The 57,671-nt window shown below is 48.0% G+C and carries 55 protein-coding genes, 4 pseudogenes and 1 other annotated feature (2 of these 60 only partly in view); of the genes and pseudogenes, 45 read left to right on the top strand and 14 right to left on the bottom strand.

What is annotated here, in order from left to right:
* From ACWHAR_RS16615 to trhO, 7 genes are all read left to right on the top strand, one after another.
* Positions 1 to 1,058, top strand: partial view of an iron-containing alcohol dehydrogenase family protein gene (locus ACWHAR_RS16615; RefSeq protein ID WP_032872696.1) — the 3' portion only. It extends 13 nt beyond the left edge of the window; the window shows 1,058 of its 1,071 coding nt (coding positions 14–1,071); the start codon falls outside the window, past its left edge; its stop codon occupies positions 1,056 to 1,058.
* A gap of 80 nt (positions 1,059 to 1,138) precedes the next feature.
* A complete protein-coding gene (purT, locus tag ACWHAR_RS16610; RefSeq protein WP_032872698.1) occupies positions 1,139 to 2,293 on the top strand; it encodes a phosphoribosylglycinamide formyltransferase 2 in 1,155 nt (384 codons plus the stop codon).
* A gap of 477 nt (positions 2,294 to 2,770) precedes the next feature.
* The gene (gene pssA / locus ACWHAR_RS16605; protein WP_007409002.1) at positions 2,771 to 3,304 is read left to right on the top strand and encodes a CDP-diacylglycerol--serine O-phosphatidyltransferase; all 534 of its coding nucleotides are present in this window, start codon (positions 2,771 to 2,773) and stop codon (positions 3,302 to 3,304) included.
* Positions 3,295 to 3,783 carry a DedA family protein gene (locus ACWHAR_RS16600; protein ID WP_003156711.1) on the top strand — a complete coding sequence of 163 codons (489 nt, stop codon included), beginning with the start codon at positions 3,295 to 3,297 and terminating at the stop codon, positions 3,781 to 3,783. The genes pssA and ACWHAR_RS16600 overlap by 10 nt, the downstream gene beginning before the upstream one ends.
* The gene (locus tag ACWHAR_RS16595) at positions 3,776 to 4,591 is read left to right on the top strand and encodes a phosphatidylserine decarboxylase (protein WP_007409003.1); all 816 of its coding nucleotides are present in this window, start codon (positions 3,776 to 3,778) and stop codon (positions 4,589 to 4,591) included. Before ACWHAR_RS16600 ends, ACWHAR_RS16595 begins: the two co-directional genes overlap by 8 nt.
* A 42-nt stretch (positions 4,592 to 4,633) precedes the next feature.
* Positions 4,634 to 4,909, top strand: coding sequence for a hypothetical protein (locus ACWHAR_RS16590; protein ID WP_032872700.1), 276 nt, complete (start codon positions 4,634 to 4,636; stop codon positions 4,907 to 4,909).
* Positions 4,910 to 5,013: 104 nt separating this feature from the next.
* Positions 5,014 to 5,982 carry an oxygen-dependent tRNA uridine(34) hydroxylase TrhO gene (gene trhO, locus ACWHAR_RS16585; protein ID WP_007609165.1) on the top strand — a complete coding sequence of 323 codons (969 nt, stop codon included), beginning with the start codon at positions 5,014 to 5,016 and terminating at the stop codon, positions 5,980 to 5,982.
* Positions 5,983 to 6,018: 36 nt separating this feature from the next.
* Here trhO and gltP read toward each other — a convergent pair whose 3' ends face one another.
* Positions 6,019 to 7,269, bottom strand: coding sequence for a glutamate-aspartate/proton symporter GltP (gltP, locus tag ACWHAR_RS16580; protein WP_007609166.1), 1,251 nt, complete (start codon positions 7,267 to 7,269; stop codon positions 6,019 to 6,021).
* 369 nt (positions 7,270 to 7,638) lie between these two features.
* On the opposite strand from gltP, the gene ACWHAR_RS16575 reads away from it, so the two are divergent.
* Entirely contained in the window at positions 7,639 to 8,706 is a 1,068-nt protein-coding gene (locus tag ACWHAR_RS16575) for a branched-chain amino acid aminotransferase (protein WP_032872702.1), read from the top strand.
* Positions 8,707 to 8,746: 40 nt separating this feature from the next.
* On the opposite strand, the gene ACWHAR_RS16570 is transcribed toward ACWHAR_RS16575, so the two are convergent.
* The 4 genes from ACWHAR_RS16570 to ACWHAR_RS16555 form a co-directional block, all read right to left on the bottom strand.
* Positions 8,747 to 10,150, bottom strand: coding sequence for an amino acid permease (locus ACWHAR_RS16570; RefSeq protein WP_161503658.1), 1,404 nt, complete (start codon positions 10,148 to 10,150; stop codon positions 8,747 to 8,749).
* Between the two features lie 113 nt (positions 10,151 to 10,263).
* Complete coding sequence (mmuM, locus tag ACWHAR_RS16565) at positions 10,264 to 11,211, bottom strand: homocysteine S-methyltransferase (RefSeq protein WP_032872706.1); 948 nt, start codon at positions 11,209 to 11,211, stop codon at positions 10,264 to 10,266.
* A gap of 115 nt (positions 11,212 to 11,326) precedes the next feature.
* A complete protein-coding gene (locus tag ACWHAR_RS16560; RefSeq protein WP_032872708.1) occupies positions 11,327 to 12,763 on the bottom strand; it encodes an alanine/glycine:cation symporter family protein in 1,437 nt (478 codons plus the stop codon).
* A 24-nt stretch (positions 12,764 to 12,787) separates the two neighbouring features.
* The gene (locus ACWHAR_RS16555; protein WP_007409011.1) at positions 12,788 to 13,771 is read right to left on the bottom strand and encodes a glutaminase; all 984 of its coding nucleotides are present in this window, start codon (positions 13,769 to 13,771) and stop codon (positions 12,788 to 12,790) included.
* 243 nt (positions 13,772 to 14,014) lie between these two features.
* Between ACWHAR_RS16555 and ACWHAR_RS16550 the strand changes: the two genes are divergently transcribed.
* The 5 genes and pseudogenes from ACWHAR_RS16550 to ACWHAR_RS16530 all read left to right on the top strand — a co-directional run.
* Positions 14,015 to 15,307, top strand: coding sequence for a sensor histidine kinase (locus tag ACWHAR_RS16550; protein ID WP_032872710.1), 1,293 nt, complete (start codon positions 14,015 to 14,017; stop codon positions 15,305 to 15,307).
* 1 nt (position 15,308) lies between these two features.
* Positions 15,309 to 16,256 (top strand): DNA-binding domain-containing protein, encoded by a 948-nt coding sequence (locus tag ACWHAR_RS16545; RefSeq protein ID WP_007409014.1) that lies wholly within the window; start codon positions 15,309 to 15,311, stop codon positions 16,254 to 16,256.
* A 5-nt stretch (positions 16,257 to 16,261) separates the two neighbouring features.
* Positions 16,262 to 16,495 (top strand): annotated as a pseudogene (locus ACWHAR_RS16540) (hypothetical protein); the annotation flags it as partial.
* A 48-nt stretch (positions 16,496 to 16,543) separates the two neighbouring features.
* Positions 16,544 to 16,794, top strand: a binding site (T-box leader).
* An 88-nt stretch (positions 16,795 to 16,882) separates the two neighbouring features.
* Entirely contained in the window at positions 16,883 to 17,047 is a 165-nt protein-coding gene (locus ACWHAR_RS16535; protein ID WP_032872714.1) for a tryptophan RNA-binding attenuator protein inhibitory protein, read from the top strand.
* A 128-nt stretch (positions 17,048 to 17,175) separates the two neighbouring features.
* A pseudogene (locus ACWHAR_RS16530) lies at positions 17,176 to 17,353 on the top strand (IS5/IS1182 family transposase); the annotation flags it as partial.
* 145 nt (positions 17,354 to 17,498) lie between these two features.
* On the opposite strand, the gene ACWHAR_RS16525 reads toward ACWHAR_RS16530, so the two are convergent.
* Positions 17,499 to 18,392, bottom strand: a complete 894-nt coding sequence (locus ACWHAR_RS16525; RefSeq protein ID WP_032872716.1) for a cation diffusion facilitator family transporter — start codon at positions 18,390 to 18,392, stop codon at positions 17,499 to 17,501.
* Positions 18,393 to 18,820: 428 nt separating this feature from the next.
* Between ACWHAR_RS16525 and ACWHAR_RS16520 the strand changes: the two genes are divergently transcribed.
* From ACWHAR_RS16520 to ACWHAR_RS16500, 5 genes and pseudogenes are all read left to right on the top strand, one after another.
* The gene (locus ACWHAR_RS16520) at positions 18,821 to 19,441 is read left to right on the top strand and encodes a nitroreductase family protein (RefSeq protein WP_032872717.1); all 621 of its coding nucleotides are present in this window, start codon (positions 18,821 to 18,823) and stop codon (positions 19,439 to 19,441) included.
* A 24-nt stretch (positions 19,442 to 19,465) separates the two neighbouring features.
* On the top strand, positions 19,466 to 20,404 hold the full coding sequence (locus tag ACWHAR_RS16515; RefSeq protein WP_032872718.1) for a ring-cleaving dioxygenase: 939 nt from the start codon (positions 19,466 to 19,468) through the stop codon (positions 20,402 to 20,404).
* A gap of 132 nt (positions 20,405 to 20,536) precedes the next feature.
* Complete coding sequence (locus ACWHAR_RS16510; RefSeq protein WP_007609195.1) at positions 20,537 to 20,926, top strand: DoxX family protein; 390 nt, start codon at positions 20,537 to 20,539, stop codon at positions 20,924 to 20,926.
* A 172-nt stretch (positions 20,927 to 21,098) separates the two neighbouring features.
* A complete protein-coding gene (locus ACWHAR_RS16505) occupies positions 21,099 to 21,437 on the top strand; it encodes a thioredoxin family protein (RefSeq protein WP_032872719.1) in 339 nt (112 codons plus the stop codon).
* 143 nt (positions 21,438 to 21,580) lie between these two features.
* A pseudogene (locus ACWHAR_RS16500) lies at positions 21,581 to 21,759 on the top strand (IS5/IS1182 family transposase); the annotation flags it as partial.
* 166 nt (positions 21,760 to 21,925) lie between these two features.
* On the opposite strand, the gene ACWHAR_RS16495 reads toward ACWHAR_RS16500, so the two are convergent.
* Positions 21,926 to 22,309: a DUF2512 family protein gene (locus ACWHAR_RS16495; protein ID WP_003156684.1), complete on the bottom strand. Its 384-nt coding sequence runs from the start codon at positions 22,307 to 22,309 to the stop codon at positions 21,926 to 21,928.
* Between the two features lie 153 nt (positions 22,310 to 22,462).
* On the opposite strand from ACWHAR_RS16495, the gene ACWHAR_RS16490 reads away from it, so the two are divergent.
* The 4 genes from ACWHAR_RS16490 (at position 22,463) to tatC (ending at position 25,902) form a co-directional block, all read left to right on the top strand.
* Positions 22,463 to 22,891: a cell wall hydrolase gene (locus ACWHAR_RS16490; protein WP_032872720.1), complete on the top strand. Its 429-nt coding sequence runs from the start codon at positions 22,463 to 22,465 to the stop codon at positions 22,889 to 22,891.
* 262 nt (positions 22,892 to 23,153) lie between these two features.
* Positions 23,154 to 24,905, top strand: a complete 1,752-nt coding sequence (locus tag ACWHAR_RS16485) for an alkaline phosphatase D family protein (protein ID WP_032872722.1) — start codon at positions 23,154 to 23,156, stop codon at positions 24,903 to 24,905.
* 12 nt (positions 24,906 to 24,917) lie between these two features.
* Positions 24,918 to 25,115 carry a twin-arginine translocase TatA/TatE family subunit gene (locus ACWHAR_RS16480; protein ID WP_003156681.1) on the top strand — a complete coding sequence of 66 codons (198 nt, stop codon included), beginning with the start codon at positions 24,918 to 24,920 and terminating at the stop codon, positions 25,113 to 25,115.
* Positions 25,116 to 25,176: 61 nt separating this feature from the next.
* Positions 25,177 to 25,902 carry a twin-arginine translocase subunit TatC gene (tatC, locus tag ACWHAR_RS16475; protein WP_007409026.1) on the top strand — a complete coding sequence of 242 codons (726 nt, stop codon included), beginning with the start codon at positions 25,177 to 25,179 and terminating at the stop codon, positions 25,900 to 25,902.
* Here tatC and pcp read toward each other — a convergent pair.
* Positions 25,899 to 26,546, bottom strand: coding sequence for a pyroglutamyl-peptidase I (gene pcp, locus ACWHAR_RS16470; protein WP_032872725.1), 648 nt, complete (start codon positions 26,544 to 26,546; stop codon positions 25,899 to 25,901). The two genes, tatC and pcp, sit on opposite strands and share 4 nt — an antisense overlap.
* Positions 26,547 to 26,617: 71 nt before the next feature.
* Between pcp and ACWHAR_RS16465 the strand changes: the two genes are divergently transcribed.
* On the top strand, positions 26,618 to 27,745 hold the full coding sequence (locus ACWHAR_RS16465) for an aminotransferase class V-fold PLP-dependent enzyme (protein ID WP_032872727.1): 1,128 nt from the start codon (positions 26,618 to 26,620) through the stop codon (positions 27,743 to 27,745).
* Between the two features lie 35 nt (positions 27,746 to 27,780).
* Here ACWHAR_RS16465 and lmr(B) read toward each other — a convergent pair whose 3' ends face one another.
* Positions 27,781 to 29,220, bottom strand: coding sequence for a lincomycin efflux MFS transporter Lmr(B) (gene lmr(B) / locus ACWHAR_RS16460; protein ID WP_032872729.1), 1,440 nt, complete (start codon positions 29,218 to 29,220; stop codon positions 27,781 to 27,783).
* 37 nt (positions 29,221 to 29,257) lie between these two features.
* On the bottom strand, positions 29,258 to 29,824 hold the full coding sequence (locus tag ACWHAR_RS16455) for a TetR/AcrR family transcriptional regulator (protein ID WP_032872731.1): 567 nt from the start codon (positions 29,822 to 29,824) through the stop codon (positions 29,258 to 29,260).
* A 177-nt stretch (positions 29,825 to 30,001) separates the two neighbouring features.
* Between ACWHAR_RS16455 and ACWHAR_RS16450 the strand changes: the two genes are divergently transcribed.
* The 4 genes and pseudogenes from ACWHAR_RS16450 to ACWHAR_RS16435 all read left to right on the top strand — a co-directional run bounded on the left by ACWHAR_RS16450 (position 30,002) and on the right by ACWHAR_RS16435 (position 34,207).
* Positions 30,002 to 31,117 carry a type II asparaginase gene (locus tag ACWHAR_RS16450; RefSeq protein ID WP_032872734.1) on the top strand — a complete coding sequence of 372 codons (1,116 nt, stop codon included), beginning with the start codon at positions 30,002 to 30,004 and terminating at the stop codon, positions 31,115 to 31,117.
* 195 nt (positions 31,118 to 31,312) lie between these two features.
* Positions 31,313 to 31,957, top strand: a complete 645-nt coding sequence (locus tag ACWHAR_RS16445) for an esterase/lipase family protein (protein ID WP_032872735.1) — start codon at positions 31,313 to 31,315, stop codon at positions 31,955 to 31,957.
* Positions 31,958 to 32,094: 137 nt separating this feature from the next.
* Entirely contained in the window at positions 32,095 to 33,165 is a 1,071-nt protein-coding gene (locus ACWHAR_RS16440; protein WP_032872737.1) for a helix-turn-helix domain-containing protein, read from the top strand.
* Between the two features lie 213 nt (positions 33,166 to 33,378).
* A pseudogene (locus ACWHAR_RS16435) lies at positions 33,379 to 34,207 on the top strand (aldo/keto reductase).
* A gap of 43 nt (positions 34,208 to 34,250) precedes the next feature.
* On the opposite strand, the gene ACWHAR_RS16430 reads toward ACWHAR_RS16435, so the two are convergent.
* Complete coding sequence (locus ACWHAR_RS16430; RefSeq protein WP_032872739.1) at positions 34,251 to 35,246, bottom strand: DUF5105 domain-containing protein; 996 nt, start codon at positions 35,244 to 35,246, stop codon at positions 34,251 to 34,253.
* Between the two features lie 126 nt (positions 35,247 to 35,372).
* Here ACWHAR_RS16430 and ACWHAR_RS16425 point away from each other — a divergent pair, with 126 nt between their 5' ends.
* The gene (locus ACWHAR_RS16425; protein ID WP_032872741.1) at positions 35,373 to 36,773 is read left to right on the top strand and encodes a YcdB/YcdC domain-containing protein; all 1,401 of its coding nucleotides are present in this window, start codon (positions 35,373 to 35,375) and stop codon (positions 36,771 to 36,773) included.
* 200 nt (positions 36,774 to 36,973) lie between these two features.
* A complete protein-coding gene (locus tag ACWHAR_RS16420) occupies positions 36,974 to 38,332 on the top strand; it encodes a YcdB/YcdC domain-containing protein (protein WP_032872743.1) in 1,359 nt (452 codons plus the stop codon).
* Here ACWHAR_RS16420 and ACWHAR_RS16415 read toward each other — a convergent pair.
* The gene (locus ACWHAR_RS16415; RefSeq protein ID WP_032872745.1) at positions 38,329 to 38,832 is read right to left on the bottom strand and encodes a M15 family metallopeptidase; all 504 of its coding nucleotides are present in this window, start codon (positions 38,830 to 38,832) and stop codon (positions 38,329 to 38,331) included. The two genes, ACWHAR_RS16420 and ACWHAR_RS16415, sit on opposite strands and share 4 nt — an antisense overlap.
* Positions 38,833 to 38,941: 109 nt before the next feature.
* Here ACWHAR_RS16415 and ACWHAR_RS16410 point away from each other — a divergent pair, with 109 nt between their 5' ends.
* From ACWHAR_RS16410 to ACWHAR_RS16385, 6 genes are all read left to right on the top strand, one after another.
* On the top strand, positions 38,942 to 40,063 hold the full coding sequence (locus ACWHAR_RS16410) for a response regulator aspartate phosphatase (RefSeq protein ID WP_032872747.1): 1,122 nt from the start codon (positions 38,942 to 38,944) through the stop codon (positions 40,061 to 40,063).
* Between the two features lie 116 nt (positions 40,064 to 40,179).
* Positions 40,180 to 40,959 (top strand): glucose 1-dehydrogenase, encoded by a 780-nt coding sequence (locus tag ACWHAR_RS16405; protein ID WP_032872749.1) that lies wholly within the window; start codon positions 40,180 to 40,182, stop codon positions 40,957 to 40,959.
* An 83-nt stretch (positions 40,960 to 41,042) separates the two neighbouring features.
* Entirely contained in the window at positions 41,043 to 42,722 is a 1,680-nt protein-coding gene (locus ACWHAR_RS16400) for a glycoside hydrolase family 13 protein (RefSeq protein WP_032872751.1), read from the top strand.
* A gap of 184 nt (positions 42,723 to 42,906) precedes the next feature.
* Positions 42,907 to 43,866: a metal ABC transporter substrate-binding protein gene (locus tag ACWHAR_RS16395; protein WP_032872825.1), complete on the top strand. Its 960-nt coding sequence runs from the start codon at positions 42,907 to 42,909 to the stop codon at positions 43,864 to 43,866.
* A gap of 54 nt (positions 43,867 to 43,920) precedes the next feature.
* Entirely contained in the window at positions 43,921 to 44,616 is a 696-nt protein-coding gene (locus ACWHAR_RS16390) for a metal ABC transporter ATP-binding protein (protein WP_021495283.1), read from the top strand.
* On the top strand, positions 44,574 to 45,413 hold the full coding sequence (locus tag ACWHAR_RS16385; protein WP_007409044.1) for a metal ABC transporter permease: 840 nt from the start codon (positions 44,574 to 44,576) through the stop codon (positions 45,411 to 45,413). Before ACWHAR_RS16390 ends, ACWHAR_RS16385 begins: the two co-directional genes overlap by 43 nt.
* A 45-nt stretch (positions 45,414 to 45,458) precedes the next feature.
* Here the strand turns inward: ACWHAR_RS16385 and ACWHAR_RS16380 are convergent, their stop codons facing one another.
* Entirely contained in the window at positions 45,459 to 46,454 is a 996-nt protein-coding gene (locus ACWHAR_RS16380; RefSeq protein ID WP_032872754.1) for an LLM class flavin-dependent oxidoreductase, read from the bottom strand.
* A gap of 275 nt (positions 46,455 to 46,729) precedes the next feature.
* Between ACWHAR_RS16380 and ACWHAR_RS16375 the strand changes: the two genes are divergently transcribed.
* From ACWHAR_RS16375 to ACWHAR_RS16330, 10 genes are all read left to right on the top strand, one after another.
* Complete coding sequence (locus ACWHAR_RS16375) at positions 46,730 to 47,326, top strand: TerD family protein (RefSeq protein WP_003156649.1); 597 nt, start codon at positions 46,730 to 46,732, stop codon at positions 47,324 to 47,326.
* 23 nt (positions 47,327 to 47,349) lie between these two features.
* Complete coding sequence (locus ACWHAR_RS16370) at positions 47,350 to 47,931, top strand: TerD family protein (RefSeq protein WP_003156648.1); 582 nt, start codon at positions 47,350 to 47,352, stop codon at positions 47,929 to 47,931.
* Between the two features lie 33 nt (positions 47,932 to 47,964).
* Positions 47,965 to 48,543 carry a TerD family protein gene (locus ACWHAR_RS16365; protein WP_032872756.1) on the top strand — a complete coding sequence of 193 codons (579 nt, stop codon included), beginning with the start codon at positions 47,965 to 47,967 and terminating at the stop codon, positions 48,541 to 48,543.
* A gap of 38 nt (positions 48,544 to 48,581) precedes the next feature.
* Positions 48,582 to 49,355 carry a TerC family protein gene (locus ACWHAR_RS16360; RefSeq protein WP_003156644.1) on the top strand — a complete coding sequence of 258 codons (774 nt, stop codon included), beginning with the start codon at positions 48,582 to 48,584 and terminating at the stop codon, positions 49,353 to 49,355.
* A 72-nt stretch (positions 49,356 to 49,427) separates the two neighbouring features.
* Positions 49,428 to 51,050 carry a YceG family protein gene (locus tag ACWHAR_RS16355; RefSeq protein ID WP_032872758.1) on the top strand — a complete coding sequence of 541 codons (1,623 nt, stop codon included), beginning with the start codon at positions 49,428 to 49,430 and terminating at the stop codon, positions 51,048 to 51,050.
* A gap of 6 nt (positions 51,051 to 51,056) precedes the next feature.
* Positions 51,057 to 52,145 carry a toxic anion resistance protein gene (locus ACWHAR_RS16350; protein WP_032872760.1) on the top strand — a complete coding sequence of 363 codons (1,089 nt, stop codon included), beginning with the start codon at positions 51,057 to 51,059 and terminating at the stop codon, positions 52,143 to 52,145.
* A gap of 115 nt (positions 52,146 to 52,260) precedes the next feature.
* On the top strand, positions 52,261 to 53,463 hold the full coding sequence (locus ACWHAR_RS16345; protein WP_032872762.1) for an MFS transporter: 1,203 nt from the start codon (positions 52,261 to 52,263) through the stop codon (positions 53,461 to 53,463).
* A 381-nt stretch (positions 53,464 to 53,844) separates the two neighbouring features.
* Positions 53,845 to 55,101 carry a glycine/proline betaine ABC transporter ATP-binding protein OpuAA gene (gene opuAA, locus ACWHAR_RS16340; RefSeq protein WP_015416756.1) on the top strand — a complete coding sequence of 419 codons (1,257 nt, stop codon included), beginning with the start codon at positions 53,845 to 53,847 and terminating at the stop codon, positions 55,099 to 55,101.
* Positions 55,102 to 55,950, top strand: coding sequence for a glycine/proline betaine ABC transporter permease subunit OpuAB (gene opuAB, locus ACWHAR_RS16335; RefSeq protein ID WP_003156639.1), 849 nt, complete (start codon positions 55,102 to 55,104; stop codon positions 55,948 to 55,950).
* Positions 55,950 to 56,831: a glycine betaine ABC transporter substrate-binding protein gene (locus ACWHAR_RS16330; RefSeq protein WP_032872764.1), complete on the top strand. Its 882-nt coding sequence runs from the start codon at positions 55,950 to 55,952 to the stop codon at positions 56,829 to 56,831. The genes opuAB and ACWHAR_RS16330 overlap by 1 nt, the downstream gene beginning before the upstream one ends.
* A 34-nt stretch (positions 56,832 to 56,865) precedes the next feature.
* Here the strand turns inward: ACWHAR_RS16330 and ACWHAR_RS16325 are convergent, their stop codons facing one another.
* Positions 56,866 to 57,671, bottom strand: partial view of a M20 peptidase aminoacylase family protein gene (locus ACWHAR_RS16325; protein ID WP_032872766.1) — the 3' portion only. Its footprint extends 316 nt past the window's final position; 806 of the gene's 1,122 nt are visible here — the last part of the coding sequence; its start codon lies beyond the right edge, outside the window; it ends in the stop codon at positions 56,866 to 56,868.

The following is a 57,671-nucleotide window of genomic DNA, read 5'->3' as shown; positions in this document are numbered from 1 at the left end:
ATATCGTCCGAAGCGGCCCGAATCAGTACATATGCAAGGAAGGAATCGCAAAAGAACTTCCGGGGCTGCTGGAGACATTCAGAAAACCCGTTATTGTGACCGGAATCAAATCCTATCAGGCGTTCTCCGATTACAGCGGCGGTTCTTCCTGGGATGTGATTCAGCATAAAGGATACTGTTCACCTGAGGCGGTGCGTAAGGTCTGTGAGCAGGCGGAAGACGCGGATGTGATCATCGGTATCGGAGGCGGCACGATTTTGGATATGGCAAAAGCGGCGGCAGACCGGCTTGATATAGAGGCTGTGATGGTTCCTTCCATTGCGGGGACGTGTGCGGCAAGTACACCGTTGAGTGTCATATATGATGAGAGAGGCAATTTTATCAGAGTTGATTATCATAAGCGTTCAAGCTATTTGACGCTTGTTGATCCGCTGTTTTTGCTTTTCTCTCCCATTGAATATATGAAAAGCGGGATCGGTGATACGCTGGCGAAATGGTATGAGGCTGAGGCGGTCATCAGAAATACGGAGGAGGCGGCGCCGCTGATGGCGCAGGCGGGGCTGAGGCAGGCGGAATATATCCGTAATCTGTTATTGCGTTACAGTGAAGCGGCCGTCGGAAGCATGGAGAAAGGCGAGCTGTCCGTGCCGTTTATCCATACGGCGGAAACGATCATTATGCTTGCGGGAACGGTCGGCGGGTATGGCGGCCGTTTGTGCAGGATGGCAGGGGCGCATGCGGTCCACAACGGACTCAGTTTTCTTCAGGAGACACATCAGGTGCTGCATGGCCAGAAGGTTGCTTACGGCATATTGGTGCAGCTCGCGCTTGAGAATCGGAGACCTGAGATTGAAGAGCTGCTTCCGTTTTACCGCCGGCTCGGTTTCCCCGTCAGTCTCTATGATCTCGGCATCCTTGACAATCATGAGGAAGCCAAGCTCTGTATTGCTTCTCACGCCTGCCGGGCGGAAGAATCGTTATGCTTAATGGGACAATATCGCGAGAAGGACGTGTCAGCTGCGATTGAATCGCTCGAATCAGCGCAAAAGACAGGATAGAGCTGTCATCTATCTTGTCTTTATTTTTTGAATATTTCCGTTATAATGAGTGGGGTATAGAAAGGGAGGGGCCAAAGGACATGTATCAGGCGAAGAAGATGTTGTTATTAGGATCAGGCGAGCTGGGGAAAGAAGTCGTCATTGAAGCGCAGCGGCTCGGGGTTGTCACTGTAGCCGTTGACAGCTATGAGCATGCTCCCGCCATGCAGGCCGCGCACAAAAGCTATGTGATTGATATGCTTGATAAAGCGCAGGTCAGAGAAGTCATTGAGAAAGAAAAACCGGACTTGATCGTGCCGGAAGTGGAAGCCATTGCGACGGATGAGCTGCTGAAGCTTGAGGAAGAAGGTTTTCACGTCATTCCGAATGCGCGTGCGGCAAAGCTGACGATGGACCGTGAAGGCATCAGACGGCTTGCGGCAGAGACGCTTCATCTTCCGACTGCCGGCTATGAATTCGCGAATACATATGAAGAATTTAAAGAAGCGGCGGAAACAATCGGCTTTCCGTGCGTGGTAAAACCGCTGATGAGCTCTTCCGGAAAAGGGCAAAGCGTGTGCCGCTCGGCTTCCGGGCTGAAAAGCTGCTGGGACATGGCGATGGAAGGCGGCCGAGTGAAAAACGGCCGGGTCATCGTTGAGGAATTCATTCCGTTTGAATCAGAAATCACTCTTCTGACAGTGCGCGCGGCGAACGGTACGTCCTTTTGCGCGCCGATCGGACATGAACAAAAAGACGGTGACTATATTGAATCATGGCAGCCTCATCATATGACGGAACAGCAGATCAAAGAGGCGAAACACATTGCGAAAAGCATAACGGACGAGCTCGGCGGATACGGTTTGTTCGGGGTGGAGCTTTTCCTTACTGAAGATAAAGTATATTTCAGCGAGGTGTCTCCCCGTCCGCATGATACAGGGCTCGTTACGCTTGTGACGCAAAATTTGTCAGAGTTTGCGCTGCATGTCCGCGCGGTATTGGGATTCCCGATTCCGGAAATCACTCAGCTGTCGCCGGGGGCAAGCCGTCCGCTGAAGGCGCCAAAAGAGCTTGCTGATTATGCGCTTGAAGGTGTGGAGAAGGCTTTGGCGGTAAAAAGCACTCAGGTCCGCGTATTCGGTAAACCCGTCACGAAAGTAGGACGCCGTATGGCGGTTGCGCTTTCTGCAGCTGAGACCGTTGAAGAGGCCAGAGAAAGAGCGACCGAAGCACTCAGTTATTTATCAATTACATAAAATGATCTTAAAAGGCGTTTTTACCGTAATGGTAAGGCGCCTTTTTTGTTTGGACAGACTATATACTGGAAAACGGGGTTGTGAGATAATGTATGAGGCCGTTTTGTGCCGGCTTTTTAATTCTTGAAACTTTTTATGTCCGCAATCGTTATATGTAATGTTCTCATTTCACGGAGAAGGAAATAACAATACATCATACGGCTTTTCATTCATCAAGAACGGACAATCCGATTCTCAGCATGGAATATTTAAGCAGGGTAATCCGGAATAGAGGAAACCATGATTGCTTACCTTAATATGAACGGCGAAAAAACAAAAATCACCAGATTAGATTGTTCAAATAACACCAAATGCTGTATAATAAAAGAATTTGAATGATAGCATTGAAAGAATTCCATTTTATGTTTCCGTAAAATGGAGTCTTTATGCATACGCAGTCCGATTTGATATGGTTTTAATTGGAGGTTTGTGTAAACTGTGAATTATATACCTAGTATGATTACAATTGGAAATTTCATTTGCGGGCTCTTATCGATTCATTCCCTTTTGTATCATAATATACACTCTGCGGTGATCTTTATTTTCACCGGGATGTTTCTTGATTTCTTTGACGGTTTGGCCGCCCGTAAGCTGAACGCGGTATCGGAGATGGGAAGGGAGCTTGACTCTTTTGCGGATCTCGTGACGTTCGGCGTAGCGCCGTCCATGCTCGCTTACAGTGTTTCACTATATACGATTCCGTTCATCGGAATTTTAATCGCGCTTTCCTACAGTATCTGCGGGATGATCCGTCTTTCCAGATTTAATATTGAACAAAGCAAGCTGCCGACGTTTATCGGGATGCCGATTCCGTTTGCGGGTATGTGTCTTGTCATTTTGAGCTTTATCAATAACGCTTTTCTTCTGGGGGCGGGAACGATCGCGCTCGGTTATTTAATGGTCAGCAACATTAAATTTCCGCACTTTAAAAAACAGGCGCCTGAAAACCTGGAGAGCAGAAGATGGAATTAGTTCAGCAATTAATATCCGATTACGGATATATCGCGATTTTTCTTATGCTGACACTCGGTATTATCGGATTGCCAATTCCGGATGAAGTCATGATGACGCTTGTGGGCTACTTCGCTCATTTAAACGTACTGAATTACGGGCTCTCCATTCTGATCAGCTTTATCGGAGCGCTCCTTGGGATGATTATCAGCTACTTCATCGGCAGAAAAGCCGGCCGGCCGTTTATTAATAAGTTCGGAAAATGGGTCGGCCTGAAGGAAAAGAGGATGGAGAAAGTAGACAGGTGGATGAAGAAGTACGGGCCGTACACCATTATTTTAGGTTATTTCATCCCCGGCATCAGACACGTGACCTGCTACTTTTCCGGAATCGGCAGAATGGAATTCAAAACCTACTTATGCTTCGCCGCCATCGGAGCGTTTTTATGGTGTTTTATTTTTATTACTATAGGAAAATTTATAGGAGTAATCAATGTTTAATACTGCCGCTAAAGTTCTTTACCGTTCATTGATTGAACTGACTAATAATCGATTGACGTCTTATCTCATTAAAAACTTCTGTGAATCGAAACTGAGCAAGCCGATGATTCCGCTGTTTTCCAAACACTATCGCATCAACTGGAATGAAACGGAACGTACGGCTTCTGACTTTGATTCACTGGCGTCATTTTTCATTCGTGATATTAATTTAAATCTCCGCCCCGTGGCAAAAGAGAAGAACGCCATCGTCAGCCCGGTGGACGGTGTCGTTCAGACGGTTGGCATGATTAAACCCAATCAAACTTTCATGGTAAAAGGGAAGGATTATTCGTTCGCCGAACTGACGGGGTTTAAAAGCGCCGATCACAAGTATAACGGCGGGTGTTTTGCCGTGCTTTATCTGAGCCCGAGACATTATCACCGCTTCCATTCTCCCGTCAGCTGCACGTATCAGAAGCTGGCCGAGTTGGGGAAACGCTCCTATCCCGTTAATACGATGGGATTGAAGTACGGGAAAGATGTGCTCTCAAAAAATTACCGTTATGTGTACGAGCTGACCCGTGCTGACCAGCAGATGCTCATGATTCCGGTAGGTGCGATGAATATTAACTCGATCGTTCAGACAAACACCGGAAACAGGCTTGAGACGGGGGAAGAGCTGGGCTATTTTTCATTTGGATCGACCGTTATTTTAGTATTCGAGAAAGATATGTTTACCCCTTCGGATAACCTGACTGAAGGCCGTGAATTACAGGTCGGTCAGATCATCGGTTATGCGGAGTCACAGGAGGAGGCGTCCGCTTTATAAAAGCTGCTCCTCTTTTTTATATGGTGTAAGGAAGTGAACATTATGAAAGAAAAGGATTTGGCAAAGCTGATAGAGCAGTACCATCATACAGGGGATCAGCAAATTCTTGAAGCCGTGCGGGACGCATGCCGGCCTGTCGTTGAGGAGCTCATCTCAGAACTGGCTGAAGACAGCGCCGATCTTCTGCGGGCAAAAGGCCGTGACCGTTTTCCGTTTATTATCGGCAAGTATCAGACCGCGGCCGGCCTTTCGCTTGAGACCTTTTTGCGCAACACGTATCGGTTTTATTTTCAGCAGGTTTTAAAAGGCGAAGCGTGACTGGAAGAAAGAGTCCGGACGGAAATGTTCATCTTTCGCCCGTTTTCCTGTATGATATAGTAGAGTGTGCGATCATTAATTTAATTGAACAGGGTGTATAAATCATGGAAAAACAATATAGAGTTTTACTTTATTATAAATATGTAAAGATTGATGAGCCTGAAGAGTTCACGGCTCAGCATTTGAAGTTTTGTAAGGAGCTCGGTCTGTTAGGCCGTATTTTGATTTCTGAAGAAGGCATTAACGGTACGGTGTCCGGAACGGTTGAACAGACGGAACAATACATGAATGCGCTGAAAGCTGATCCGCGCTTTGCCGACATGCCGATTAAAATTGACGAGGCTGACGGACATGCATTCCGCAAAATGTTTGTGCGCCATAAAAAAGAATTGGTGACGCTTCGTCTCGAAGATGATGTTGATCCGAATGTCACGACGGGCAAGCATTTGAAACCGAAAGATTTTTATGAGCAAATGCAGGATCCTGACACGATCGTGATCGACGCCAGAAACGACTATGAGTATGACCTCGGTCATTTCCGCGGAGCGGTCAGACCTGATATTGAGGCGTTCCGTGAGCTGCCGGACTGGATTGAAGAGCACAAAGACATGCTTGAAGGTAAAAAAATTCTCACGTACTGCACAGGCGGCGTACGCTGTGAGAAATTTTCCGGCTGGCTGCTGAAGAAGGGCTTTGAAGACGTGTCCCAGCTTGACGGCGGTATCGTCACTTACGGTAAAGATCCTGAAGTGAAAGGGCAGCTGTGGGACGGACAGTGCTACGTGTTTGACGAAAGAATCAGCGTACCGGTCAACCGCGTAGAGCACGTTATCATCGGAAAAGATTATTTCACGGGCGAGCCGTGCGAGCGTTATGTGAACTGCGCAAATCCGGCATGTAATAAAAAAATGATCTGCACACCTGAGAATGAATACAAATACATGCGCAGCTGCAGTCACGAATGCCGTACGAACGAACGCAACATGTATGTGAAAGAGCACGAAATGACTCAGGAAGAAATCAATGAACGTCTTGCTTTGATTGAAAAAGAGGATCATGCGGCGATTGATTAATAGAAAAGACCACCAATGAGGTGGTCTTTTTTGTGTTTACATACTTTCTGTCCGGGCAGTCTGGTCTGCCGTGACGGGTCCTTTATATTTGAATGCTTTTTCCCACTTGGACACGACGATGCAGGCGACCGCATGGCCGGGCACGTTGACGCCGGTTCTCGCCATGTCCATGACGCGGTCGACACCGGCAATGATGGCGACGCCTTCCGCGGGGAGACCGACGGCATTCGCTGTCGCCAGAAGCACGACGAGTGAGCCTGACGGGACGGCGGCAATGCCTTTGCTTGTCATGACGAGCACAAGCATCATCAGAAGCTGCTGAGAAAGCGGCATCTCCACATGAAACGCCTGCGCCAGAAAAATACAGGACACCGATAAATAGAGGCTTGAGCCGTCACAGTTCAGCGATAAACCTGACGGAACCACAAAGGAGACGACCCGCTTCGGACAGCCGTATTTCTCCATCCGATCCATCAGCTGAGGCAGAATGGTTTCTGTGCTTGTCGTGGAGAAAGCGATCAAAAACAGATCCCAAATCATTTTCAGCACTTCAAAGTATTTGATTTTAAAGATGAGCCCCACGATCGGAAACAGAACGAAGAGTATCAGGAACAGCCCGAGGAACACAGTGCCGATCAGCTTCAGCATCGGAAGCAAAAGCGCGATTCCGAATTGCCCGACGGAGGCGGCCATCAGGGCGAGAACGCCGATCGGAGCGGTGACCATCACCATCTGCGTCAGCTTGAACATAATATTTGCCGTGGATTCGAAGAAACTCATGACAGGTGCGGAGGCTTTGCCGATGCCGGCTGCGGCAACACCGAATAAAATCGCGAAAAAAATGACGGCGAGAAGATCGTTTTTCGCCATAACGTCAATGATATTAACGGGGATAATATCAAGAAGCATTTGTTTCAGGTCGACTACTTTTTCCGTATAGCCGGAAAGCTCGTGAATATCTTTTTTAGCAAGATGAGAAAGGTTAAGTCCGACTCCCGGCTTCAGCACGTTCGCCAAAAACAGACCGAGCGCCAGAACAAGCGTCGTAATCACTTCGAACCAAATAATCGTTTTGATGCCGAGACTGCCCATTTTTTTCATACTGCCGCTGCCGGCGGCTCCGATGACAATGGTTGAAAACACGATCGGCACGACAATCATTTTAATCAGGCGGATAAATCCGTCTCCGACGGGCCGCAGCGCCATCCCGAAATCCGGGAAGAAATGGCCGATCAATGCTCCGATGGCTAAAGCGATCAAAATCTGGAATGCGATAAATTTTTTCAAGCGAATCCCCCTTTTACTTGCGCATTTCATACGTAATTCGTGAAGCAGGCGGCAACCACCTTCCTATCCGCCATAAATTTGTCACATTATTGACTGTGCGATAGAAAGGATTGTTTTACATTATGTAAGCGCAATCATTTAATATGACAGAAAGTCCTCATTGAAAAAAATGAAGGAGCATAAGAATAAAGAAAGATTTCTGATGAAAATATTAAAAATTTTGATAATTATCCTCTTATAAGTGGTATATTTGATATGATACGGTCAACTGCATTCTCATATATCTGTGCATACACGATTCAGGCAGAGAAAACAGGCAGCTTATAAAAGACTGAAAATTTAAACAATTACAAGAAAGGTGTGCTTTTGTTGAATCAACTGATTGAAAGACGTAAGGTCACAGCAAGAAAAGAAAAACCGGATTCCGCTTCATTGGGATTTGGCAAGTACTTCACAGATTACATGTTTGTCATGGATTACGAAGAGGAGAGAGGGTGGCATGATCCGAGAATCACCCCTTATGAACCGGTCAATCTTGATCCGTCCGCATCCGTTTTCCATTACGGGCAGGCCGTATTTGAAGGGCTGAAGGCTTACAGGTCAGAAGACGGCCGGGTGTTGATGTTCCGTCCTGACCAAAATATAAAACGGCTGAATAAATCGTTACGGCGGATGAGCATGCCGCCTCTTGACGAGAAGCTGGCGCTGGAAGCATTGATACAATTGGTGGAGCTGGAGCAGGAATGGATACCGATAGAAAAAGGAACCTCTTTATATATTCGTCCGTTTGTAATTGCGACTGAGCCTTCTTTAGGCGTCCGGCCTTCAAAACGTTACAAGTTCATGGTTGTTCTGACGCCTGTCGGTTCGTACTACGGCGATCAGCTGAAACCGATCCGTATTTATGTGGAGGATGAGTATGTGCGTGCCGTCACCGGCGGAGTGGGCGACGTCAAAACGTCCGGAAATTATGCGGCCAGCTTACAGGCTCAGCGGAAAGCCGAAGAACTGGGGTATGATCAGGTGCTTTGGCTCGACGGGGTGGAAAAGAAATATGCCGAAGAGGTAGGGAGTATGAATATCTTTTTCATCATAAACGGAGAGGCCGTAACGCCGGCATTAAACGGAAGCATTCTCGGGGGCATCACACGCGCATCTGTGATAGAGCTGTTAAAAAGCTGGGGCATCCGCGTCAGGGAAGAACAGCTCGCCATTGATGACATCTATGAGGCTGCGATGAGAGGCGAGGTGTCAGAGGTATTCGGTACGGGAACCGCGGCCGTCATCTCGCCGGTCGGCGCGCTGCACATTCACGGAGAAACGATTGAACTGAATAACGGTTTGATCGGTGAAGTGTCAGAAAGGCTCTATGAAACGATTGCCGGCATCCAAGTCGGGAAGGTGCGGGATTCGTTCAGATGGGTGGTTGAAGTATAAATGAAAAAAGAACCCTTGCGCTGCAGGGTTCTTTTTTCGGTTATTGGGATTTTACGGCTTGCACGCGGGCTCTGCTTTTCCGGTTTTTCAAGTAATAAGCGCTGTAGCAAACGGCCATAAATGCAATTCCGCAATAAAGGGCGATGGCCTGGTTCGGATCAAAAGCGATGCCGATACAGGAGGCGAGGCATAGGAGAAAGGCCGCTATCGGTACGGCCGGATATCCCGGTGTCCTGTATTTCAAGTCTGAAAGCTGGTGCCCTTCTGTAAGAAACCGTCTTCGGAACAAAAATTGCGATGCGGCGATGCTCATCCACACAGCCACTACCGCAAATCCTGAGACGGAGACGAGAACAAGATAGACTGTATCCGCTGCAAATACGCTTGACAACAACGACAGAATGCCGCCGATCATACTGAAGATCAGAGCGTTAAAAGGAATGCCTTTAGAGGTCAGCCTGGCAAAGGCGGGATGAAGCTCCCCTTCTTTAGACAGGGACCACAGCATACGTGATGACGCGTACAGCCCTGAATTGGCCGCAGACAGAAGCGCCGTTAAAATGACGAAATTCATCAGATCGGCCGCATAAGGCACGCCGATTCTGTCAAATACCGTGACAAACGGGCTTTCAATCACACCGGCTTCCTTGATAGAGATCATCCCTGACAGCACAAAAATCGTTCCGATAAAGAAAAGCGCCAGCCGCCAGACTGTAGTCTTAATGGCGCGCGGAACGGTTTTTTCCGGATCGGCGCTTTCCCCCGCAGCGATTCCGATCAATTCCGTCCCTGAAAAAGCAAAGTTTACTGAAAGCATCGTCATCAGTATCGGGAAAAAGCCATTTGGAAAAAGGCTGCCGCCATCCGTAAAGTTCGACAGCATAGGTGCGGCCTCACCGCTTTTCATCGGGACGATGCCGAACATCGCCGCTCCGCCCAATAAAATAAACAGTAAGATGGCTAAGACTTTAATACTTGAGAACCAAAACTCCGATTCAGCAAAAAATTTCACGGAGAAGGCGTTTAATAAAAAGATGAGAAGAGCGAATACCGCACTCCACATCCAAACTGAAGTATGCGGGAACCAACGCTGCATGAAAAGCCCGGCCGCCGTGAATTCAGAGCCCAGCGCCACCGCCCACGTCAGCCAGTACAGCCATGCGACCGTAAAGCCCGTCGCGGGCCCGATATAGGTCTTCGCATAGGTGTGGAATGCGCCCGTCACCGGCATGGCCACTGACAGTTCACCGAGGCAAAGCATGACAAGATAGACGATGCCCGCGCCCAAAAGGTAAGCGAAAATGGTGCCCGCCGGACCCGCCTGATGAATGGTATACCCAGAGCTTAAAAACAGCCCCGTCCCGATCACACCTCCGAGTGATAGCATAAAGAGGTGTCTGCTTTTCATACTTCTCTGAAAATTCGTCTCGTTCTTGTTGTTCATTGTTTTCCAACTTTCTGCGAGGGCCGTCCTAATAAAAAATCTCATGCCGGCGAACGGCACGAGATTCCGGCGAACCGGCTTTTTGAATAGAATATACAAACTATTCCGATTAGTCAAGTTGTTTTTAAGGTCTTGGCCCAATCGGCAATGGCCTGAATGTCCGCAGGTTTCGTCCGGCAGCAGCCTCCGATCAGGCTCACGCCGTTTTCGTACCAGCTTTGCGCGCTTTTTCCGAAATGGTTTTCGCACGCTGCGCCTTTCCAGGTTTTTGTCACTGGGTCATATTGTTCGCCGGAGTTCGGATAGGCGATAATCGGTTTGGACGTTGCCCGTTTGATTTCTTGTACCAGCTGCGGAATATGTTCGATCGGTGTGCAGTTGATGCCGATCGCTGCGATTTGGCTGCAGGAGCCGAGCAGAGCCGCGCATTCGGAAATAGGCGTGCCTTCGCTGATATGCCGTCCGTCTTTGGCGCTGAAGCTGATCCATGCATAAGTGCCGGGGAATTCCTCCAGCAGCCTTGTGATCGCTTTTGCTTCTGACAGGCACGGAATGGTCTCGCAGGCCAAAAGATCGGCGCCGGATTCTATGAGGGCTTTCATCCGGGGGCGGTGGAAGCTGATCAGCTCATCCTCCGTCAGTCCGTAATGCCCGCGATATTCGGAGCCGTCAGCGAGGCTCGCGCCGTAAGGTCCGATAGAAGCGGCGACCAAAGGTTTGGGCCGGTGTAAACGGTTTTCTTCATGCGCCCAAAATTCATCGCGTGCTTGCGCGGCAAGTTCAACAGATGTCTGAATGAGACGTATCGCATCGGTTTCAGGGATGCCGCGCGCTGCAAATCCTTCGATTGTCGATTGATAACTGGCGGTGATCGCGCAATCAGCGCCGGCGGCAAAATATTCTGCATGCACCTGTTTGATCAGTTCCGGCCTCTCTAAAAGAATTTTGGCCGACCACAGATCGTCATGTAAATCACAGCCCATCCGCTCAAGCTCGGTTGCCATCGCGCCGTCTATGATCATCACCGGGTATTCATTTAATATTTGTGTAAAGGGATTCATAGGCCTTCCTTTCTGACTTTACTGAAAATATATAAAAAGGGTAATGGACGCTATTCTCTTTGTCAATGAACCGGCAGAAAAAAGGTGTTCAGGACGCTGCCCGAACACCTTTTGTTTAGGAAATGTGTTTGCCTTTCGCACTTTTCGCGATGTCTGAATACTCCCAGCAGTCGATCCCGTCATCATCAGGGAGCACATCTCTGTAAAAGACGGGGTCCTTTCCGGCTTTCTTTTGCCGGACATAATCGCTCAAAGCGGCAAACGCTTTTTTCGACAGAAGGAAAATCGCAATTAAGTTCACGACCACCATTAAGCCCATGAACAAGTCAGCCATATCCCACACAAGCTGGACTTTGGAAATACAGCCGAACAGTACCATTCCGAGCACACAGATACGGTAAATGAACAGCCATTTTTTGTTCTGGCTTAAAAATCCGATATTGGTTTCTCCGTAATAATAGTTGCCCATCAGAGCGCTGAAGCCGAACAAAAGCATTAAGACGGCAAGGAAACCGGACGCCCACGCGCCGACATGATCGCTCAAGGCGGCCTGAGAAAGCGCGATGCCGCTCAGTCCCGGCTGGTGATAAGCGTCTGAAAATAAAATGATAAGCGCCGTGCTTGTACAAATGACGAGCGTATCCGTCAGGACGCCGAATGCCTGAATGAGCCCCTGTTTCACCGGGTGGCTCGTCGTAGCTGTCGCCGCCGCGTTCGGAGCGCTTCCCATACCCGCTTCATTTGAGAAAATCCCGCGTCTTACACCTTGCATCAAGGCCGCACCTAAAGCGCCGCCCGCTGCCTGATCAATGCCGAACGCATTTTTTACGATTAGCGACAGAACGCCGGGCAATTGGGTGATGTTCGTCAGAATGACAAAGAAAGCGACACCGATATATAAAACGGCCAAAACGACTACGATGTATTCCGCCATTTTCGCAATTCGTTTGACGCCGCCGAAGATTACGCCGCCGAAAACCAAGATTAAAATAATGCCCAATGTAAGCCGGCTGGTGCCGAATGCGTTTTGAAAGGCGACGCTGATCGTATTGGATTGAACGGAATTAAAAACAACCCCGAATGACAGTGTGATTAATACGGCGAACAGCGCGCCCATCCAGCGTTTCTTCAGGCCCTTTTCCATGTAATAGGCCGGGCCCCCGCGGAATCCGTTTTGATCTTTTACTTTATAAATTTGGGCCAGCGTGCTTTCAACAAAGCTTGAAGCCGAACCGATGACTGCGATAATCCACATCCAGAAAATAGCGCCCGGACCGCCGAGTGAGATCGCAATGGCGATTCCGGTAATATTCCCGGTTCCGACACGCGCCGCCATACTGATGCAAAATGCCTGAAACGGGGAAATGCTGTTTTTTGTCCGGGCGGCCGCGCCTTCCTTCAAAACCCGGATCATTTCCTTCAGCATGCGGACTTGCAGACCCTTTGATCTGAACGTAAAAAACAGTCCCAGAGAAAGAAGCAGTACGATTAACAGTTTTGACCATAAAAAATCATTTGCCGAGCCGATTACATTTTCAAGGAATTCCTGCATCCAATCACCTCTTGGTTCGTTTGATTAAAAAATACTGAGCTCCCACTCCTGTGCGATATGTTTCAGCAGCATGCCGCCGGTCAGGCTGTTGCCGTATTCATCAATGGCCGGACCGTAAATGCCGATGCCGCAGCCGTTATGAAAAGGCTGTTCTCTTCTGGCGCTTGGGGGAACCAATGCCATAATGCCGCCGGATACCCCGCTTTTGGCCGGGACGCCGACGAAAGCCGCATATTTGCCTGACGCATTGTACATCCCGCATGTCAACATCAGGGCTTTGGCGAGTTTCGCGACATCTTTCGGAATGACCTGTTCCCGTCGGATCGGATGGTAGCCGTCATGCGCAAGTATCAATCCGATTAAAGCGATGTCCTCGGTTGTACCCTCCATGGCGCACTGCTTTAAATACACTTCAAGCGTTTCTTCCACATCCGCCTCGAGAAAGTTCGTTTCTTTTAAATAGTAGGCGAGCGCTCGGTTCCGATGCGCGGTCTGCCATTCAGAACGGAAGACCTCCTCGTGAATGTGAGGGCGTTTTCCTATTAATTTTTCAAAAACGGAAAAGAGATATTCTAATTTATCATGCGCCGTTTCACCCGGAAGCAGCGAGGCGACGGTAATGGCGCCGGCATTGATCATCGGGTTGAAGGGCTTCCCGGGTTTATGGATTTCAAGCCGGATGATAGAATTAAACGCATCACCTGTCGGCTCCACGTCCACACGATCCAGCACGTAAGAAATGCCTCTGTTCATGCAGGCGGCAATAAAGCTGATGACTTTTGAGATGCTCTGCAATGTGAACGGGACATTCCATTCACCGGCATGAATCATTGAGCCATCCGGCTCTAATATGCAAATGCCCAGCTGAGAGTCGTTGATTTCTCCAAGGGCGGGTATATAATTTGCGCTTTTTCCATTGACGGAAAACGGTCGGTAATGCTCGACCCAATCTTGTAAAAGTGATGCCAGTTCCTCTTTTTCAAGGCGCTCTCTGACCATATCTTTCATAACATTCCTCCTCTATTGCAAGCCTGTCCGAAGCGGAACCCGGTCTTGGAAAACGTTTTCAAAAATAGCGTGTTCCATGTTAATGTATAATGACATCTACAGAATCATACAAAATACGACAAAATCATTCTTAAAATAAGCCGATAGATTTATAAATCAGCCGGAGTGTCCCGCCATTCGGGTCTAAAGAAATTTGCGGACTGTATCGGTCTTGTTCAAAATAGACAGAAGAAGGAAGTGATTATGATCAGGCTCGACTATTTACTGAAAAAAGACGGCTATCTTTTCGCCCTTATGCTGATCACCGTGCCGCTGGCGGGGGAACTGAAATTTTACCCCCTGAATGAGGTATATCGGATCAGCTTCGGCGCCCCGGCTTTTTTCTTTTTTCTGCTGCTGCTTCGGCATGTGCCGGCAGTATTGTCAGGGCTGTTGACAGGTGCAGCCGTTGTGGCATTCCGGATCGGCCTGGCGTGCTGGGGAGGAGAGCATGCCGGCTTTACGGAGGCTTTTTTCAGCCAATATCCCAGTTTCTTTTTTTACTTTACATATGCCTGCTTGTTTTATGTGCTGAAGGTCAGGCTTTTTTGGAATCGGCCGCTGATGATCGGGTTTCTCGGCTTTCTCATTGAAATTGCGTCCGATGCCGTTGAAATGACGGTTCAGTTTTCCGGCGGCCGGCAGATTATGATGCCGGACAAGCTGGCGGATATCGCAGTTATCGCTGTTTCTCACACATTTATTGTGCTGAGTTTTTTCAATGTGATGAAGCTGCACGAATCTCAGGTCAGGGAAAAACAAACGAGAAAGCAGCATGAGCACATGCTGATGATTGTGTCTAACTTATATGAAGAAACGATTCATTTGAAAAAAACGCTGAAAACGACAGAGCATGTGACGAAAGAATCCTATCAGCTGTATCGGGAAATGAGCGGGAACGACCGGGAGCTCGGGAGCCGAATGCTGCGCCTCGCGGGAGAAATTCATGAAGTGAAAAAAGACAATCAGCGAATATTCGCCGGCCTGTCGAAGCTGATTTCCAATGAGAGATTCCGGGATTACATGAATGCCGCCGCTCTGGTCGGCATCGTCATCCGAATCAATGAAAAATACGCCGAATCTTTAGGCAAGGACATTCAATTCCGGAGCGTGATTGAAGGAGAACATCCCGATTATCACGTCTTTACCGTCCTGTCGATCTTAAATAATCTGACCGCCAATGCCGTCGAAGCCATGGGAGACAGGGGTGAGATCCGCCTCGCACTGCGCAGGGCTGAGGGGGAGATGGCCGAATTTCAGGCTGAAGATGACGGTCCCGGCATTCCGGAAAAAATCGGAGAGGTCGTTTATGATCCCGGGTTTACATCCAAATACGATGAATTCGGCACACCTTCAACGGGCATCGGGCTTACTTACGTGAAGGAAATCGTAACTGAACTTGACGGAGACATTTCCTTTCACAACAAGCCAAAAGGCGTCATATTTACGATTAAGCTGCCGGTAAAGCATTTGATTGCAGAAAGGATGAACTCATAATATGCGGTTTTTTATAGCTGATGATGACCGGGCGATCCGTTCCATTTTAAAACAGATGATCGAGGACGAGGACTTAGGCGAAGTCGTCGGTGAGGCAGAGGACGGAAGCCAGATTGAAGGGCATTATCTCCATTTTAAGCAAGTCGATATTTTATTAATTGATCTGCTGATGCCGGGTCGGGACGGGATTGAGACAATCCGGCATCTTCAGGGGTCGTACAACGGAAAAGCGGTGATGATATCGCAGGTGGAGGCAAAGGAAATGGTGGGAGAAGCTTATTCTCTCGGCATCGAATACTTTATCCACAAACCGATCAACAAAATCGAGATCGTCACCGTTTTGCGAAAAGTAAAAGAGCGGATTGAACTGGAAACCTCGATCGGCGACATCCAACACTCGTTAAGCCGCCTTATTCAGCGGAATGAGCCGAAAAAAAGCGGGCCTGGGGGGATGCACGAGAAATCAATCAAAGAAACAGGAAAATTTCTTTTATCGGAATTAGGCATCGTGGGAGAAAGCGGGGCGCATGACCTCATGGCCGTCCTTCACTATTTATTTGAGGATGAACAGGCGGAAAGAAACATCCCGTCTTTAAAGCAGATGTTTACAAACGTCGCCATCCGGAAGCTGGGGCCTGCGGCGGCACAAGCCGAGGTTAACAGGGAAATCAAAGCCTCGGAACAGCGGATCAGAAGGGCCGTCATTCATTCGTTAAACCATTTCGCTTCATTGGGCACAACTGATTTTTCAAACCCCAAATTTGAATATTACGCCTCGAAATTCTTTGATTTCCCTGCCGTCAGCAAGAGAATGAAAGAAATGCAGGCTAAGGAAACCGTGCCGCTTTCTCCGGTTAAAGTGAATATGAAAAAATTCATTCACGTCTTCTTTTTAGAGGCGAAAGATTTACGCGAAGGATCAAAATTTGTCAGCGGAGGCAGCCGGTGAGCTGGCTTTGGAAAAGATGGCAAACGTGGATAAATGACAGTTCGTACTGGCCTGATTTTTCCGCGCTGATCCATGGCTTGCACCCTCCGCATATTTTTGCAAACGAAAATCAGCATGTGACAGAATGGCAGGCCGCTTACCCTGTGGAAACGGCGAAGTTCGCGCTTCAGACGGGGCAAGAGGAGCATATGGAAATGGCGCGGGACATGCTCGGCCTGTCCGATCCGAAAGGTTATTGACTTCCGCCGGATGACAGCGTATGATACATTTTAAAATAAAAGAACGGATGAATAATGCTGAGGAAGAGTAAGTACGCATCAGCGCGCGGGGTTCAGAGAGTCGGTGGCAGCTGTGAACCGATCCCCGTCCGGTGCCGAATGGGCTTCTGAATTGCTGCGCTGAAATGACAGTAGGCGGTGCCGGGATTCTTTCCCCGTTATCAAGAAAGGAGTATTGAAACCGTGTGTTTCTGTACTTTTTGAGAGAATGGCTTTTCAGCCGTTAATAAAGGTGGCACCGCGAAAACCTCGTCCTTTGATGGACGGGGTTTTTTTGTGTTGTTAAGGAGGTGATGGCCATGGAAAGTGACTGGAGACGGACAGACAATCAAAAAAGGAGGGATATTCATGGTGATCGCAACCGACGACCTTGAGCTCACGTGTCCGCATTGTGAAGGAACCGGCCAGGAGAAAGAAGGGACGCCCTGTCCGAAGTGCGGCGCGAAGGGCGTCATATTGACCGCTCAAGGAAACACGCTGCTGCATTTTATCAGAAAGCATATTGATCAGTGAAATCAAACGAAAAAGGCCGTTATCCGGCCTTCAGGCTGTCGAGAAAATCTCGACAGCCTTTATTTTTCCCTTAAAATATCCATTCCCCTGTCATAAAATAAAAGAAAGACAGAAAAAATGGCTTTCTCATGTTCCACACAAGAAATTTTTCTCAAAACACAGCCGAATTCGTTCTGTTTGACCAACTCGTCGAAGAGGATCACCTTCTTCGAAAAATTGATAAATACATAGACTTCTCTTTCATCGTGGAAAAGGTCAAAATTTACTGCAGCCTCACTTGATCCGCTGATCTTATTCAAAATGATGTTGAAGATAGCCACATACCCAGCCAAGCAAGGCTAGGCATGTAGGAGTGCTTTTTCTGCACCTGAAATCAAATGAATATGTAAAGAAACAGCACGAAACAAAAAAGCTTGCAGAAAAAACATCATTTTCTCTACAAGCTGCTTTTTCATTCTTCAAAATAAGGATTCACATGGATGAGCACTTCTTCAACATCTGAAAAGTGTCTTTTGATTTCATTTCGGATTTCGCGGGCAATATCGTGTCCCTGCTTAATCGTCAAATCATGATCCAAAGATAACCGGACATCAAGCAATTTATAGTGGCCATGTTCTCTTGCTCGGATTTTATCGAGCCGTTTGACTTGAGGGCAATGCAAAATAACCGCTTTATATTCCTCTATCAGTTCGGGATCAACACTTTTTTCCATGAGAACGTCAACAGACGGCCTGATTAATTCCATTGAAATCTTAAAAATGAGGTACGCCACGATGACACTGGCAATTGCATCTGCGTACAACAGATAGGACCATCCGCGGGTGTTCCCGATAATCGCCAATAGGACGCCGATAAAAGCGGCAAGAGAGGCAACGATATCGCCTTTATGATCGTATGCAATCGCTATAATCGCTTTACTGTTCCATTTTTTCCCTTGTTTGATCGAATAACGATATAAGATCTGCTTAGCCGCGTAGGATATCAGAGCCGCAAACAATGCGCTGTATTGCGGGATGCTTGGGCCCTCAACAAAGGACGAAATCGCTTCTATTAGAATATACACGGAAACGAGCACTAATATTATTCCTACAATCGCTTCGCTGATGACCTCAGCTTTGCCATGCCCGAAAGGATGGTCTTGATCGGGCGGCTTATTAGAAATGCCGATGACGGCCAGGACAGCAATTGAAGCCGCGACATCCGCTGCAGAATGTATACCGTCGGCAAAAACTGCTTCACTATCGCCTATCAGTCCAAAAAAGATCTTTCCTGCCATTAAGATCAGATTGGCTATCAATGCAATCAAAGCAACTTTTTTGCTTATTTGTTCTCTTTCACTTGTCATTTTTTCCTCCTATAAAACTGCACAAAAAAATAGGGGCGCTTTTGATTCGCACTCCGTATCCTTTCTCGTGTAATCACTCTGCTTATCGTACCAATTCAGTTTCGAGTGGGTCTATAGCAAGGTTGTTTCCTGTTTCCTAATAAATAAGGTGACAGAAAAAAAGTTGGAGCAGGGCTAAACAGTACACAGACAAAATGGCGCTGAATTTAAAAATGAACTGTTGACATTTGAGTATTTATCTTTTATTATTATCTCGAATTCAAGATTTTTTAATTCAAGATAATTTAATTAGAGTGCAGGATAAGAACCTGCCGATCGTTTGATTCACGAAAAGATCAGTGAAGAGAACGTTTCGTTTTTTAATCATACGTTATTTGATTTTTTATACTATAATATCTCGAATTCGAGATAAAAGGGGTACGAGAGAAATGGCTGAATTTGTACAGCTAGTGAATGAAAGAAGATCTGCAAGCAACTTTCTTCCAGAACATCCAATCACAAGAGATGAGCTCAACGAAATGTTTGAATTGGTTGCGTTGGCTCCATCAGCTTTTAATTTGCAGCATACAAAATATGTGACGGTTCTTGACCCGAATGTAAAAGAAAAGCTGAAGCAGGCCGCAAACGGACAATATAAAGTGTTTAGCTCATCAGCGGTTCTTTTGGTTTTAGGGGATAAGCAGGCATATCAGCAAGCGGCTGACATCTATGAAGGATTGAAGCTGCTTGGGGTATTAAATAAACAAGAGTATGATCACATGGTTCAAGACACCGTTTCGTTTTATGAAAACAAGGGAGAACCATTTAAGAGAGATGAGGCGATAAGAAATGCTTCACTTTCTGCGATGATGTTTATGCTGAGTGCTAAGGAAAAAGGCTGGGACACCTGTCCGATGATAGGGTTTGATACTGAAGCCGTGAAACAGATTTTGAAGATAGATGATCAATTTGAAGTTGTCATGATGATTACAATCGGTAAAGAAAAAATAGAAAGCAGAAGGCCGCGCGGCTACCGAAAGCCTGTGAATGAGTTTGTGGAGTATATTTAAATATTTGTAAAGGAGCGGATAAAAATGGCTAAAAAAACGATGGGAATCCATCATATTACAGCAATTGTCGGTCACCCTCAAGAGAATGCTGATTTCTACGCTGGAGTGCTGGGGCTGCGATTGGTCAAGCAAACGGTCAATTTTGATGATCCGGGTACGTATCACCTTTATTTTGGGGATGAAGGCGGGAAGCCGGGAACAATCATCACATTCTTTCCGTGGGCGGACGCCCGTCAAGGCATCATTGGAGACGGACAGGTTGGCGTGACATCTTACGTCGTGCCGAGAGGTGCTATGGCATTTTGGGAAAAGAGACTTGAAAAGTTCAACGTGCCATACACAAAAATCGAGCGTTTTGGAGAACAATATATAGAATTTGATGACCCGCATGGCCTGCATTTAGAAATCGTGGAAAGAGAAGCAGGGAAGGTCAATACGTGGACTTTCGGAGATGTGACCCCAGATGTTGCCATTAAAGGCTTTGGCGGTGCAACCTTGTTATCAGCACAGCCAGAAAAAACAGGTGAATTGCTGGAAAACATCATGGGGCTTGAGCGAGTCGGCAAAGAAGGAGACTTCGTTCGTTATCGTTCTGCCGGTGATATCGGAAATGTGATTGATCTTAAATTAACGCCTATCGGCCGCGGACAAATGGGTGTCGGCACGGTCCATCACATCGCTTGGCGGGCTCAGGATGACGAAGATCAATTAGATTGGCAAAGATTCATTGCTGCGAACGGATATGGTGTGACTCCTGTTCAGGATAGAAACTATTTTAATGCGGTTTACTTCAGAGAACACGGGGAAATCTTATTTGAGATCGCAACTGATCCGCCGGGCTTTGCCCATGATGAGTCACAAGAAACAATGGGCGGAAAATTGATGCTCCCTGAGCAGTATGAACCGCACCGGGCTCATATTGAACAAGGGCTGCTGCCGTTTGAAGTGAGAGAATTAGATTGATTGATAGATGAACGTGAAGCATGAAGAAAAATAATAAGTCATACATTTAACAGATGTTTGCTGGAAGCGACTGTTGGTAAACAAGCTGCCTTGCAGCACATCATATAATATGAAAAATAAGGAGAGATAAAAATGGAAGATGCAGGACTATTACTTATTCGAATCATGATTGGTGTGGTGTTTCTGTTTTATGGATCACAAAAATTATTCGGCTGGTTTGGCGGATACGGGATTAAAGGAACCGGACAATGGTTCGAGTCAATTGGAGTTAAACCAGGCAATGCCGCGGCCGCTTTATCAGGTCTCGGGGAACTCGCAAGCGGAATTTTATTTATTTTAGGTGTATTCCTCCCGCTTGGAGCTGCTATTATAACGATCATTATGTTAGGTGCCATTGTAAAAGTTCACGGAGCGAAAGGGTTTGCGAACGGTGCCGGCGGTTTTGAATATAACTTGGTGCTGATTGCAGTCTCCATCGGAGTTGCACTCATCGGTTCAGGGGCGTACGCTTTGCATTTTTAATATAAGTATCTAAGAACAGTTACTGAAAAGCGGTAACTGTTCTTTTATTTTTCAAGCACAACGTTAAGGAATAGCAAAAAAGCGGATATGATCAATATAAATGTGTATAGTGAATGTACGAGTATTGATGAGCTTGGTCATGAAAGACTAGCCGATTTGAAGGAGGATTTTGATGAAAGAGCTGACAGACTTACATTCGTTAGATTCTATCGAGAATTTTATTAAGCAGCATCAATTCAGTTTTATCTACATTTCAAGACCCACCTGTACAGTATGTCACGCTGTTCTGCCGCAGCTCAGAAAAGTATTGGATCAGTTTCCGAATATCAAATTGGGGCATACCAACGCTGACGAGGTAGAAGAGGTTGCCGGCAGATTTTCAGTCTTCACTGTCCCCGTGCTTCTTTTGTTCATTGATGGGACTGAGTTTCTGAGAGAAGCCCGCCTTGTTCATTTTGAACAGCTCGAAGAAAGGCTGATAAGGGTTTATCAGTTATATCAAGATGTATAAAATGTTTATACTTTACAAATAAAAAGCCCCCTTTAAGGGGCTCAGGCTGTCGAGAAAATCTCGACAGCCTTTATTTTTTCCTTAAAATATCCATTCCCCTGTCATAAAATAAAAGAAAGTCAGAAAAGGACGGTGTCTTTCTCATGTTCCGCACAAGAAACGCTTCTCAAAACACAGCCGAATTCGTTCTGCTTGACCAACTCGTCAAAGAGGATCACCTTCTTCGAAATATTGATAAATACATAGACTTCTCTTTCATCGTTGAAAAGGTCAAACCTTACTGCAGCGCTCACTTGATCCGCTGATCTTATTCAAAATGATGAAGAAGGCTGCCACATACCCAGCCAAGCAAGGCTGGGCAAGTGGGAGTGCTTTTTCTGCACCTGAAATCAAATGAATATATAAAGAAACAGCACAAAACAAAAAAGCTTGCAGAAAAAACATCATTTTTTCTACAAGCTGAAGGCCGTTATCCGGCCTTTTTTACGTTATTCGGACCGGGGTTCTAAAAAACGGGACCCGCCCAAGTCTTTTCTCATCAGATAAATATGGAAAAAATATTCTCCGACAGCGATGATGACGGCGGAAATAAGAGCGGCAAACGCCAGTCTTCCTCCGGAAATGCCCATGGACAGCGGCATTCCCATCAGCCAGACAACAAGAAACGCGATTCCGAAATCAGCGGACGCCGCCGTGATATTATTCCATCTCGGAAGCACGTACAGGTCGCCCGTAAAGTAGGAAACGGCCCCCAGCACAATGGTCATCAGCAGCACGTCGCCGAATGTAAAGCGAAAACCTAAGCCGAGTATCAGATACAGAATAATGATGGTCATAATGCCTTTAATGGCAAGCGCTTTAATGTGTTCCATGCGAATTCCTCCTTATGGAAATCATGTTAGTATGTTTCCTCATAACGAGAAATATAAACCCTTTTTTCGTGAACATTTGTTTTCTGGCTTTTGGCTGTCATCACTGGGCCGCTGCTGAATATGATGAAAGGAGAAAATACGGGAGGTGTCATGATGGCAGTCGTAAAAGCGTCGAGCGCAGATGTCAATCTAATGGCAAGGCTGCTCAGGGCGGAAGCGGAAGGCGAAGGGAAGCAGGGAATGCTTTTGGTCGGCAATGTGGGAATCAATAGGGTGCGGGCGAATTGTTCTGATTTTAAAGGCCTGCGCACCATCAGGCAGATGGTGTTTCAGCCGCACGCGTTTGAAGCGGTGACTCACGGATACTTTTACCAGAGACCGCGTGAATCCGAGCGGAGGCTTGCCCGCAGGAACATTAACGGAGAACGGTTTTGGCCGGCTAAATTCAGCCTGTGGTATTTTAAGCCGCCGGGCAACTGCCCGCAGACTTGGTATGGCCAGCCGTTTGTCGCCAGATTCAGATCCCACTGCTTCTATCAGCCGACAGGTGAGACGTGCGAAAACGTGTACAATACATTTTAATCCCGGACGCACCGTTCTTAGAATGAACGGTGTTTTTTAATTTTTTGTGAAGAAAAATAGGAAAAAAGTGCGCTTGACGGATGACAAGCCAAAAAGAAACAGAGGGGGTTTTCTCCCGGCGGGGCAAGGTTTGTCGAAACAATGTGAAAAATGTCTCCCGCCGTCCATTTTTCAGCCTTACAAACCCTTCATACTTCTTCATAGCGGTTTAACATTTCTTTTTTATAATAAGGGCGATCAATGAGACGAAAGGGGAACTGACATGACACATGACGGCCGTTTAGATGAATGGATCAAGGAATTGGAGAACAAAAGCTTTCAGAACAATACATTTGACCGCCGCGCATTTATACAGGGCGCCGGGAAAATCGCCGGTCTTTCCCTCGGGTTAGCGATCGCGCAATCCATCGGCGCGTTTGAAGTGAATGCCGCTCCGAAATTTTCAAACTATCCGTTCACCCTCGGCGTAGCCTCCGGCGACCCGCTGTCTGACAGCGTCATTCTCTGGACGCGTCTTGCCCCTGACCCGCTGAATGGGGGCGGCATGCCGAAGCAGGCCGTGCCGGTAAAATGGGAAATCGCCGCTGATGAACATTTCCGTCACATCGTCAAACGCGGAACGGAAATGGCCAAGCCGAATCTCGGACACTCCGTCCATGTCGAGGCGGACGGGCTCAAGCCCAATAAAGTGTACTATTACCGGTTTAAAAGCGGGCATGAGCTCAGTCCCGTCGGCCGGACGAAAACGCTGCCCGCTCCCGGCGCTGACGTATCCGCCATGACGTTTGCATTTGCCTCATGCCAGCAGTATGAACACGGCTATTATACGGCGTATAAACATATGGCGAAGGAAAAGCTTGATCTCGTGTTCCATCTCGGAGATTACATTTATGAATACGGACCGAACGAATATGTGTCAAAAACGGGAAATGTCAGGACGCACAGCAGCGCTGAAGTGTATACACTGTCAGATTACCGCAACCGTCATGCCCAATACCGCTCTGATGCCAATCTGAAAGCCGCCCACGCCGCATTTCCGTGGGTCGTGACGTGGGACGATCATGAGGTGGAAAACAATTATGCCAATATTATCCCTGAAAAAGGCCAATCCGTTGAAGCGTTTGTGCTCAGGAGGGCCGCAGCTTACCAGGCTTATTATGAACACATGCCGCTCAGGCGCATGTCATTGCCGAACGGTCCTGATATGCGGCTGTACAGGCAATTTTCTTATGGCAATTTGGCATCGTTCAATGTGCTTGATACAAGACAGTACAGAGATGATCAGGCCAACGGCGACGGGAATAAGCCGCCTTCTGATGAGTGGAGAGACCCGAAGCGCACATTGATGGGGACAGAACAGGAGCAATGGCTCTTCGGAAATTTAGCCGCGTCAAAAGCGAAGTGGAATGTGCTGGCGCAGCAAATCTTTTTCGCGCAATGGAATTTCGGAACAACCGCCAATCCGATATACAGCATGGATTCATGGGACGGCTACCCGGCTCAGCGGGAGCGGGTCATCAATTTTATAAAAAGCAAAAACCTGAACAATGTCATCGTGCTGACGGGTGATGTTCACGCAAGCTGGGCGTCAAACCTGCATACCGATTTTAATCAAACGAATTCAAAGATTTTCGGAGCCGAATTCGTCGGGACTTCCATTACATCTGGAGGAAACGGGGCGGATAAACGGGCCGATACGGATCAAATCTTAAATCAAAACCCGCACATTAAGTTTTTCAACGATTACCGCGGCTATGTCCGCTGTACGGTGACCCCTGCCCAATGGAGAGCGGATTACAGAGTGGTGCCGTACGTGACGGAGCCGGGGGCTGAGGTATCCACGCGGGCTTCATTCATTTATCAGAAAGACCAGACGGGGATTCGGAAGGTCTCTCAAGCTGCGGTTGCAGGCGGTTTAAAGCAGTCAAACGAGGTGGAAGAGGATCGTTTCTTCGCCCATAACAATGCGCATGAAAAGCAAATGAGAAAGAAACGGGCCAAAATCTCACAATAAGGAGGCACACTCATGTTTTCAAATATCGGCATTCCCGGGTTGATCCTGATCTTCGTCATCGCTCTCATCATTTTCGGACCTTCAAAGCTTCCGGAAATCGGCCGTGCCGCCGGCCGCACGCTGCTTGAATTTAAAAGCGCCGCAAAAACATTGGTCTCAAATGAAGAGCCGGACAAGCAGACAGCTGAGAAAGACAAAACGGCAGGCTGAATCCTGACATGGGGGCAGACGAATCCGCTTCTGCCTCTTTCTCTATAAGGAGGATGTACGATTGGATAAAAAAGAAACCCACTTGATCGGGCATTTAGAGGAAGTCCGGCAGCGTCTCATTAAAACCGTTATCGCCTTTCTCGTATTTTTTATCGGCGCCTGCTGGTTTGTGCAGGATATTTATGACTGGCTGATCAAGGATTTGGATGGCAGGCTGGCCGTTTTAGGGCCGAGCGAGATTTTATGGGTGTATATGATGATTGCGGGAATATGCGCCCTTACGGCAACGATTCCGGTTGCCGCTTTTCAGCTCTGGCGTTTTACGGCGCCGGCTTTGACCCCGTTTGAACGCCGCGCCGCTTTGCTTTACATTCCGGGGCTTTCGGTTTTGTTTATTATCGGAATTTCCTTCGGGTATTTTGTGCTGTTTCCGATTGTGCTCGGATTTTTAACACAATTATCCGCCGGCCATTTTGACATGGTATTTACGGCGGACAAGTATTTTACCTTTATGCTGAATCTTACATTGCCGTTCGGATTTTTGTTTGAAATGCCTCTGGCCGTCATGTTTCTGACACGGCTCGGAATCGTGAATCCAACCCGGCTGGCAAAGGCGCGGAAGCTTTCGTATTTTGTGCTGATCGTCGTCTCGGTGCTGATTACGCCTCCGGATTTTATGTCTGACTTTCTCGTCATGATTCCGCTGCTCGTCCTCTATGAAATCAGTGTGACGCTGTCCCGCATTGTTTACCGGAAGAAATGGGCCGAGGCGCCGTCTGCAGCTTAGTGAAGTTCGCCTCCGCCGGTCTCAATATCGTCCTCATGCGCCGCGGCGGTCACCGCGGCGATTTTGAGCGCTTTTGTCACGAGATCCAGGCTTAGGCTCGGCGCAGACTTCTGCAAGGTTTGCTCCGGAATGTACGGGATGTGTATAAACCCGCCGCGGATGTGCGGATGGCGGCAGGCGATTTCATCCATCAGGCCGTAAAAGAGGTGATTGCATACAAACGTCCCCGCCGTGTAGGATACAGCCGCGGGAATGCCTTCCTTTTTGATTTCCTCAACGATCCGTTTGATCGGAAGGCCGGTCCAATAGGCCGCGGGACCGTTTTGAGAAATGTTTTCCCCGACAGGCTGGTTTCCTTCGTTATCCGGTATACGCGCCTCATTGAGATTGATCGCGACCCGTTCCGGCGTGATCTGCATTCTGCCGCCTGCCTGTCCTACACAGATGATAATGTCAGGCTGATGCTTTTTGATCGCCTCGCGCAGCACAGCAAGGGACTTATAAAAAACGGTGGGCACTTGTTCAGATACGATAGAGGCGGGGCCCTCAGCGGCACCGTCCAGCCGTTTGACCGCTTCCCATGAAGGATTGACCGTTTCCCCGCCGAAGGGGTCAAAGCCTGTCAGCAATACTTTTTTCTCCATATAAAACCCTCCTTTTCTTTTTACCATACTCTATAATGGACATATATTCCTGCCGAAGGGGGAAACACGTCTTGAATTCGCCTCTGGTGCAATACCGATCTTTATTTCCGGCGCTCCGCACACATACGATGCTCGCCAGCTGCTCTCAAAGCGCTCTTGCCCTGCCGGTTTCAAAAGCGATCAATGACTATCAGGAAAGCCTGCTTCAGGATGGCGGAAACTGGGAAGAAGCCATTGGACGAACGGAGCAGGCAAGGTGTGAATTTGCGAAATTGATCGGCGCCCATCCTGAAGAAATTGCCGTTTTACCTTCAGTAACGGCTGCTGTCTCTGCCGTCGTTTCCGCTTTACCGGATTGCCGAAAGAAACAGGCGGTGTATACGGAATTGGATTTTCCGGCGATCGCCCACATTTTGAAGGCACAGACTGAGATGGAGCTTTCAGTCGTGCCGTCTGAAAATGGAATGATCCCGTTAGAGCGGTATGAGACGTACATATCGGAACAGACGCTTTTCACCTGTGTGCCCCATGTGTCATATACGTCCGGTTTTGTCCAGGATATGAAGCGCATTGCCGAGATATCCGCAAAGAAGGGATCGCTTCTTTTTGTCGATGCTTATCAATCGGCGGGGCACATCCCGATTGATGTAAAAGAATGGGGAGTTGATATGCTGGCCGCGGGTGCGAGAAAGTATATGCTCGGCATACCGGGAACGGCGTTTCTTTATGTCAAAAAGGAACTTGCCGAACGGCTGAAGCCGAAAGTCACCGGGTGGTTCGGGCAGCAGCGGGCGTCGATGCTGGATTTAACCCGTTTTTCTTATGCGGACGGAGCCAAACGCTTTGAGACCGGAACCCCGGCATTTATCAGCATATATGCGGCACAGGCGGCTTTATCTCTAGTAAACGATGCCGGCACAGACCGCATTCACCAAGAAGTAAAAAAACTCAGCGCATTTGCGTATGAATACGCTTCTGAAAAAGGACTGAATCTCACAGGGCCGCCGTCTGCCGATGACAGACCCGGCATGATTTCCATACGGGATGAAAAAGCGGCGGAAACGGCTGCGCTGTTGAGGCGGAAAAACATCGTATGCGCACCCAGCGGACAAATCATCCGGCTGGCGCCTCATTTCTATAACACGGCCGATGATCTGATCTATGCGATTGATGAACTGGCTGAAGCGCGCGGTATATAAAAAAACAGCAGACTCACTGGGAGCCTGCTGTTTTCTTATGAGTGATTCACTTTGACCCGTTTCATAAAGAAAGCGCTGATCAAGCCGATAACGGCGACAATCATTGCGAAGATAAAGGCGTGCTGGACGCCCGCAATCAGCGCGTGAGAGTATGCGGAAGGATCATTCGGGTTTTTCGCGGTGCTCATATAATCCTTCTGGCCGGCAGCCATGATGCTGACCGCCACCGCAGTGCCGATTGCGCCGGCCATCTGCTGGAGCGTATTCATAATGGCCGTTCCGTCCGGATAAAATTCCGGCGGCAGCTGGTTTAAGCCATTCGTTTGCGCCGGCATCATGATCATGGAAATGCCGATCATCAGGCATGTATGAAGCGCGACAATCAGAAGTGCCGTTGAAGCGGCGTTAATGTTTGAGAAAAACGAAAGCACAGTTGCCGTGATGACAAATCCGGGAATGACAAGCCACTTCGGCCCGTATTTATCAAACAGACGCCCCGTCACCGGAGACATAAAGCCGTTTAAAATACCGCCCGGCAGCAGGATGAGCCCGGACGTAAACGCCGTCAGCATCAGTCCGCTTTGTAAATACATAGGTAATAGAAGCATTGTCGATAAGATAACCATCATACAGATAAATACAATCACGACACCGAGAACAAACATCGGATAGCGGAAAGCGCGCAGATTCATCATCGGCTGCTTCATTGTCAGCTGCCTGATGGAAAATAAGATGAGCGCGATCGCACCGACAGTGAGCGAACCGATAACCGTCGGGCTTGACCAGCCGTCTGATCCTTCGCCCGCATTGCTGAATCCGAATACGATGCCGCCGAACCCGATCGTAGACAGAATAATGGAAAGCACGTCAATTTTCGGTTTTGTAATGTCAGACACGTTCTGCATGTAGGCGATGCCGAATAAAAGAGCCAACACAAGAAACGGCAGGGAAATCCAGAAAATCCAATGCCAGTTCAAATGCTCTAACACAAGCCCTGAAAATGTCGGACCGATCGCAGGAGCGAACATGATGACAAGCCCGATCGTCCCCATCGCCGCTCCGCGCTTATGCGGCGGGAAGATGACGAGGATTGTATTAAACATCAGCGGCAGCAACAGCCCGGTTCCTAAAGCCTGCACGATTCTTGCCGCCAAAAGAAACGGAAAGCTCGGCGCAAGCGCTGCAATCAGCGTACCGATAATGGAAAAAGCAAGTGAAACGATAAACAGCTGTCTTGTCGTAAACCATTGCAAAAGCAGACCCGATACCGGGACAAGTATACCGAGAACGAGCAGATAGCCCGTCGTCAGCCACTGGACGGTCGCAGGAGTGATATGTAACTCCTTCATCAGGTCAGTCAGGGCGATATTCAGCGCCGTTTCACTGAACATGCCGATAAACCCTGCCGTCAGTAAAGAAATCATGATCGGCATGACTTTATATTGTTTGGAAGGCTGAGCATTTTCCAAAATCATTCTCCTCTCTTTCTATACGTACAATGTCTCTCGTATTTTATGTCTTCAGCAGGTTCGGGATTTGTTTAGAAATATGGAGGATCGGCATTTTGTCTTTTTTGGCTAAGGACACAATGATGCCGCCTTCTATCATGGCATTTAAAACAGTGCTGATTTCCGCCGCTCTCTCATCAGAAAAACCGGCTGATCTCAATTTGCCCGCGAACAGATTCTCCCATTCCTGATAAGCGCATTGACAGGCCTGCCGGAGCTTTTCGCTCTTTAAAGCCGTCTCGGCAGCCAGTAAACCGACAGGAAACCCTTCAAAGTTCTCCGGACATGTGAATTGGCTTGATAAGTCCTGTAAAAACGCTTGAATGCTTTCCGCAGGATCAGGATGGGCATCAAGGCTTTCTTTTATTTTCATACGGATATAATGGCTCATTTCATTGACAGCCTCAATGGCGAGCTGCTCTTTGCCGTCCGGAAAATGATAGTAAAGAGAACCTTTCGGCGCACCGCTTTCTTTAATAATCTGATTCAGCCCCGTGCCGTAATACCCCTGAAGCTGAAACAGCCTGGTTGCCGCGGCGAGGATTTTTTCACGAGAATCTCCATAGCTCATAATGTTCCCACCTTACTGATTTTTGACAAATTTAAAATATAGTGACTGGTCTATTATCTTGATTTCGCATGACGGTGTCAAGGTTTTTTAACGGTTATTTTCTTCGGAAGAATGCCTGACAAGCGTGTTGACCGATGAGAGGAAAATCTTCATAAATAAAGAAAAGGAGAGAAAAGAATGAAAAAACAATTCATGCCCTTCATTACATTTATCACGGCTCTGCTATTCCTCGCGGCCGGCTGCTCCCAATCTCCTCAAACGAAAGAAACACCGCCCCAGATGGCAGCCGCAGCCTCTGCGAAAAAAGACGGACTTCCGAATATTAAAATTCTTGCCACCGGCGGCACAATTGCAGGCGCTGCTCCTTCAAAGACGTCCGCTACGGAGTACACGGCGGGGGCAATCGGAGTTGATGCCCTGATTCAGGCCGTTCCGGAGATAAAAGAGATCGCGCATGTGAGCGGAGAACAGGTTGTGAATATCGGCAGCCAGAATATGAATAACGAGACACTGCTGAAACTTGCAAAACGGGTAAACAAGCTGCTCAAGTCTGATGATACAGACGGCATTGTCATTACACATGGAACAGACACACTTGAGGAAACCGCCTACTTTCTCAATCTGACGGTCAAAAGTGACAAGCCCGTTGTTGTCGCCGGGTCAATGAGGCCGTCCACGGCGATCGGAGCGGACGGGCCGTCCAACTTATATAGCGCGGTAAAAACAGCGGCTGCGCCTGATGCGAAAGGCAAGGGGGCGCTTGTCGTATTAAATGACAGAATCGCTTCGGCGCGTTATGTGACAAAAACCAATACAACCGCGGCCGACACATTTAAATCGGAAGAAATGGGTTATATCGGAACAATTGCTGATGACGTCTATTTTAATAACGTCATCACCCGAAAGCATACGAAGGATACAGATTTCCAGATAGATAAACTCGATAAACTGCCGCAGGTCGATATTATATACGGCTATCAAAATGACGGAAGCTATCTCTTTGAAGCCGCCGTAAAATCAGGAGCGCAAGGCATTATTTTTGCAGGCTCGGGAAACGGCTCAATGTCTGATGCGGCGCAAAAAGGCGCCGTAAAGTCGGTCAAAAGCGGGCTGGCGGTCGTCCGCTCCACAAGGACGGGAAACGGAACGGTAACACCTAATCGAGAGTATGAAAAAGACCATTTGACAGCTTCAAACTCTCTCAACCCTCAAAAAGCGCGGATTCTTCTGATGCTTGCGCTGACAAAAACGCATGACCCTAAGCGGATTCAAACCTATTTCAATGAGTACTAGGAGAAGAGAACCGGGTGTTCTCTCCTTTTTTGGTCTGCCGTATTAAAGCATAAGCGTGCTTTCGGGATAGGGGCGTCTTTCTCATTTTTCCGCTCTTTTTAAATTGTTGAAAACAGTAAAAAATACACTATTTTTTCCTTTTCTCCTCTAATAGAATGAAAACTGCAAAAATATTACATAGCAGGAGGAAAGTTCATGAAACAAATAAAAAACAAAATTCTAGTCATCCTTACAGTCTGTATGCTGTCCGTCATTTCCGTATTTGCCTTCCAGCCGACCGTATCGAAAGCCTCCTCAGGGCATAACCCTGTTGTCATGGTCCACGGAATCGGCGGGGCGTCCTTTAACTTCGCGGGAATCAAAACATACTTGGCATCCCAAGGCTGGTCAAGAAAAGAGATGTACGCCATTGATTTCTTAGACAAAACCGGAAACAACAGACATAATGCGCCGAGACTGTCCAATTACGTGAAAAAAGTGCTCAGCGAAACAGGTGCGAAAAAAGTCGATATCGTCGCGCACAGCATGGGCGGAGCCAACACGCTCTATTACATTAAAAATCTTGACGGCGGAGACAAAATCGCAAACGTCGTCACACTCGGCGGAGCGAACGGCCTTGTGACCAACCGGGCGCTTCCGGGGACTGATCCGAACCAAAAGATTTTATATACATCGATTTACAGCTCAGCGGACTTAATCGTCCTGAACCCGCTGTCACGGCTGATCGGCGGGAAAAACGTGCAGATTCACGGTGTCGGACACATCGGACTTTTGATGAACAGCCAAGTAAACGGGCTGATTAAAGAAGGTCTGAACGGCGGCGGACAAAATACAAATTAATAGTTTCAAAGCCCCGGAGAATGAGAATATCCCGGGGTCTTTTTTTTCTTCCATATTCTTTTTTCGCCGTAAACCAAGCCCTCTGAAGTTATTTTTGTTAAAATAATAAAGTTATATCAGAATTCGGAGGGTTTATTGTGGGAAAAGTGAAAAGAAATGCCCCTTGCCCATGCGGCAGCGGGAAGAAATATAAAAAATGCTGCGGAAGCAAAGAAGCTGCCATTCCGGCAGACATCGCGGCAAAAGAAGCGAAACAGATTCAGGAAAGCCTAATGGAGTACGCCTTTACAGCACATAGAGACGGCATATCATCATTTATTAACCAGCACGCGTTCATTACGGAGCTGGACAGACAGACAAAAGACATCGGAGTCTTCAACCTCGGCATCTGGGGAATTTTCTTCCGTCCGCTGGCAGGCGGCAAGACGATTTTTGAAGAATATCTTCAGAAAAAAGCCGGCGGCATCAACCGCCCGAAAACACGGGAAATCGTTGAATCATGGAAAAGCATGACACCTGCCGTTATGGTTCTTGAAGATGTGAAAGAAGGAATGATTCACTTTGAAGATGTGATGACGAAAAAACAATTCAAAGTGGAAATGGACGTCAGCCAGCAGGATCTTCCGCCGGCGGGAAGCCTGATTCTCGGCTATCCGATCCACGAAGCGGAAAAAGCCGAGTTCTTCATGCAATTTACGATCTTCCCTGTGAAGCGGGCCGAAGCTTTGATCAGCAAAGTGAAAAAGGCGGCGGCCCCGGCCCTTGCGGAAGGAAAATCGCCTGAGCGCTTTATGCAGGAAAACTTCGACACTGTGCTGGCCGCTCTTTTAGGATCGGCGGAAGAGCCTGAGCAGGCTGCTGAAGAAAAACAGACAGAGTGGGCGAACGACATGGAGAAGGAAACGGCGGACGCTATTGAAAAAGGCCTGAGCGGGGATGAATACCCGGCTGAGCTGGTTCCGGCCGTAATTGATCTGTGGAAAACGTTCTGTGTCAAAAAAACACCGACGATCAGAAAGCCTGAAGCTTTCGCAGCGGCGGTCGAATATTACGTGAACAGCATTTCTCTGAACGGCGCGTCCGTTTCTCAAGCGAAGCTGGCGAAGAAGTACGGCGTCAGCGCCTCAACGATTTCCAGCCGCTATAAGGAAATCGAGGGTGCTCTCACGGATGAAGCCGAACGCTTCGCCGCAGCTCTGACATCTTAATACACAGCAAAAAAACCTTGAAGGGCAAACGCTTTTCAAGGTTTTTTCTATAGATAGGCTCTCAGGCAGGATAATTCTTACCGTCTATCTAATACTAAACAGAGCGATAAAAGGAAGGGAGCCTGAGCCATGGATGAGACACGTACGCTGGGCAGGACGGGTTTACGGGTAAAGCGTATCGGCTTTGGCGCTAATGCGGTCGGAGGACATAATCTGTTTCCGAATCTTAATGATGAAACGGGAAAAGAACTCATCCGCACAGCGTTGGACGGCGGCGTCAATTTTATTGATACGGCGTTTATATACGGTTTGGGACGTTCCGAAGAGTTAATCGGTGAAGTTGTCGCAGAGCGCGGCGTGCGGGACAGTCTCGTGATTGCGTCAAAAGGCGCGCATAAAGAAGTCAACGGACAAATCGAGCTGGACAACAGCCGTGAATTTCTCCGGAGTGAGGCGGAAAACAGACGTGATCGATTTGTATTACGTCCACTTCCCTGACGGCAAAACACCGCTCTCCGAAGTGGCGGGCACACTAAAAGAACTGAAGGACGAAGGGAAAATCAGAGCAATCGGCGCGTCCAATCTCAGCTTCCGGCAACTGCAGGAGTTTAACGCCGACGGCTATTTAGAGGTTTTTCAATCGGAATATTCACTGATTCAGCGTGAGGCGGAGCATGATCTGCTGCCTTATTGTGAAAAGAACGGCATTTCCTTTATTCCTTATTTTCCGCTTGCTTCCGGCTTGCTGACGGGAAAGTTTACAAAAGACACAGTCTTTGAGGACAGCCGAAAGAACAGGCCGCCGTTTCAGGGAGAAGCTTTTCGCCAAAATCTGGAGCGAGTGGATAAGCTTCGGGCCGTTGCGGAGGAAAAAGGGGAGCAGACAGCGCATATCGCACTCGCATGGCTTCTGTCGCAGCCGGCGGTGGATGCGATCATTCCCGGAGCCAAACGCCCTGACCAGCTGAAACACAATCTGGACGCGCTTCATGTGCAGTTAACCGAGGATGAGGTTCAATATATCAGTGACATCTTTAAGTGAAAATAAAAAAAGGAAATAGCCTGCGCTATTTCCTTTCTTGTTGTCAGGACGTTTTCAAAAACGCTTCTGTCAATCCTTCCAGATCGGCGTCTGTATCCAGATACCACTGGCCGCGGGCGTTTTTCTTCATCTCGATTTCTCTTGTAACGGAAGAAGAAGCCGGTTTCAGGCGCATAAACTCTTCCGGATAGACAGAAAGCAGGTGGCTGACAATTTCGTTTTCATCAGCATCGGGGTGCTTTCCGGCATAGTCTTGCACGCGGTCTTGCAGCTGGCCCGCAAGCGGAGACATATCAAGCGGCGTCACTTTTGCTTCAAGGACGGCTTTTTTGCCTGACATGGATTTGGTATGCACCTTGAGCTCTGTGTTATCCCGCAGCGCTGATGACATGGCGTCAATAATAGCGGAAATGGCTTTTGGATCCGCCTGTTCTTGTGAAATGCCTGCTGAGGTGATAAAGCTGGCTTTCGCCGATTCCTGATATGCGGCGGCCGTCATTTTTTCATTTACCCCGGTCAGGCGGGTGAAATCTTTATTGTGTTTGCCGTACAGCATCACATCAATGTAGGCGGATAATGCGTCCGCCGGGTCAGGTACTGCTTTTGAGGCTGTGCCTTTGACTTTCAGTTTATAAGATAAAGGCTTCGCGTCTTTTGCCTGCGGCTGATATACCAATTCATATGATTTGCCTTCGTCAGCCGTGAAGTACAGATTGCCCGTCACTGTCTTACCAGCATGAAGCGTGCCGCTCTGCATCAAGTCTTCCTTATCGGTCTTGGCTGTTTTCGCGTCATCCTGATAAAGCGAGAAGTCGCTGCTTTTGACGGTAAGCGGGTCTTTGCCCGTATTTTTGACGGTGACCGTTACTTTCAGCGCGGCCGGATGTTCAGTATCGTCTGAAGCGGCCCACGCCGTCTCTTTTATTTTCACTTTCGCCGTGCTGCTTTCCTGGCCGCTGCTCGTTTCGCTGCTGCACGCGGCGGTAAATGCCGTGAGAAGCAGAATGAAAAACACGGCGCTCATTTTTTTGATGGACATCTGGTTTACCCCCTGTTGTTAATGATTAATTCGATAGTCATGAAGATGGACAGGTTAATTATACTAGTTTTGTATAAAAGAGTCTTGGTAATCATCAATCTTTTTGGAAGAAAAGGAAGTGTTATGATGAAAAAAGAAGAGTTGAAACAGCTGGCTCTCCGAATCGGAAACGTACCTGCCCGCTACGAGAGTAATGTGGAAGAATACCAGGAAGATGAGGTTCTGTTTTGGTGGGAAGATAAGAATGATCCGGAAGCCGGCATCATGGTCGAATTAGACCGGGACGGAAAACTGAAATACTTATCCCGTCCGGCTTTCCGGACTGATCTGCCGCCTCTTTCGGAATCGGACATAGAAAAACGGATGCGGGCGTTTTTAGAAACCCATCGTCCGGGGGCATTGGCTGAGTTTGAATTGGAAACAATCGGCTCCGCAAATGATGGCGATGTGAGATATTCCTATGTTCAGATGGCTGACGGTCTGCCGCTTCCGCTGACCGGGTTTTACGTCGACCTCTCTTTGACAGGGGAAGTAACCGGTTTTTCTTACCATGGGAAGGCCGATGATCTTGTAAGGCCCGGGACAATTGCGGACAAGCGGGAAGCATTGGCTCACTTTGTCAAACATATAGAAGCAGAGCTGTTGTTCACCGTCCTGCATCAGTCCGTCTATATGCAGGGGGATGACAAGCCTCATCTCGTCTATGAAATCGTGTCTCCGACGCGGCCGATATCGGCCGACCTGAAGGAAGAGAATGAAGAAATAGACGAATATGAAGAACTGGAAGACGACACGCGGCCGTATGTCCCGATTTCACGCCCTGCACCTGAAGCGGAAAAAATGAGCATCAATGACATGATCGGGCTGCACGACGGTTTTTATAAAGAGAGGGAAAGCGATCTTGGGGACGGCCGCATCGGCATTGCCTGGCGTCCTGAAAAAACAAAATCCGTACGGGAAGATAAAAGCTTTGAAAGTCTGTTTAAAGAACGGAATGAACACGTATTGAAAACAATGCAGGATAAAGAATCGGGCCGGCTCGCCGGAGTGATGTCATTTATACATAGTGAAGGCGAACCGGTGTTTTCTGAGGAAGAATGCCATCACATGGCCATCCGCTTTTTATTCGCCATGTTTCCGGAAGCGGATCAGTATTTCCGGGTTCAATATGATGAACCGGATGATGAAGGAGAAAACGCAGGGCTTACATTTAAGGCTTGTTCGGGCGGTGTTGATTTGCGATTCGGAGAGGGGAGAATCTGTGTCAGCAAAAAGACGGGTCTTGTCACTGTATATATGCCGCCGGAAATTGATCCGAAAGAGCTCGAGGAAATCGATCCCGTTCCTTCATTGACATTGGGAGAGGCGAAGGACGCGATCCGCCGGGCCATCAAAGCAGAGCTCGCTTGGGATCGTTGTTACGATGACGACAGCTCCGGGAAAGTGTACAGGCTCGTATACAAACCGGTTTTCCCGCGGTTTATTGAGGCTCATACGGGAGAAGCGATCACGAGTTTAATAGGCTGAAGGTCATGGGCGTTCGTCCCGGGGGTTTCACGGGGAGTGTGACATTTGTATGAAAAAGTGCCGCTCTGAATACGGCTCTTTTCCCTCTTTGCTAAAAATAGACACATAAAAGGCACTTTCTTCCCTTTAAAAGGATAAGGGCGTTTTTATATAATTAAAAACAGTTCTTTTTTATACACTCTTCTGAAAGGATGACCCCATTGCTGAAAGAACATCTGAGAAAAAAAGCGCTGGAGATCGGGAACATACCGCCGCACTATGAGCTTGAAATAGAAGATTATGATGAAAAACAAAAAACGAGAGCCTATTATATATGGAAAAATCGTAACCATCCGGATAAAACGGTCACGATTGAGCTGGGTGACGACGGATCTTTGCTTACTTATTCACGCAACGACTGCCCGAGTTCAGACATGCAGCTGTCAGAAGCCGAATTAAAGCTGACGGCTCTTCGGTTTGCGGCGAGACACCGCCCGCTTACTTTTATGAATTTCATCTTTCAGGCGAGGGAAGAACGCAATGGGTGCATCCGATTTATCTATACAAAAAAAGTGCTCGGCCGGCCGCTTCCCGATTCAGGTTTTTTCGTTGATGTAACCAGGAGCGGCTTCGTCGTGCAGTTTATCTATTACGGGGATAAGGGTGAAGCGCCCGTTCCGGAAACATTCGTCGATCGGGAAAAAGTCGTCTCGCATTATATGAGTGTGCTGACATTCAGTCTCGTCTATGATGTGGTCAATTTTGAGAAAATACCGCGTCTCGTCTATGAACCGATTCTGCCGGCTTACAGCTATCCGGCCGGTGAAGATGATATCGTGCCGGATCAGCAGCTTTGCGAAGACAGGAATGAGCCGGCAAAACCGCTTCCCGCGTTTGAACATAAACGGGAAATCAGCCTGGATGAATTAATGGGGTTTACCGCGGATATGGTTCAGACGCGCCGGCGTGATCTCGGGGATGAGATCGGAACGACATGGCGGAAAGGGTCGGTTCCGGAACGGAAAGATTTGAGTATCGAAAGCTATTTTGAAAGCAGCAACAAAAATACAATGAAGATGAAAACGGACAAAAAGACAGGGAAAATGACAGCCTTTAAATCTTTTATTGAGCATCAGGGCCCGGCCTTTTATTCTGCGGAAGAGTGTGAGGCCGTCGCGCTTCAATTTTTATACAAGCTTTATCCGAGAGCGGACGAGTTTTTTAAAATGAACCCGCTGAAAACGGACGGAAGGGGCAGGTTCCGCTTCCATTTTTCCATATGGCATCAGGATATTCCGCTGCGGTTCGGCGCTGCGAGAATTCTTGTCAGTCCCGTAACGGGGCTTGTGGAAGCTTACATGGCGCCTGACATTGACCCGGAGCAGCTGGAGAAGATCAATCCGGTGCCGGCCGTTACTCCCGAAGAAGCAAAGGCCGCTTTTTTATCCGATTTCCATCTGCGGCTGGAGTGGCAGCGCGATTTTACGCCGTCCGGCAATGAAGGATATAAGCTTGTGTACAGGCCTGTCTATCCTCCGTACATTGATGCGCAAAAGCGAAAAAAGAAAAGGTTTTATTAGCCAGGGATCATTTGTAAATGAGGATAATCTTTAAAGCCTCTCCAATCGCCTCCCCAATCAAAACCGAGCGTTTTGGCAATCGATACGACCTCAAGCCAATCGGGCGTGCCGTTTCGGTTTCCGTCGTACGTCATATCCCAAATCAGGCTTCCATCTTTTTTTTGCAGGGCGAAGTCGATCGCAAGGCCGTAATTGTGGTAAGATTCCCCTCCTTTTGCGTAGGTGACGATATTTCCTTTTTTTGAACGTCCTTGACGGTACAATTCGTTTTGTTCCTCAATTGATCTGAAACCCTCTGTGATAACGACGGTGATGCCTTTTTTCAGAGCGGCCGTCTGCAATAGCTCCGCATTCTGCCTCACGAGCGGATGAAGAGCGCTTGGAATGGCTCTATCTTGTAATGCCGTCTGCGGCCTCAATTCTTTCTGCACATAGGAAAAACATAGGTCTGCGGAAAAGAAGAGGATCAAAAGCAGCGCAATTCTGACTGGTCGTTTCATGGTGAATTCTCTCTTTCTTTAATTGATTAAAATCTTTGTTTGCTCACTGCCATAAATTTGCTATGATAAAATATAACATAATTAGTAGCCGGAGGAAGGAGGCAAATCTATGAAATCCAAGATTCCATCTGAAGAAGTGGCCGTAAAGATGAATGAATGGTATAAGCTGATCCGCGCGTTTGAAGCCGATAAAGCTGAAGCGCTGAAGCGGGAGATTCAATATGAACTCGAAGATATGGAAGAGAACCAGGATTTATTGTTGTATTTTTCATTGATGGAATTTCGGCACCGCATCATGCTGGATAAATTAAAACCCATGAAAGACGGCGACTGCCAGCCTCCGTTCTCTGAAATGCTCACTGAGATTGAGATGAACCAGCAAAAGCTGACCGGCTTACTGGAATATTATTTTTACTATTTCAGGGGAATGTATGAATTTAAGCAGAAAAACTTCATCTCAGCGATTTCTCATTATAAGCGGGCTGAGGAAAAGCTTGAATATGTGGAAGATGACATAGAGAAAGCCGAGTTTCTGTATAAAATTTCTGAGGTGTACTATCATATCAAGCAGACTTTCTTTTCGATGAATTACGCGGGGCAGGCGCTTGATATTTACAAGAAATATGAATTATACGGAATGAGAAGGGTGCAGTGCAAATTTATCATTGCCGGAAATCTGATGGACGCCCAGCAGCATAAAAAAGCGCTGGAATACCTCGAATGCGCCTTGGAACACGCGGAGCGGCTTGATGATCAATATATGATTGCTGCGGCCTATTATAATATCGGGCACTGTATGTACAGTCTGGGTGACTTTTGCAAGGCGGCGGAGGATTTTGAACGGGCGGCTGCCGGATTTGAAGCACACAGCTTCCGGCAGGTCATCCAGGCTGTTTTTTCACTCACACATATCTACTTTAAAACGGAAAAATACAGTGAAGCCGCCGCCAGCTGCGCGCGGGGCATGAGAAGCGCTGCGGAGTGGGAAGATGAGATCTATATGACGAAATTCCGTCTGATTAAAGAGCTTTATCAGGGGGAAGGCGGACAGGATTCGCTCAAAGAGTATTTTGACGTTCTGGAATCAAAAGAGCTGTTGGCTGACACGGAGGAACTGCTTCAGGACGCGGCTCATTTCTTTCATAAACGGGAGAACTACAAAGCGGCATCTTATTTTTTCAGCAGGCTTGTCGGCGTGCAAAAAAGGCTGCAAATGAACAACTACGCATAATGAAAAAAAAGAACGAGGGAGCTTCGGTTTCATCGTTCTTTTTATGATCTCTTTTGTTTTCAGCTGATTAAAACCGGGTACATGCTCTGTATTAACATCAGGGAGGAAAAGAGACAATGTATCAGGATTTACAGGGAAAAACAGCAATCGTAACAGGTTCTTCGAAAGGAATCGGAAAGGCCATTGCCGAACGCTTCGGCAAGGAGCGGATGAATGTGGTTGTGAATTACCTCGGTGATTCCACCGGAGCGGAAGAAGCGGCGGACATCATTGAGAAAGCGGGAGGCAGAGCCGTCACCGTAAAAGCCGATGTATCCTCAGAAGAAGGGATTCAGGCGCTGTTTCATGCCGCGCAAGAGCATTTCAGGGGTGTGGACGTGATGGTCAACAATTCCGGTTTTAACGGGACCGAAGCGATGCCCCATGAAATGAGCCTGGAGGATTGGCAAAGGGTCATCGACGTCAATGTGACCGGCACCTTTTTGGGGGCGAAAGCGGCACTGAAACATATGCTCGAGAGCGGCAAAAAAGGAACGGTCTTAAACATATCGAGCGTTCATCAGCAAATACCCCGCCCTGAAAACGTGCAGTACTCGGCATCCAAAGGCGGGATCAAAATGATGACGGAAACGATGGCGCTCAATTACGCAGACAAAGGCATCCGGGTGAATGCCATCGCTCCCGGCACGATCGCCACGGAGTCCAATAAGGATCTGGAAGATGAAACACATAAACAAGCCCAGCTGAAAAAAATTCCGATGAACGCCTTCGGAAAACCGGAAGAAGTCGCCGCGGCCGCCGCATGGATGGTGTCGGAAGAAGCGAGTTACGTGACCGGAACGACACTTTTCGTCGACGGAGGCATGACGCTTTATCCGTCTCAGCTGGATAGATAAAAGAGGAGGGGAAACCTTCTCTTTTTTGTTTAGAGCAGGGTCATAAAGGAAATGGTTTTCTAAAAAAACAGGGGGATCGCAAGATGGCGAATGACTGGTGGAAAGACGCCGTTGTCTATCAAATCTATCCGCGAAGCTTTCAAGATACGAACGGCGACGGCATAGGCGACCTGCGGGGGATTATCGCGCGTCTCGATTATATAAAAGAACTTGGCGCTGATGTGATATGGATCTGCCCGATTTACCCGTCGCCAAACGTCGATAACGGCTACGATGTGACGGATCATCAAGCAATTATGGAATCTTACGGAACGATGGAGGACTTTCACGATCTGCTTACAGAATGCCGCAGCCGCGGATTAAAGCTTGTGATGGATTTCGTCTTAAATCATACCTCCACGGAGCATCCTTGGTTCAAAGAGGCGGAAATGAATCCGGACAGCAAATACCGCGATTATTATATTTGGCGGCCGGGCACCGCGGACGGCCCGCCGACCGATTGGGTGTCGGATTACGGACAATCCGTCTGGCAGTACGAAGAACATACGGGCGAATATTACCTGCATATGAACGCCGTCAAACAAGCCGATCTGAATTGGGAAAATCCCGAGGTTCGGCAATCAGTGTACGAGATGATGAGATTTTGGCTCGATAAAGGCGTGGACGGATTGAGAATAGACCAGCTCCATCTTCTGTCAAAAAAAGAATATTTGCCGCCATATGAAGACTACATCGCCCGCCGGGCCGATCCGAAGCCTTTCCGGCCAAACGGGGCACGGATACATGATTACTTAAAAGAAATGACGAAAGAGGTATTTTCCAAATATGACGTGATGTCGGTCGGCGAGGCCGGATCAGTGACGCCTGAGGAAGGGCTGGTCTACACGGGAACCGATGAGCATGAACTGAATATGATTTTTCATTTTCAGCATATGGAGCTTGATCAAAAGCCGGGCCAAGAGCATTGGGATGTAAAACCGCTTGAGCTGTCCGATTTGAAAAAAGTGCTCACAGACTGGCAGGAAAAACTGGAACATCGAGGCTGGAATACGCTGTATTGGTGCAATCATGACCAGCCCCGGATCGTATCCCGTTTCGGAGACGAAGGCACATACCGCAAAGCATCCGCCAAAATGCTTGCCGCCCTGCTTTATTTCATGAAAGGCACGCCGTACATTTACCAGGGGGAAGAAATCGGCATGACAAACGCTCCGTTTGACAGAATAGAGGATTATCAAGATATTCAGACCGTCAATATGTATCATAAAAGGGTATTTGAAATGGGCCGCAACAGGGAAGAAGTCATGGCGTCCATTATGGCGAAAAGCCGGGACCATGCCCGTACACCGATGCAGTGGGACGGCAGCAAGAATGCCGGATTTACGGAGGGCGAACCGTGGCTCACGGTCAATCCCAATTACAAAACCGTCAATGCGGCCGAGGCTCAGGATGATCCCGATTCTATATTGAACTTTTACAAAAAACTGATCCGCCTGCGAAAACAGTATGCTGATATCATAAAAGGCAGCTACACGCTGCTGCTTCCTGATGACCCGCAGCTGTTTGTGTATGAAAGACAGGCAAACGGACAAAAACTCATGTCCATCAGCAACGTATCGGAAGAAGAAGCCGTCTTTTATTGGCCGGATGGCTCCGAACCTGAAAGGGCCGAGCTGCTTCTCAGCAACTATGAAAATGACGGCGGCACGGGATCCCGCATCACATTCCGCCCATACGAAACAAGAGTTTATCTGCTTGCCTGATATGTGATATGACGCCCCCGTCCATACATGGCGGGGGCTTTTTAGGTAAATCGGATATCAATTTAGAAAAAAAATCTTGCAAAACGTAATTACTTCGTTTTATTATGGTATAGGTAACAAATGAACGAGAAAGTACGCTTTGGAAATCGTCATCATTCTGATTTACAGAACAGGGGGAAACGGCTTGTTTAAAAAATGGAGCGGAATCATTGTCATTGCGGCATGCTTTTTAATCGCGGCGGGCTGCGGCAATTCATCTTCAAAAGGTTCGTCAGGTTCTTCAAAAAGCGGCAAACTGCACGTCGTGACGACCTTTTATCCTATGTACGAATTCACGAAACAAATTGTCAAAGACAAAGGCGATGTAGACATTCTCATCCCGTCTTCGGTCGAACCCCATGATTGGGAGCCGACGCCGAAGGATATCGCCGGCATTCAAAACGCCGATCTTTTCGTATACAACAGCGAATATATGGAGACATGGGTTCCTTCAGCGGAAAAAAGCATGGGCTCTGATCATGCGAAGTTTGTAAAGGCGTCAAAAGGAATTGACTTACTCGAAGGTTCGGATGAAGAGGAAAAGGAACATGGACACGGCGGTCATGACCACAGCCACAGCATGGACCCTCACGTGTGGCTCAGCCCGGTTCTTGCGCAAAAAGAGGTCAAAACCATTACGGCACAGATCGTAAAACAGGACCCGAAGAATAAAGCATACTATGAGAAAAATAGTAAAGAATATATTGCAAAACTGCAGGATCTTGATAAACTATACCGTACAACATTAAATAAAGCGGCGAAAAAAGAACTGATCACACAGCACGCGGCATTCAGCTATCTCGCTAAAGAATACGGCTTAAAACAAGTCGCGATTGCAGGCCTTTCTCCTGAAGAAGAGCCGAGTGCGGCCAAACTGGCGGATCTCAAAACGTTTGCCAAAAAGCATGATGTGAAGATCATCTACTTTGAAGAAGTTGCATCGCCTAAAGTTGCAGATACACTTGCCGGTGAAATCGGCGCGAAAACGGAAGTGCTCAATACACTGGAAGGTTTAAGCCAAAAAGAACGGGATAAAGGCATCGGTTATATCAACATTATGGAGAAAAACCTTGATGCACTGAAAGATTCGCTATTGGTTAAATAACATAGTGTGCGCCGCGGGGTGCACACTATTTCTATGCGGGAAAGGAAGGTCAGCATGAATCTCGTTACATTAAAAGATATCGTTTTTGGTTATTCGCATACACCGGTGCTTGACGGCGTGTCGCTGGAAATCAAAAGCGGCGAATTCGTCGGCATTACAGGACCGAACGGCGCGTCAAAATCGACGCTGATGAAAGTCATGCTCGGCATGCTCAGACCTTGGGAAGGAACGGCCGAGATCAGTAAAAAAAACGCAGCCGGAAAACGCCTGACAATCGGCTATGTTCCGCAGCAGATTTCTTCATTTAACGCAGGATTCCCAAGCACGGTTCTGGAGCTTGTGCAATCAGGCCGTTATACGAAAGGAAAATGGTTTAAACGATTGAACGAAACGGATCACCACGAGGTGGAAAACGCGCTGAAGATGGTGGAAATGTGGGATTTCCGCCATCGGAAAATCGGCGATTTATCCGGCGGACAGAAGCAGAAAATCTGCATTGCGAGAATGCTTGCGAGCAATCCGGATCTGCTGATGCTTGATGAGCCGACAACCGCGGTTGATTATGAAAGCAGACAGGGTTTCTACGAATTTATGCACCATCAGGTGAAAAACCACAACCGGACCGTCGTCATGGTGACACACGAACAAAACGAAGTACAGCAGTATCTGGATAAAGTCATACGGCTTGAGAGGGGGGAAAAAGGCGGATGGAAATGTTTGACTTGGAATTCATGCGACGAGCTTTTCTAGCGGGAAGCATGATCGGAATTATGGCGCCGATATTAGGCGTATATCTCGTGCTGAGAAGACAGGCGCTGATGGCGGATACGCTGTCTCATATTTCATTGTCGGGCGTGGCCATCGGTTTTTTTCTCAGTACCAATATTACGGCGGCGAGCATCGTTGTCGTCACGATCGGAGCGATAGGAATTGAATACATGCGGCGGGCATACCGTACATATTCAGAGGTATCTATCGCAATCTTAATGGCGGCCGGGCTGTCGTTTGCGATGTTTCTGATCAGCCTGTCTAAAGGCGGCGCGTCAATGAGCATCGATCAATATTTATTTGGATCGCTTGTCACGGTCAGCCAGCAGCAGGTCTATATTATCGGAGGCATTACCCTGCTGATTCTGCTTTATTTCATTATATTAAACAGACCGCTCTATCTTCTTACCTTTGACGAGGCGACGGCGAAGACATCAGGCATTAACACAAACCTGCTGTCAATGTCATTCAGCATCGTGACGGGGCTGGCGATTTCGGTCATTATTCCGATTATCGGCGTGCTGCTCGTTTCCGCGCTCCTCGTACTGCCCGCGGCTTTTGCAATCCGTATCGCCAAAGGGTTTAAATGGGTGTTTGCGGCAGCCATTATTATTTCTCTTTTCAGTGTGTTCATGGGGCTGACGTCTTCGTACCAGCTCGGAACGCCTCCGGGGCCGTCAATCACTTTACTGTTAATCATTCTGCTTCTGCTCGGGTTTACGCTGCAGGGGATTTGGAATGCGTTTAAAAAAGGAAAAGAACGAAAAAACCGCCGTTAAGCGGTGCAGCAGTCTCATCTGCTGCTCCGTTTGACGGCTTTTTTTTTACAGAAATATATCAGCAAGACGCTCATATGACTCTTTTTTTGCTTCGAAATCAAAGACGTTGCACAGCACCATCATCTCTTTTGTCTGATACCGCTCGGAAAGTTCAAGCAGACGGCGTTTCACTGCGGCAGGAGAGCCGATCACCATCCGCTTCCTGTTTTCTTCTATCTGTTTACGGTCCTCCGGCGAATACGGATAAGCCTTCGCTTCTTCCACACTCGGCACGCGGCTGTCGGCGCCTTTTCCGACACGAAGAAGCCATAAATCCTGGCTTAAGGCGAGTTCTTCCGCTTTCTCATCCGTAGCCGCGCATATGACGAAAATGGCACAGAGCGAGGCGGGAGCGGAAAAGTGGGCGGAGGCCCGGAAATGGTCCCGATAGATCTGAAAAGCTTTTTCCCCGCGTTCCGGATTAATGAAATGGCCGAAGACATAGCCAGCACCTTGAAGAGCGGCGCGTCTGGCGCTGTTTTCCCCGAGGCCGAGCACCCAAAGCTGCGGGGCTGTTTCAATCAAAGGCGCTGTTTTTATTCCTGCATAAGCATGGTCCGAGGGAACTGAATCTGTCAGAAAGGATGATAAATCCTGAAGCTGCCTGTTAAACTCGGTCATGCTTTTCTTTACCCCGTCTGTGAGGGCGAGCCGGATTTTCGTTGTGCCGCCCGGTGAGCGTCCGACCCCAAGGTCAATCCGGTTCGGGTGCAGCGCCTCAAGCTGACGGAAAGTTTCCGCGACTTTATAGGGGCTGTACTGCGGCAGCAGCACGCCGCCTGATCCGACACGGATGGATGTTGTAGCTGCGGCGGTATGAGCGATCATAATTTCCGGCGAAACGCTTGCGAGCCCTCTTGTGCCGTGATGCTCGGCAAACCAGTACCGCTTATAGCCCCAACCTTCGCTGAGGCGGGCGAGCTCCGCGGAATGGCGGAGCGTCTCGTGCGGCCCGTTTCCTTTGGATACTGGCGCCTGATCAAGTATGCTTAAATCAATCACTCGTCTGCCCCTTTCCTGACATGTATTGATACAAGGATAGGAAAAATGTTCAGTCCTCGTCAATTTCTTTGTTTTTTCTATTCTCTCCGGAACGAAGGAGAATATAGGAAGTGATTTTTCGCCGATTTTCGCCAAAAATTCTTATGTTTTATGAAACTTTGATATAATAAAAGACGTATATCTTAATAAACACCGGGATTCTTGTCCCGGAATTTAGTAAAAATGCGCACTTGCGGCGTGCTTAGCGGCACCCTTACAGAATAGGAGTGAATCATATGGCGATCTCTTTACAAAAAGGACAGCGGATTGATTTAACAAAAGGAAAAGCCGGCCTGTCAAAACTGCTGGTCGGACTCGGCTGGGACCCTGTATCATCCGGGGGCTTTTTCGGAAAGCTGTTCGGCGGAGGCGGTGCCAATATCGACTGTGACGCTTCCGTACTGATGCTTGAAAATGATAAAATGACAGACAGCAAAAACGTCATCTATTTCGGCAATCTGAAAAGCCGGTGCGGCGGTGTCGTACATACGGGTGACAACCTGACGGGTGAAGGCGACGGCGATGATGAACAAATTCTCATCGATTTGGCGAAAGTGCCCGCTCAGATTAATAAACTTGTGTTTGTCGTCAATATTTACGACTGCGTCAGACGAAAACAGGACTTCGGCATGATTCAAAACGCGTTCATCCGCGTCGTTGATCAGGCTAATCGCGAAGAACTGGTGACTTACAATTTAAGAGATAACTATTCAGGCAGAACGAGCCTGATCGCGGCTGAAATCTACCGCGAGGACGGCGAGTGGAAATTCGCCGCAGTAGGAGAAGGCACAAACGATACAAAAATCGGCGATATCGTTAACCGATACGCCTAAACGATAAAAAGGAGAGTGCTCACATGGCAATTTCATTGGCAAAAGGACAAAAAGTAGATTTGACGAAAACAAATCCGGGTCTTTCTAAAGTCGTTGTCGGCCTTGGCTGGGATACAAACAAATACGACGGCGGACATGATTTTGATTTAGATTCCAGCGTCTTTCTACTAAATGAAGCAGGAAGATGCGCGTCGCCCGATGATTTCATTTTCTATAATCAGCTTGAAGGCGGAAACGGCTCTGTCGCACATTCAGGCGACAACCTGACAGGCCAGGGCGAGGGCGATGACGAAAGCGTAAGAGTCAACCTGAGCGCGGTGCCTGCGGCTATTGACAAAATTTCATTCGTCATCACGATTCATGAAGCGGAAGCGCGCGGCCAAAACTTCGGACAAGTTTCCAACGCGTTCGTGCGTATTGTCAATGAAGAGACAAATGAAGAGCTGATCCGCTACGATCTGGCTGAAGATTTCTCAATTGAAACAGCCATTATCGCAGGGGAGCTTTACAGACATAACGGCGAATGGAAATTTTCCGCGATCGGCTCAGGCTACCAAGGCGGACTGGCCCGTATTGCGACAGATTACGGCCTGCAAATCGGCTGAACCATATCAAACACAGAAGGGAGAGGACGGCACATGGCTATTCAATTATCGAAAGGACAGCGTGTTGATCTGACAAAAACGAACCCCGGCCTTACAAAAGCGGTGATCGGCTTAGGCTGGGATACGAACAAGTACTCCGGAGGGCATGACTTTGACCTTGACGCGTCGGCTTTTCTTGTCGATGCCCATGACAACTGTGTAAATGATCTTGATTTTGTTTTCTACAATAACCTGGAACACCCAAGCGGGGGCGTCATCCATACGGGAGACAACCGGACGGGCGAGGGCGAGGGAGACGATGAACAAATTATCGTCGACTTCTCAAAAATACCCGCAAATATTGAAAAGATCGGCATCACCGTCACGATTCATGATGCGGAAGCGCGCGGCCAAAATTTCGGACAAGTGTCTAACGCGTTCGTGCGCGTCGTCGATGAAAACAGCCAGAATGAACTGCTTCGTTTCGATTTAGGGGAAGACTTCTCGATTGAAACGGCGGTTGTCGTTTGTGAGCTTTACCGCCATGGGGCTGAGTGGAAGTTTAACGCCATCGGCAGCGGGTTTTCCGGCGGTCTGGCATCACTTTGCCGGAATTACGGCTTGCAGGTGTAAGCAGGAAATTACCGTTTTACTAAATAGGAGGAAAAAACTTGGATTTTCTACATCATATTATGTCGACCTACGCTTCCTTTTTTGATTGGAAAATGTGGGGTGAGGTGCTGACTGACCCTGTATCATGGGGGCTGATCGGTTCCTTGGTTCTGCTGGAAGGGCTGCTGTCGGCCGACAATGCGTTAGTGCTTGCGGTTATGGTAAGGCATCTGCCTGAAAAACAGCGGAAGAAAGCATTAACATACGGATTGTTCGGGGCATATATTTTCCGTTTTATCTTTATCGGGATCGGAATGCTGCTCATTAAGTTCTGGTGGATCAAAGTGCTTGGCGCGCTGTACCTGGCTTGGCTCGTCATTAAGCATTTCTGGATCGGAGAAGGTGATGACGATACGGAAGGCATGAAGAAAAATTCATGGATGGTCCGTACGTTCGGAATTTTCTGGGCCACTGTCGTTTCAGTTGAGTTAATGGATCTGGCCTTCTCTGTTGACAGCATTTTGGCCGCGTTTGCGGTATCGGAAAAAGTGTGGGTGCTCTTGATCGGCGGTATGCTTGGCATTCTCATGATGCGTACAGTCGCAAAAGTATTCCTTGTTTTAATTGATAAAATCCCTGAGCTTGAAAACACGGCTTTCGTGCTGATCGGGATTATCGCCGTGAAAATGGCGGCGAGCGCCTTTGATTATGAAATGCCGCACGTTGTGTTCTTCGGAATCATCATCGCTGCGTTTGTGGTAACGTTTATTATCCACTATTTCAACAAACAAAAGCAGGTTCAGGAGCAAACGGCTGCATCTAAAGAAGAATAAAACAAAAAAGGAGGGAGAGTTCATTTCCTTCCTTTTTTGTACCGATAATCATGAAGAGAAAGGAGGAAGATGATGAGGCAGGAAGAATTGGTGATCCGAAAGGCCGAGCCGGAAAACGATGACTGGGAAACGTTTCTGATGCGGCCGCTGCCGGAACGTCCCGGTTACGAGCGGGAAAACGGGCTGGCGTTTACCCGGCTTGCCGTCCGGATTTTGGGCACTCCTTATGATGAGACGGAGTATTACAATAAGCTTTTCGAGCTGTCTTCTCATGAAAACATCCATGTGTTAAGCGAAACGCTGGATAAGACCATCGCGCCTGAAACGTTTCAGGCGCTCCAGCACATCCATTCGGTCAATCAAAAAGAGAAAGGGCTTTCGGTTTCCAGATTTGTCGCGTTTCTCGATGGGGGCAGGCTGCTTGCCAAACACGCTGATCCGCTTATGCACCGCCGGCTGAGAACCGCGTTTATGACGCTTTTGGAAACCTTTGCGGACCGGCATGAAAACGGGCTGAATCACCCCGATTTCCGGCGTGTGCTCTTGGATGTGTCAAAGTTTTCGCTGAACCACCTGAATCCATGGCTCGAACAAGCCGATATAGAGCGTGAGATGCCGAAGGTGGTGTGGTATGGAGACGCTACCAAAAGCCAGCTCTATTTTCTCTATTATCTCATGCTGATCGGCTGTGACGTCCTATTGTTTCATCCGGCTGCGGAAGATCCGTTCAGCTTGATTGATCCGGATGAGGAACTCAGCTTTGTGATAAAGCTCCCCGCAACAGGCGGCCTTGAGCCATTCCCGAAAGAAAAGCCGGACAGAACGTCCACGACGGCCTACCGGTCAACGAAAGAAATTGAGCATGTGCTGAACCATGAGGAATCTATGATGTATAAGCCTTGGCAGTTCAGGGATCATACCCCGCAGTCCGTGACTTTAAAAACGACGTATGATGAGTTATTTCTCATTGCGAAGGAGCGGGCATTTATCCGGCCGCAATTTAAAGCGGACAGGGAGCGGGTGGCCGTTCCGAACCTTTTTGCGAAAGTGATGGGGGTTTCCAAAGATACGAAAGAATATTGGAACAGACTCCATACCGCCGCGGACTATCAGGAGACACACATGATCCGCAGTTTTCCGTTTACGGAAGAGCTGAAAGCCAACTACCAGTATCACTACAGTCAGGTTTTGAACGAAGAAGGAGCAATTGACGCGGAAAGGCTTAAAAGAAGCAACATCTGGCAGTACAAGCACCTCCCGTCAGGCGTGCAGAACGCCATCGCCAATGTGATTTCTGACATGTGCAGAAACCCAGGGCTGAAGGCTTTGCCCGGCGAGCAGGCAAGGGATGCCGCAATCTATTTGTTCCGCCAGGCGACGAACCTGCCCGCTTCGCTGCTGCAATTGATTCAGACGTTTGATTACGCCCAAACCGTTCCGAAACTCATTTTATATCATACGGAACAAAATGGCGAACTCACACGTTCGGACGCCGCCGCTCTGTTGTTTTTAAATAAATTCGGCGTCGATATCATCTTGTATAATCCGCCGGGGCATCAAGATATTGAGCACTATATTGAAGAAAGCCAATTTGATGTCCATTGGCTGGAGGACATGGTGTTTCGGCAGGAATATAAGGAGCCGTCACTCGTAAGAAAGCTGTTTAGAACCATTACGCAAAAGCAGGGAGAGTAAATAAACATGACAGAAAATCAAAATCCGCTTGTTCTTGATAAAAATGAAGAGATTTCTGAACAAAAAGCAGATGACATCAGGGTGCAGCTGCGCCAAGACCCTGAAGTGCAGCGCATTTCGCAGCAAATTGACGTGAAAAACCAAATGGAGCTGCTTGAGTACGGAAAAGAACCGGCAGTTGAAATCTCGAAGTTCTCCGACCGCATCTTAAATATGATGAAAACAACAAGTGTCACGGATTCAGGCACAATGCTGACGCAGCTCGGAAAAATCATGGACCGTTTTGACAAAAATGATTTCGATGAACCAAAAGGATTTCTCGCTAAAATGTTCAAACGCGGCAACAGCATGATTGAAAAGATTTTTCAAAAGTACCGCACCCTGGGCGGAGAAATTGAAAAAATCCACGTTGAAATTTCAAAATACAAAGATGAAATGGCAAAGACGAACCATACGCTTGAAGAGATGTATGAAAACAACATTAACTACTACATGGAGCTTGAAAAGTATGTCGTTGCCGGGCAGATGAAGCTTGAGGAAATGCAGGCGCTTATTCCTTCTTATGAAGAAAAAGCGGCCGGCGGAAACCAGCTTGCGCAAATGCAGCTTGATACACTGCGTGACGGGCTTCAGGCGCTTGAGGAACGTGTCTATGATTTAGATATGGCGCGGATGGTGGCGCTGCAAACGGCGCCTCAGATCCGCCTCCTTCAGCGCGGGAATACGAAGCTCATCGGAAAAATCAATTCCGCTTTCGTTATTACGATTCCGATTTTCAAAAACGGCATCATTCAGGCTGTCACAGTCAAACGGCAAAAGCTTGTGGCTGATTCAATGAGCGAGCTGGACCGCCGCACGAATGAAATGCTGAAGCGCAACGCTGAAAATATTTCAAACCAAAGCGTGGAGATCGCCCGTATGGCAGGCCGTCCGAGCATTGACATTGAGACGATTGAAACGTCTTGGAACACGATCGTCAGCGGTATGCAGGAAACGGAACAGATCGAAGAAGAGAACAGACGTATCAGAGAAGACGGCGCGAAACGGATTCAACAGCTTCAGGATAATATTAAAAACGCAGTTTTAAAGAATTAACACAAACCCCGCTTGCTTACGGCAAGCGGGGTTTTTTTGCGAAAAAAGATAATGACAATGTGTAAAGACAGGTGTAAACTTATACGGTAATCATTTTCGATTTGAGGTGCTGCTTATGAACAAACAACCTGCCGTCACTCCGCGAAAACTTCTGGCGATTGCCGGAATGGGCTGGCTGTTTGACGCGATGGATGTCGGAATTTTGTCGTTTATTATCGCCGCGCTTCACACTGATTGGAATTTAACGCCCGATCAAATGAAATGGATCGGAAGCGTCAATTCCATCGGTATGGCAGCGGGCGCCTTTGTATTCGGAATGCTGGCCGACAGGATCGGCCGGAAAAAAGTGTTTATGATCACGCTGTTATTCTTTTCTGTCGGAAGCGGCATATCCGCTTTCGCAACGGGATTGACGGTTTTTCTCATATTGCGTTTTCTGATCGGAATGGGGCTTGGCGGGGAACTGCCTGTCGCCTCAACGCTCGTGTCAGAAGCGTCCCCTCCTGAAAAGCGGGGACGGATCATCGTGCTGCTTGAGAGCTTTTGGGCCGCGGGCTGGCTTCTTGCGGCGGTGATTTCCTACTTTGTCATACCGTCATTCGGCTGGCAGGCCGCGCTGCTCTTAACGGCGCTGGCCGCGTTTTATGCGCTGTACTTGCGGAAAAGCCTTCCGGAATCACCGGCGCATCAGGCATTGCCGCAGAAAAAAAGCATACGCGGGCAGGCGGGAAGTGTCTGGACGAAACCGTATATTCGGCCGACGGTGCTGCTGTCTGTCGTTTGGTTCTGCGTCGTCTTTTCATATTACGGCATGTTTTTATGGCTGCCGAGCGTGATGCTGATGAAAGGCTACAGCATGATTGAGAGCTTCGAATACGTCCTTCTGATGACACTTGCCCAGCTTCCCGGATATTTCTCTGCGGCGTGGCTGATCGAAAAAGCGGGGCGGAAGACCATCTTAGTCATCTATTTGCTCGGAACGGCGGGCAGCGCTTATTTCTTCGGTGCCGCGGATTCATTGGCCATGCTGCTCACAGCGGGCATGCTGCTGTCCTTCTTCAATCTCGGCGCATGGGGCGTGCTTTACGCCTATACACCGGAGCAGTATCCTGCGGCGATCCGTGCGACCGGTTCCGGCACAACGGCGGCCGTCGGCAGAATCGGCGGCATTTTCGGTCCGCTTCTCGTCGGATCGCTTGCAGCCCGGAACGTTTCGTTTACAGTGATTTTCGCCGTCTTTTGTGCGGCCATCCTGATTGCCGTCATCACCATTCTAATTCTCGGAAAAGAAACGAAACAGACAGAGCTTGCGCAATGAGCACCCTTTTGGGGTGCTTTTTTAGTGAGCTGTCTGTTGACAGACCTATATTTTTCCTTAATATTCCTTATTTTCAGGAGGCGAAAACTTCTTTTTCCGGGACAATGTCGCAAAAAAATTCTTTTATTTGTAAAAAAAGGATAGGAAATCAGTTTGCAGCACATTCGATGGAAACGTTCTCAAGCCTGATAAAAGCCCGATTTCCTTTATAATTTATCCTCAATAAGGAGGATTAGAGAGTATTTAGAAGCATACCAGAGGAAAATAAGACACAGGGATGTTTTTAAAGTGATGATACAAAATAAAAAGGGATTATGATGTTTGTTTGACTTATTACAAACGTGTTACGGTATTAAAGATTGCTTATTATGGAGGGAAAATATGAATTTGGATGAGAAACCAATTAAGATAAAAGTCGAAAATGTATCTAAGGTTTTCGGAAAACAGACAAAAAAAGCCATTCAGATGCTGTCCAGCGGAAAAAACAAAAAAGAGATCCTGAAAGCGACCGGATCAACCGTTGGTGTCAATCAAGCAAACTTTGATGTATATGATGGGGAGATATTTGTCATCATGGGTCTATCGGGGAGCGGTAAATCAACTTTAGTTCGGCTGTTAAACCGGCTTATTGAACCGACTGCCGGGAATATTTATATTGATGGTGACATGATAACAAATATGTCAAAAGACCAGCTCCGGGAAGTGCGCCGGAAAAAAATCAGCATGGTCTTTCAGAAATTTGCGCTGTTTCCGCACAGAACGATTCTTGAAAATACGGAATACGGTTTGGAGCTCCAAGGCGTCGACAAAAAAGAGCGTGAGCAAAAAGCGCTTGATTCGCTTAAACTTGTCGGTCTTGAAGGCTTTGAACACCAATTCCCTGATCAGCTCAGCGGAGGAATGCAGCAGCGTGTCGGACTTGCCCGCGCATTGACGAATGATCCTGACATTCTTCTGATGGATGAAGCTTTCAGTGCGCTTGATCCGCTGATCCGCAAAGACATGCAGGATGAGCTTTTAGACCTTCATGACTCTGTCGGCAAGACGATCATCTTCATCACACATGATCTTGATGAAGCATTGCGCATCGGCGACAGAATCGTGCTGATGAAAGACGGTAACATCGTTCAGATCGGGACGCCTGAAGAAATTCTGATGAGCCCGTCCAATGAATACGTTGAGAAATTCGTTGAGGACGTTGATTTATCCAAAGTTCTGACAGCGGGTCACATCATGAAGCGCGCTGAAACCGTGCGGATTGACAAAGGGCCTCGTGTAGCGCTGCAGCTCATGAAGAATCTCGGTATTTCTTCTATTTACGCCGTTGATAAACAGAAACAGCTTCTCGGCGTCATTCACGCGGCGGATGCGAAAAAAGCGGTGGAATCCGACTTATCGCTTCAGGATATTCTAAATACTGAATTTACGACTGTAAACGAAAGCACGTACTTGACGGAAATTTTCGATGTCGTGTCTGATGCGAATATTCCGATCGCCGTCACGGACGATAAGGACCGCATGAAAGGCATTGTCGTAAAAGGCGCATTAATCGGCGCGCTTTCAGGAAATAACGATTATATAAATGTTGAAGATTCTGCTGAACAAGCTCAGGATTCTTCTGTTCAGGGGGTGAAGTAAATGGACAGATTGCCTAGAATTCCGTTAGCAGATATCGTTGACCGGTTTGTTGACTGGCTTACCATGACGTTCGGAGGTTTCTTTGACGGAATCTCAAACGGTTTGGCCGCTTTCGTAAACGCGATTGTGAGCGGTTTGGGTTTCATCCCGTCTATTTTATTGACTGTTATTTTTGCAGCTCTCGCTTGGTGGATCAGTACGAGAGGAATTGCACTCTTTACGTTAATCGGATTCCTTGTTATTGATTATTTGGGCTATTGGTCGCCGATGCTGCAAACGTTGGCGCTTGTCGTCACCTCTGTTTTGATTTCCATTATTATCGGGGTTCCGATCGGCATATGGGCGTCTCAGAAAGAAACGGTCCGCCGCATTGTCACACCGATTCTGGATTTAATGCAGACCATGCCGGCTTTCGTATATCTGCTGCCTGCAATTTTCTTCTTTAATATCGGGGTTGTGCCAGGCGTCGTGGCATCTGTTATTTTCGCGATGCCTCCGACGATCCGCATGACGGTTCTCGGTATTAAACAGGTTCCCGCTGATCTGATTGAAGCGACGGAAGCATTCGGTTCAACGACGTCTCAGCGTCTGTTCAAGGTCCAGCTTCCGCTTGCCACAAAAACAATTCTTGCCGGTATTAACCAAAGCATCATGCTTGCTTTGTCAATGGTCGTTATCGCGGCCATGGTCGGTGCGCCGGGCCTCGGTTCTGAAGTATACAGCGCCGTGACACAGTTGAAAACCGGTGTCGGAGTGGAAGCGGGTATCGCGATCGTTATCGTAGCGATTACACTCGACCGTATCACGCAAAACATTAAAGTGAAGAAGAAGAGCAGGGGGAATGCCTGATGCTTAAGAAAATCATCGGTGTCGGCGTTACCGCTGCGCTGGCTCTTTCTTTGGCTGCCTGCGGTTCGCAGACTGATGGTAAGGCAACGGCTGCGGACCAGGTGAACAAAACCATTATCGGTATTGATCCGGGATCGGGGATCATGGCCCTGACGGATGAGGCCGTGAAGGATTACGGATTGAAAGACTGGAATGTCGTCACGGCATCAAGTGCTGCCATGACGGCGACATTGAAGAAATCATATGACCGGAAAAAGCCGATCATCGTAACGGGCTGGACGCCGCACTGGATGTTCTCCAGATACAAGCTGAAGTTCCTTGATGATCCGAAAAAAACGTATGGAACTGCCGAGCAGATTCATACGATTACTAGAACCGGCTTCAGTAAGGAACAGCCTAACGCGGCCAAAGTTCTCAGCCAGTTTAAATGGACGCAGGACGATATGGGAGAAGTCATGATTGCCGTTGAGGAAGGCGAAAATCCGGCCAAAGCCGCAGCTGAATATGTGAAAAAACACAAAGATCAAGTGGCTCAATGGACAAAAGGCGCCCATAAAGTTAAAGGGGATAAAATCAACCTGGCTTATGTGGCATGGGACAGTGAAATCGCAAGTACGAATGTAATCGGAAAAGTATTTCAAGACCTCGGTTATGACGTGAAGCTGACGCAAGTGGAGGCAGGACCGATGTGGACTGCGATTGCGACAGGCAGCGCGGATGCGTCATTGTCTGCTTGGCTTCCGAATACCCATAAGGCATATGCGTCTAAATATAAAGGCAAATATGAAGATGTAGGAACGAGTCTGACAGGCGTCAAGATGGGTCTGGTCGTTCCTCAGTATATGAAAAACGTCAATTCAATTGAAGATCTGAAGAAATAATGAAGAAAAGCAGCCCTGTAACGGGCTGCTTTTTTTATGCTTCAAACGATTTGAGGACGGCGGCCGTTAATATCTCAACTCCAGTAAAGATGGCGCTTCGGTCAAATGTCATTTGGGGATGGTGAAGTCCCGGCTCCAGACCGCATCCTAGGCCGAGCATCGTCGTTTTCAAGTTCGGCACCTTTAACCCGTAAAAATGAAAATCCTCTCCACCGGTTGTCACAAGAGGTTCATCCAGATGTTCTTCTCCGAGAATGCTGCTGATCGCAGATGCCATGATGGCTTCCGCCTCCTTGTTTCGCTCGGCTGCCGGGAGGCTGTGTTCTTTTTGCAGTTCGATTTTTGCGCCGAATGCGGCAGCCGCCGCTTCACAGGCTCTTTCGGTTTCGGCGGTTAATTTCTCCATGGCGGCATTGGTTTGTGCGCGGAGATCAAGGCTGAACGATGCTTTTCCCGGAATGATATTGGAACTCTCTCCGCCTGCCTGAAGCTTTGTCATCTTCACGGAATGCGGGATGCCGGGATCAAGATGAATGAAGCTGAGTTTTTGGACGAGAAGAGCGGCGATTTCGATACTGTTAAGGCCGAGATGCGGTCTCGCGCCGTGGGCTTCTTCTCCGATAATCAGTCCTTCTATATGCTGGCTTGAGCCATGCAGAATGGACGGTGCGCATCGGCCGTTTGCCGTTTCCTGTACGGGGCGCACGTGCACGCCGTATAAGAAGTCAACATCATCCAGTACGCCTTTTTCAATCATTTTCAGCGCTCCGCCGCCTTTTTCTTCCGCCGGCTGAAAAATAAAGCGGATGGTGCCCTTCGGAAGTTTCGGCTGACTCTTTA

Source organism: Bacillus sp. LR--39 (assembly GCF_053613335.1).
This window is presented reverse-complemented; position numbering and strand designations above follow the sequence as displayed.

Coding starts and splice junctions, on each gene's coding strand:
- purT (WP_032872698.1), top strand. CDS start 1,139: ATGTATCAGGCGAAGAAGATGTTGTTATTAGGATCAGGCGAGCTGGGG.
- ACWHAR_RS16600 (WP_003156711.1), top strand. CDS start 3,295: ATGGAATTAGTTCAGCAATTAATATCCGATTACGGATATATCGCGATT.
- ACWHAR_RS16595 (WP_007409003.1), top strand. CDS start 3,776: ATGTTTAATACTGCCGCTAAAGTTCTTTACCGTTCATTGATTGAACTG.
- ACWHAR_RS16590 (WP_032872700.1), top strand. CDS start 4,634: ATGAAAGAAAAGGATTTGGCAAAGCTGATAGAGCAGTACCATCATACA.
- trhO (WP_007609165.1), top strand. CDS start 5,014: ATGGAAAAACAATATAGAGTTTTACTTTATTATAAATATGTAAAGATT.
- ACWHAR_RS16570 (WP_161503658.1), bottom strand. CDS start 10,150: ATGAACAACAAGAACGAGACGAATTTTCAGAGAAGTATGAAAAGCAGA.
- mmuM (WP_032872706.1), bottom strand. CDS start 11,211: ATGAATCCCTTTACACAAATATTAAATGAATACCCGGTGATGATCATA.
- ACWHAR_RS16560 (WP_032872708.1), bottom strand. CDS start 12,763: ATGCAGGAATTCCTTGAAAATGTAATCGGCTCGGCAAATGATTTTTTA.
- ACWHAR_RS16555 (WP_007409011.1), bottom strand. CDS start 13,771: ATGAAAGATATGGTCAGAGAGCGCCTTGAAAAAGAGGAACTGGCATCA.
- ACWHAR_RS16550 (WP_032872710.1), top strand. CDS start 14,015: ATGATCAGGCTCGACTATTTACTGAAAAAAGACGGCTATCTTTTCGCC.
- ACWHAR_RS16545 (WP_007409014.1), top strand. CDS start 15,309: ATGCGGTTTTTTATAGCTGATGATGACCGGGCGATCCGTTCCATTTTA.
- ACWHAR_RS16535 (WP_032872714.1), top strand. CDS start 16,883: ATGGTGATCGCAACCGACGACCTTGAGCTCACGTGTCCGCATTGTGAA.
- ACWHAR_RS16525 (WP_032872716.1), bottom strand. CDS start 18,392: ATGACAAGTGAAAGAGAACAAATAAGCAAAAAAGTTGCTTTGATTGCA.
- ACWHAR_RS16520 (WP_032872717.1), top strand. CDS start 18,821: ATGGCTGAATTTGTACAGCTAGTGAATGAAAGAAGATCTGCAAGCAAC.
- ACWHAR_RS16515 (WP_032872718.1), top strand. CDS start 19,466: ATGGCTAAAAAAACGATGGGAATCCATCATATTACAGCAATTGTCGGT.
- ACWHAR_RS16510 (WP_007609195.1), top strand. CDS start 20,537: ATGGAAGATGCAGGACTATTACTTATTCGAATCATGATTGGTGTGGTG.
- ACWHAR_RS16505 (WP_032872719.1), top strand. CDS start 21,099: ATGAAAGAGCTGACAGACTTACATTCGTTAGATTCTATCGAGAATTTT.
- ACWHAR_RS16495 (WP_003156684.1), bottom strand. CDS start 22,309: ATGGAACACATTAAAGCGCTTGCCATTAAAGGCATTATGACCATCATT.
- ACWHAR_RS16490 (WP_032872720.1), top strand. CDS start 22,463: ATGGCAGTCGTAAAAGCGTCGAGCGCAGATGTCAATCTAATGGCAAGG.
- ACWHAR_RS16485 (WP_032872722.1), top strand. CDS start 23,154: ATGACACATGACGGCCGTTTAGATGAATGGATCAAGGAATTGGAGAAC.
- ACWHAR_RS16480 (WP_003156681.1), top strand. CDS start 24,918: ATGTTTTCAAATATCGGCATTCCCGGGTTGATCCTGATCTTCGTCATC.
- pcp (WP_032872725.1), bottom strand. CDS start 26,546: ATGGAGAAAAAAGTATTGCTGACAGGCTTTGACCCCTTCGGCGGGGAA.
- ACWHAR_RS16455 (WP_032872731.1), bottom strand. CDS start 29,824: ATGAGCTATGGAGATTCTCGTGAAAAAATCCTCGCCGCGGCAACCAGG.
- ACWHAR_RS16450 (WP_032872734.1), top strand. CDS start 30,002: ATGAAAAAACAATTCATGCCCTTCATTACATTTATCACGGCTCTGCTA.
- ACWHAR_RS16445 (WP_032872735.1), top strand. CDS start 31,313: ATGAAACAAATAAAAAACAAAATTCTAGTCATCCTTACAGTCTGTATG.
- ACWHAR_RS16430 (WP_032872739.1), bottom strand. CDS start 35,246: ATGTCCATCAAAAAAATGAGCGCCGTGTTTTTCATTCTGCTTCTCACG.
- ACWHAR_RS16425 (WP_032872741.1), top strand. CDS start 35,373: ATGAAAAAAGAAGAGTTGAAACAGCTGGCTCTCCGAATCGGAAACGTA.
- ACWHAR_RS16415 (WP_032872745.1), bottom strand. CDS start 38,832: ATGAAACGACCAGTCAGAATTGCGCTGCTTTTGATCCTCTTCTTTTCC.
- ACWHAR_RS16410 (WP_032872747.1), top strand. CDS start 38,942: ATGAAATCCAAGATTCCATCTGAAGAAGTGGCCGTAAAGATGAATGAA.
- ACWHAR_RS16405 (WP_032872749.1), top strand. CDS start 40,180: ATGTATCAGGATTTACAGGGAAAAACAGCAATCGTAACAGGTTCTTCG.
- ACWHAR_RS16400 (WP_032872751.1), top strand. CDS start 41,043: ATGGCGAATGACTGGTGGAAAGACGCCGTTGTCTATCAAATCTATCCG.
- ACWHAR_RS16390 (WP_021495283.1), top strand. CDS start 43,921: ATGAATCTCGTTACATTAAAAGATATCGTTTTTGGTTATTCGCATACA.
- ACWHAR_RS16385 (WP_007409044.1), top strand. CDS start 44,574: ATGGAAATGTTTGACTTGGAATTCATGCGACGAGCTTTTCTAGCGGGA.
- ACWHAR_RS16375 (WP_003156649.1), top strand. CDS start 46,730: ATGGCGATCTCTTTACAAAAAGGACAGCGGATTGATTTAACAAAAGGA.
- ACWHAR_RS16370 (WP_003156648.1), top strand. CDS start 47,350: ATGGCAATTTCATTGGCAAAAGGACAAAAAGTAGATTTGACGAAAACA.
- ACWHAR_RS16365 (WP_032872756.1), top strand. CDS start 47,965: ATGGCTATTCAATTATCGAAAGGACAGCGTGTTGATCTGACAAAAACG.
- ACWHAR_RS16355 (WP_032872758.1), top strand. CDS start 49,428: ATGAGGCAGGAAGAATTGGTGATCCGAAAGGCCGAGCCGGAAAACGAT.
- ACWHAR_RS16350 (WP_032872760.1), top strand. CDS start 51,057: ATGACAGAAAATCAAAATCCGCTTGTTCTTGATAAAAATGAAGAGATT.
- ACWHAR_RS16345 (WP_032872762.1), top strand. CDS start 52,261: ATGAACAAACAACCTGCCGTCACTCCGCGAAAACTTCTGGCGATTGCC.
- opuAA (WP_015416756.1), top strand. CDS start 53,845: ATGAATTTGGATGAGAAACCAATTAAGATAAAAGTCGAAAATGTATCT.
- opuAB (WP_003156639.1), top strand. CDS start 55,102: ATGGACAGATTGCCTAGAATTCCGTTAGCAGATATCGTTGACCGGTTT.
- ACWHAR_RS16330 (WP_032872764.1), top strand. CDS start 55,950: ATGCTTAAGAAAATCATCGGTGTCGGCGTTACCGCTGCGCTGGCTCTT.